Raw genomic sequence first — 41,590 nt, 5'->3', positions numbered from 1 at the left:
ATTCCCATACGGGTGATATTTTAACTATTTTATAACATTTTCATTTTTATAAAAGGGCTGTAAACGTTGAGTTTACGGCTTTTTTATTTTTTGCATATTCTAAAGCATTCTAGATTTTTATATAGTTGTCACACAAGTGTCACACAAATCACGCAAAAAAATACCCACACCTAAATTGGTAGGTGTGGGCTTTTATTTATATCCATTTTATCTGATTAACTCTAGTCTTTCGCCTAAGTTCATAATCGTTTCTAAGACGTTCTATATGAAGCGTTGTTGGAATAAACTCATTTCGGTCTTTTGCTTTCCTAAGTCCAAAAACAATACAGTCTTTGGTTCGAGGGTATAAAAAAACAATATCCAAAAGTAATCTATTTGGCTTCATGTCACGTGTCACAACACATGCCTCAATGTCTTGATCATAAAATATCCTGTGCAAAAAGTTATATGACAACATACGTTGTGAAACTTCATGCCACTTATTATTCGATCGTGAATTTTCTTTTGTTAATCTTAAATTATCAACATCTGATAATAGAAGAGTAGCACGTTTTTTACGCAACTTATTCCACCCCATTAGATGAGGGAAATCATTTCGATTAAAGGAAATGACAAAAGAACTTAGTAAGTTGTAGTTTGTTCGCACTTCGACTCTTTTACCTGCAAAATTACTTGTATAATCATCTAACATTGCCTTAAAATTGATATCTTTTTGACTATCAATTATTAATCGATTTAACGGAACATCTTGGGAATTAATCGTCATATACTTTCCTTAAAAAAATAACCGCCCTTCAGATGAAAGACGGTCAATGATTTACGATACCGAATTGGAATAGTCTCCAATTGGGACTAGGGGTAGATTTAAGCCTCTACCTAGCAACGTAGCGTATCGCCAACTACATTATATACTGAACGACATTAAGCAAGAGGCATTTATAAACGACTTGCTTCAACAAACATATTAACAGGTAGTTAATCAATTTTCAAATTTTTTTGATCATAAACGTTACACTGATGAACAAAAAAATCAAGAAATTATCCTCAATTCAAGTTTAATAAAACTCTCATAACTTATATAACAAAAAAAGCCCACACCTGAATTTATAGATGTGGGTATTATAATTGTTCAAATAAAAAAAGCCCGACTTGACAACAGCATATGGCAAGCTAGGCTTCTGAAACGGGCAAGACTACTGAGCTTTGTAGTCAAGAGGTACTAAACATTCAAAACTTAATACAATTTTTTGTTACACATTGATTCGAGTTGTTCACATTTGGCATAGCTATCATTGCCGAGTTATTAATCGCAATTTTCATTCATTAGTCAGCAGTGCGGCAGATGTGGGATTGAGCCCCCGCATCTGCTTTTTTGTGTTTACACAATAACACATACTTTAATTTATATCCAATAAAAAAACCAAACCTAATTTAATAGGTATGGTTAATTCAATATTACTTTTCAGACTTCTTGTTAATCTTTTCAGCAACCTTATCAACAATATTGTCGGTTTTTTCTTTGGCTTGTCCAGCCTTTTCTTGAATTTTACCTTTTAACTCTTTCTTATCATCGTCAGTTGCTTTTCCAACTGTCTCATTAGTTTTTCCTTTAATCATATCCTTTTTGCTTTCAATACTCATATTAACATCTCCTTTTGAATGTATTCTTAATGAACCTTTTTTTGTAATTCATCGCCAGCTTTATCTATACCTTTAGCAGCAACAACAGTTCCTCCTATAAGTACACCTCCAACTACTAAAGTACTAACTGCCATGAAAGTAAAAACACCTTTTAATACATTCATCTTTTATCCTCCTCAAGCTTTTTTTCTTACTACGAAGGATACAATCAATACAAGAATGATTGCTCCAATCAACGATGGAACGATTGCCATTCCTGCAAGTTGCGGACCCCATGATCCTAATATTCCTTCACCAATGAAGGATCCCACAATACCAGCTATTATGTTAGCAATCCACCCCATAGATTCTCCTCTATTGGTAACTGCGCCAGCGATTGCACCAATAACTGCACCTACTATTAGAACCCATAACCAATGCATAAAATCACTCCTTTTTATATTTATAATTAGATGCTAATATATTGAGACTATTTTTGCAAATTATAACAAAAAAAAGCCCACACCTAAATTAATAGATGTGGGTATTATTGTATCTTTTATCCCTTGAATCCAGAACCTTGCTGGAATTTAACTGGGATATATTCATCTGTGGAAACTTGATAGCACCAGCCTACATTAGGTACTTTAAATAGTTCTTCACCAGTTGCCCATGAAGTGCCACCTTTAAATACTTGGTTGCTGTCCTTGATACTTTGACCTTTAGAATTGTATGCATTAACTCCATAGCCGTCTAAATAATTGATAACGATCTTACCTGCCTTGTCAGTCACTGATTGTGGAATGTAAGTATCATTACCAATTTTAAAGTATGCTTTTTTGTCACGTACTAGAATATCAGCTGATTGCCATGCCGTGCCACTAAGGATATCAGTCCCAATATGGGGAACGCCTTTGCTATTTGTTGTGGTAAATGCTTTGAAGTAGTCAGCTGTCACAGTCACCACATTATTAATAGTGGCTTTCTTCTCTGGTTCGGGCTCGTCATCAAATCCGTTTGCAAGGTCATATGCTAGCTGTGATTTAGTGATACCCATGCTTGCAAAGTAAGGGTAAGGGTCAACATGATCACCACCAAAATTATTAGTTACCCATTGATGCGTCTTGATTCCATTGCCCCCACTGTCTAGAGTGAGCGGGATACCGTAAGCATTAGCGTAGTAGCGAGCTACTTCCACATACAACCGATAGGCTTCTCTAAATTGTTGCTTGTCTCCTGTTCTTGCAAACTCAATTTGTACGGGTGCGTATGGGTTAGCTGTTAATGCTCCCCATGATACGTAGCCTGGTTCACCGATTTGGTAAACTTGCGCCTTGCCATCCATATATCCAACAAAGAACTGCACGTAAGCACTGCCATAATTGTTATGCATGAATTGTACTTCATGCAGTAACGCTTGTGAATCTCGCTTGTCGTTATCGTTTCCCGATTCATGAAGAATAATGAAACGGTTAGAAGCTAGACGTGTATCGCCTTGGTAGTCGCCAAGCGTATACGTTTTATTAATGATATTAGGATTAAACATATTCTATCCTTTCATATCCAAATTTTTTTGTTCTTTGGTTGGTTTCCACTCGGTAGAATATCCACCAGCAACGCCTTTGATACCAGTGAATAATCCTGCTGTGGAAGCACCAACAAGGAAACCAGCAAGGCAAGCCTTGCCCAGTTCCTGCTCGTGGAAAATCAATCCAATAATCAATCCAGAAAAAATACCCACAGCCATTGCGATAAAAGGCATGTAGGTATTTTTGATTTTAGTTTGTTTTAGTGCTTGAGTAATTGCGTAAACAATCACCGCCATAATGACTAACTCCGCTGAGTTAATCAAGTTCATTCCCATAATATAATCCATTAATTTTCACTCTCCCAATCTTGAAATTTACTATTCAAGGCACTCATTTGCCTTGTTAATTGATCAATGATTTTACTTTGTTCATCAATTTTCGCATTTAGTTTTATAACTTGTTCTTTCAACTCGTCCCGTTCATTAGTTATCTTATCTAATCTATCCCACATGATATCAGTGTGTTCAGCGTATACAGATTCATTTGAACTTGTGTTCTTTAACTTCTGTCCCCAAACGCCAAACATGCCCGATACAATAGCACCACCAATAGCCGAGATAATAATTTTCAGCGTATCGTTCAACGTGGTATGCCCCAAATCGATTCAACCATCACACGCAACACAATGAAACCTGTGATGATTGTTGTGTATCTGGGGATAGTAAAAGGACCAACTATATCATGCAATAAGAAAATGATGAAATAGAAGGTCCAAATGAATAAGAGTGTAAATGTAACAACCGCCTTATTTGCTTCCGTAAAATGTTTGGATACTGATATCAGTGTGACGTAAAAACCCACAATCATTAGCGTGATAGCAAACGGCGCATCATCCACTACTTTGACGAATACGGGCATATGCAGGGGTTGATCAACAAAATTATTATCTAACCCGAAGAACATTCCTAGGATAAAAGTCTCCAATCCTGTGATAGTCCAGAACCTGTTCTCTCGCACGTATTTCATGTCGTCACCTTCTTTAGTAGAATTCTACAGAATCAATGAGTGGCAATACAGCGTAATTTGCAGAGCCCATACGTTGCCATAGATATCCATATCCAAACGTAATTTCTACGGTAATGTCTTCTAAAATGATCTATTTTTTCTTTCATATATGTCCACCACTATGCCGCATCTCTTTGATCTACATATTCATTTGTAGAAATCCTGAAGCCATGAATGGTGTTACCATTTTTATCAATACCATTAATAGTAGCGTCTACATAGAAAGTGCCACTAATTGGTCTAGAAACATTTTGTAGACAATCATTATATAATCTTGGATTTGAGGCTGTAATCGTTACATTATTAAAATTACCCTTGATAACTTTAGTCACATCATAACCTTTGATCCATTCATCAGTTGAAATTTGATAATAGTCTTCTCCGTTATAAGTTCCATAGTGTGACGCCCAGAAATCTTGTCCTGCTGATATCGTTCTGCCAGGCACTCCTGATTTACTAATAACTTTTGAATCTCTAATAACACCAAGTTTTTCCAGATTGGAGCTAGTCTTACCTATATTAGTAATAACAGTGGTATCAGTATTACCGCCACCAGTATTACCGCCAGTATTACCGCCAGTATTACCGCCACCAATGTTGCCACTGTCGTCATTTCCACTTCCACCAAGATCTGGATCTTTAACGTTATAAGTAGTGGTTAATACAATTTTTGCATGGTCGTGAGTATTGTTTTGCACAACAACGTCACCATTAGTAAGAATAGATATAAGTACTGGTTGCGCATCGTGTCCGTCACCGTCCATAGAGATACCATGTCCAACTTTTTCGGCAATTGGACGTACTTCACTTGGTAATGTACAGATAGTAGCTGAACTAGAGTTATAGGAGTTTGCAGAAAGTGACAACAAGACCTCGTCACCAATCATTGATAATGATGTCTGTCCAAAGCCAGTGTAATTTGAGAATGGATCTTTCCAAGCAATCGAAGATACATCAAAACGTTTAGGTTCAATGTCTTTGATATTGTTTTCAATGCTGGTTACTTTGTTGTCAAATATATCCTTTGTGACGATGTTGTTTTTGGCAATCTGATCTGTAATATTATCGATGGCTTGCTTCAATCCATCATATTTATCCGTTGCTTCTTTTGAAATATCATTAAAGTAATTGATTGTGTTTTTTACTTTTTCATCGACTTGAGAACTAAAAGGATCGCTGCCAATATTCAAATTATAAAAATCATTCGGTAAAACGTCTAAATTAAAATTGATTGTCGCAATAACTTGATCCTTGTTCTTAACCTCAATTACACAGCGTTTGTACTGTCCAGCAGTTGCCATCGCCTGTGAAGATAATGCAATCACAACTCTTCCTGCTTGCCACGTATCGCTTTGGTCTGCAGAAATTACTTTGATCTTATCTCCAGCATCTAAGCCATATAATGTTACAGATGAGTTATCCTTATCTAACTGATGAGGTTGGTTACCATCATAAAACCATAATTTCAATTGTGGACCATTTTCACCCTGTCTAAACCGCTTATTGAATGAATATGTAACTAGATCTACTTTATTTAAATCAATTTTGATATATCCATCTTTAGTGATATCAGGAGTTGCTGGCAACCAAGTATCTTGATCCAAGATATCTTTAATATTTTCGTCCATTTATTTTTCCTCCTTGTAAATAAAAAGACTGGTATCAAGTTCGTTAATAAAATCATCAACGGCTTGCCAGTCCTTGTTAAATATTTCTATATATGTTTTGTTTAATTCTAACTGCTTAGGTATTTCTAGATAAATATGTTTGAACTCATCATGAGTCACTAAATTAGCAACTCCTGCTTCGTTTAACATATCTATAGTGTTGTTCAATACTTCATTTAATAATTGATAATCATCATATGTAATACAGTACAGTTCGACGTCATCTTTACTTCCAAAGAGCTTTTTAAATCTAAGAGTATAACTTCTATCAGTCATATATAAGCTTTGTAATAGCTTATATACTTCACTGATTCGATTGTGGATCTCGCTAAAATTTTCATCAGTATCCTTTAAAAAACGAATATAAGAGGTATCCTCAGTAATTTTTATCATCTAATTGCACCACTGGGAAACTTCCAACGAATTGTCTTTGTATAGACATTTGGCGTGGTTTTTTCACGCAATGTAACTAGCATATTGAAAAAGTCCATTGATTTAGCATTTGCCGCTAGCATATTGTTGAAAGAATTAAATGGAATAATGTTGCCATCACTGCCTAACATATTAAAGAATACCGTGTAATCTTTATCGACGGCTTTCTTAATGTTAGGTGCTGAATAAGCCAAGTGCCGGGAATTCGAAATGTAATATTCCGAATACACCTTATTCCAATCCTCTGTTGTTCCACCATTGTTGTAAAGATCGGCGGTTTGAACTTTAGAAACGTTTGTGAACCATCCTAAGTCGATTTCCTGCATACTGAGAATATAATCAAAATAATCCTTCACTGCTTTAGGGAACTTCTTACCTTCAATTTGTCCATTAATAGTTGTGACAATATCGTCGATATTTTCTTTAGTGTATATATCATCTAATTTTTCTTTGATAGCATCGTTTACGGCATTAATAGTTTCATCTTTTGTCAAATACTGGCTTAGATCTGTACTACCCCCACTAGATTGAGCAAATTTATTATCAATTTCATTTTTGTCATAATAATTACTCATATCAGGTTTATACGCTGCTATTGCATCAGCTATTGCTTTCTTCATTTCATCAGTGGTCGAATAATTAGAAAAATCTACAGAAGAAATTTGTTTAATTAGTTCATCCACATCAGCTTTTGTGTAGTAGTTTGATAAATCTGCTTTTGGAATTTTATCGATGATACTGTCAATTTGTTCTTTGGTATAGTAATCGCTTAAATCGGTTCCTGTTGCCATAAGCTCTTTAACTTCCTCCTTCGTATAATAATCTTTTAAGGAATTCTTGATCGAATCAGAAAGTAATTGTTTAATTTCTTCCTTAGTAAAATAATCAGTGAGGTCAATATTTGTACTAGTGCCTTTAATTAGATTGTTTACGAACTTAGTCAGCCCTTCAACAGAATCATCATCGGCATGAGTTTTTGCATATGCCCGATTACCTTCAAAATCAGAGAGCTGCATTATTTTTGTCATTTAACCTCACCTACTTCCCATAACTTATTACTTTGATTATTTCCATTTGAATTATTCGTAATGTTACTAATCTTAGAATCAATTAAATTAGTAATTGTGTTTTTGGTACTATTTTCAAGATCAAAGTAAGTCTGAACCGTATTATTAAAAGTAATTTGCTTGACCTGCTCAAAGTTGAGTAAGGCCTTTTTTATTCCCACAACTGTAACATTAGTATCTAAGTTCAACGGTTGAACTTTTAACAGAACACTTTCACCTTTTAGAAAATCATCGTCTCCATAATAGGTAGAAGTTAATGTAATTGCTGGTTCGGATTTCATCTGCGATAATGCTGATTTCTTAGCATCATCAGCGTTCTGTGATTTGTCATCATTGATATCTTCTCCAGCTTTTTCTCCGAAACGAGCAATAGAATCCTCATCTCGCACTTCAAATGGTGGAAAAATATAATCAGGCTTAGTATTGCCATCAGTTGATTTAGATTTACTAGAATCAGAATCATCAGTCTTATCATCTGAACTATCATCAGTTTTAGTGGCTTCTTTTTGACTTGGATATACCATTGCAATGTTTTGTAACTCCGTAGTATCCGCAGATAATTTAACATCTGATGTATCGTGATAGTAATGAATTACTCTACCGTTATCCTTTTTAAATTCAGATTCAGACCATATATCAATATGCCGATTATCAAATGTATAAACCGACCCTTTCCATGAATCAGTAATTTTACTCAGCACATCTTTTAAGGAACATTTACCCATATTGTCAAATTGAACTGGCTGAAAATCTCCATGAATTTCATAGGTGAATCCACCGGTCTTTTGACCATTCTTAGTGACATAATCAAATAATCCTTTAGGTGTAAATCCAAATGAACCGTCCATACTTTCGTTGGTTCTAACATAGGTGCATTCATAACCAATGTGTGTGGCTTTAACATCTATAGTATGTGTTGAACCTGATAGTGTTGGTTCAGATGTTTTAATCACGAATTCTTGACCATCTGCGATTATATGATTCTCGTTAGTAAGTAGGCTAAAAGCTAACGAGTGATCATCAAAAGCTGTAAATGACAATTCATAGTTGCTATTTTTTTCCCAATCAATGATAAAAGTTTCAGGTTCGATACAATTATTCAGTAATTCTTCATACTTACCGGTACGTTCTTTAACTATTATTTTTTCGGTCATTAGAAATATAAGAACGGAAAACTAAATGTTATATCTGGATTGTCTAACCCAGATACAGTGAAATGATTATTTCCCTTGACCAGACTGATTGTTCCGTGGTCAGTGTCAATGCCACAAGAAGTATCATCTAAAAATGGATTGATACCATTAATAGTCAGCGTTTGGCCATCCGTTAATCCTTTCTTATAAGTAAAAGTTTCATTCGAAGTAGTATTAGTTAAAACCACATTATTTCCTGTACCGGTAATTTTAATCACTAGATCATGTCGTTGCTCCAAAGGCTGGATATCAACATCACTTGGATTATAAACATTAAAGTCATTAGATTTAAAATGATATGAGTAATCTTTGTCTCTTGGAAGATTTAACCCTATTTGGTAATTTCCATTGAATTTAAATATCTCATCTGAATTAACAATTGATTGTCTAAAACCTGACAAATTATTAAATGTGACTGAAAAACTCTTTTCTGCATAGTCCACTCTTGTCATCGTAAATGGTTGTGGATAGCAATAAACCACCAAAGCAGGGCTTACCGAACTCCGTAATCTCATTACCGCACGACTTGAAAATAGATCATAAATTTTATGTTCTAAAAGATCGAGCTCATATGCATTTCGAGCATTTATTAAAAAATCAGCTTGAACAGTTGTGGCATCGTAAGTAATGGCGCCTTGTTGTATCTGACCATCAATACCTGTTGGAGTATATGTATTCATCTTGGGCTTAGGAGTGCCATTAACCAAATTTAAAAAGGCAAACTGATGATTAGCAGTAATTGCAATCTCCGGTTCGCCTTGTTTTTTTATGTATAATGTCTGCATATTAGATACTTGCATAATTAATAGCCCGCCTGAAAGTCATGCATTCTTTTTGAACCTGCCATTTGTTGTAAAAAGCTGTCCATTCCTGAACCGCCGTTACCATTGCTAGAAACGATTGCAGAAAGAATATTTTTCAATAATGAATTCTGCTCTTGTGTAGCCATTAATTGGGACTGCATCGTATCATTTAATTCATTATTTTGATTTTCAGTGTTGGGTGTTGACTGACCTCCATTCATATATTGATTTGCTTTAACCATTAAATCTAAAGCTCTTTGCTTTCTATTCAGTGGGATAACTACTTCAGGCCCAGCCTCGCCAACGATTGCTTTGGTTTCTGAGGAAACGAAACCACCATTTGCCATACGCCTGTGACCTTGAGGTCCAGAATGCAACCAATCAATTTTAGATACACCCCAAATACTTGTTGGACCAATAGAACTTTGCCATGCACTGTTATTGAAGAATGCAAGCAACTGATCAAAAGGATTCATAATATTATGGTGTCCTTTGACAGCATAGTAGTTGAATGTTGGTGGCGTATATTGCAAAATACCGCGGGCTTCATTACCTCCAGAGTTAACATCATGAATTTGTTGAACGATATTACGACCACCAGACTCTGACTGGATAACTGCTTGCAACATCTTAATGAACGAAGCACTCGGGCTAACTTTCATCATTGCTGCTGCCGCCATAATCATTTTAGGATCATAATTACCACCCATTGAGAAATCCATACTTTCCAATTGTTTCTTAAATGGTGCTGAAATAGCCTTTAAAAATCCATTAGACAGTGCAGTACCAAATTTTCTTTCAAATTGACTGCCATCAAACTTAGTTTTGTTAAAGAATTCTTTCTTTAACAATTTAAGTGGATTCTTTTTTATATCATCCAAATGATCTAATAAGTAACTCATCATATCATTCTCAGCATCACCTTTACCATTGGCGTGATGTGGAAGCGAGTTTACCATACTCATGAAATTCTCTGATAAATGATGCGGTAATATCGATGTTTCTGGTGATAAATATCTGATCTCCTCGCCTTTTGTTCCTACAGGATATATTCCGTTTGATTTATCATAAGCAAGTTCATAACCTTCTTCTCCAACTACTGCTAATCCACCAGGAGCGCCTGAGGTACCAGTTGCATATTTAGCCATCCCCAGTTTCTTTCCACCAAATGCACTTATAACAGTATTTACACCGCCAATACCTTTGTTGATTTTGCTTATCACACTTGACATGGACTTTGAAGCAATACCAGGAAGTTGGTTAAATCCACCCTTAAATGAATTAACGACTTTATTTAACCAACTCTTCCACTCGCTCATAAACGAATTTGTAAAGTTCTTCTCTCTTGACTTCAATTTGTTTGTATCACTGTTAAACGTTTTAACAATAGTAGACATACGATTCTTTAAATTACTATTTGCATTCTTCCAAACATTATTCCAACTCTTTTGGAATGTTCTATCAAAAGATTTAAGACTCTTCTCAATACTCTTAGTTGACTTGTTGAAATTAGAAGCAAATGTGTTGCTCTTGGTGGCCTTGTTTGCTGTATCAATTTGCTTCTTTAGTACAGTTCCAATATTTGTTTTATTAAGAGTTTTTGTTAATGAAGTAAAATCCTTTTCTAATTTTCTAAAGGGGTTTGATTTACCATAGCTTTTAAGAAATTTATTGAGAGTGTTGAATGCTTTACCAACCTTATTAATTGGTTTTTCGAATTTAGTCCAACTTGGAATACTCTTCTTGATACTCTTGTCCAAATCCTTAATCTGCTTAGCTAATTTATTTTTCTTGAGATTCTTACTCATTTTATTCAAGTAATCATCTAATTTACTTTTCTTAATAGCCGTCAACTCTTTGTTGGGGTTATTTTTCTTCAAGGATTTCTTGAGACCACTTAATGCCATCTTATATTTCTTGATAGCAGCAACCATATCTTTAACATTCTTAATATCTTTTTTAGATACGTGTGTTGTTGCGACTTTTTTAATAGCCTCTTTTGTAGTGACTTTTTTGCTTGGTTTGTTTAAGTCATCTTTCGCCTTCTTGGCTTTCTTTAATGCTTTCTCATACTTTTTAACATTTGCTCTAGCTTCATCAAGTGCCTTTTGATTTCCGCCACCCATTCCAGAAGTCATATTTCTTTGTTGAAGATCTACTTGAGCTTTTGCTTTCTTCAACTGTTGTTCAATTCTCTTCGTGCTTCCTTTAGGCGCATCAATCTTTATCTCTTTAAATCCTTCAAACCATTTCTTGACTTTGGGTGCTGCGAACTTACCAATCTGGTCTCCAAGTTGTGAGCCAATCATTGCTCCTACAGGTCCACCCAGAACAGCTCCTATCCCGGTTCCAAGGGCTGTACCAATTGCACCACCGGTTGATTGAATACGTTCCTTAGGATTCTTGGCGTTTATTGCTTTAACAACATCAAATCCTACTTCCACAGCGCTCATACCTAAAGCAAACTTACCCATAGTAGATTTGCCCATAGCCATGATATTAGAACCCATCTGACTTGAAGAAAGCTTTGAAGAAAGTTTGTTGTTGAAGCTTGTTGCGGTATTATTCGCTAAATTGCCTGCTTTGATTGGTAAGTCACTTTTTTTCAAAGATCCAGACAGTTTACTGAACAATCCAGTTATTTCGTTTAGTTTTAATGCAAAGTTGGACATTTTATTTACGGCCCATATAGCTGCAATCGACCCGCCAATTACCTCAACAGCATTCTTATGCTTTGCCAGATTAGTAACAAATTCATTCATAACATGTAAAGGATCTTTGGCTTTTTTCCCATTAGAAGAGACAAGGCCAAAAAGACCACCAATTACTTTTAATGTTCCAGCAAAAGTATTCCAAACACCTTTAGCCAAATATCCAACGATCTTCCCTGTATTAGTTACGATTCCTTGAACATCTTCATGATGTTGACCTAAATAACCGAAAAAGGCTGCAACATTATCAGTCAAATGACCGACAGTTTTTCCAATTCCTTGAATATCTTTTTCAAATTCTTTTGAACCAGCACCTTTAGCGAGTTTATCGCCAATTTGAGTGATCGCAGGAAGAGCGTTAGAGGCGATTGTCATAGTAATAGAATCAAATGCTTGCTTTAATCTATCTAATGCGACTTTACCAGTCTTACTATTCTTTTCAGCCAACTTAGCTACATAGTTATTTTTTGATGACTCTTCGACTTTTTTATTCAACTCACCTAGCTGCTTGGCATTATCAGCTAAAATCAATCCGGCTTGTTGTCCTGTTGTACCAAAAATACTGTGAAATAAATCAACTTTACTTTGTTTACTCATTCCTCGTGTATGTTCATTGAGCAGACCAAAAATGTCAGTCATTGACTTGAGCTTTCCATCTTGTCCAACGAAATCCTTGGTACTCAATCCCATCTGACCTAAAGCATCAGAAGCACCCTTAGTTGGAGAAATAAGACTATTAATTGCTTTTCTTAATCCGGTACCGGCCTTATCTGCTTCAAGACCATTATTACTTAAAATACCCATAGCACTTGAAGTTTCGGCTAAACTAAATCCTGCTTGATGAGCCGTTGATCCTACATAAGACATTCCAATTCCTAAATCAGAGAAATTGGTAGCTGTCATATCAGCAGCATATGCAAGATCGTTAACTGCTGTCTTGGTATTCTTAATCATCCCTTTAGTGGAATCAGTTCTCATACCAAATGCTTCTAAAGTTTGCGAAGATACTTTTACAACGTCAGCAAAATCGTCACCGGATGCAACAGAAGCTTGTAGTTCAGAGCGCATTGCTCCTAGTGCTTGCTTTGAGTTATAACCACGTTTTACAAGATCTTGATATCCTAAAGCAATTTCATTTTGAGATTTACCGTATTTCAGCGCATATTGCTGACCATCTTTTTGCATCTCAGCAACGTTTCTTGTAACTTCACTAACCTTTTCTCCGCCAGTTACAAGTAAATTGCTAGTAACCTTAGTAGTATTTTGTAGTTCAGTAGCGTTTCGTGCTCCGCTTGCTAATGCAGCACCCAAAGCCGTACCCGCAAGTGTTGCAGTTAAGGCAAGATTCTTCAAATGAGAAGCTGTATTTTTAATGGAGTCCCGAGTCATTGATAGAACTTGCTTACTTTTACCAACGTTCTCTCTGAAACCAACAAAGTGTGTGCCAGCAATTCCCAATTGAGTGCCTAACTCACGATATCTTGAATTACTTCTGCCTATTTCAGCACCAAGCTCATTGACACGAGTCTGTTGCTGTGAAAATTCTTTTGACGTTGATCCGCTATACTTTTTAACATTTTGAAGTTGTTTGGATTCTTTTTCATATAATGAATTTAAATCAGTAATTCGTTTCTTGAGAGCTTCTCTTTCAGTTGAATTGGCTTTGATACTTTGGCCTTCAGCTTTGTACTTTTCGATTAGACTATCAGTGACAGATTTAGTACGTTCAAGAGCATCTTTTTGTTTCATTATTCCTTGATTGTATAAATCTAAAACATTCTTAGCACGTTCTTGTTGCTGAGACATGTTGCTCATTTGTCGAGTCGCATTGTTAATTTTACTGGCCAAATCGGAATACTTTTTAGACCCTTCAGATGTGGAGGTGTCCAAAAGCTTCATTTCATCTTTAAGTCTATTGATATAATTCTTCTGACCTTCAATGGAACGATTAAGACCGTCAACCTTTGACTTATATGCATTTTGGTAGTCGCCATTGGCTCTCAAGACCGCTTCATTTGCTTTCCACTCTGAAGTGAGAGCACGTACTTGGTTTTTCAATGACTTGATTGAGCCTTCCGACTGAATGGTATCAATATGAATACCAGTGTTTAATTGCATATCTTTTGCCATTTATTTTCCTCCCTTCTGAAAAATTGATGCAATCCCACCCGTTCGAATGAAATCGCCTAAATTCATTTGTCCAACGTCATTATTTGGATTTTCATTTTTTCTTTTTTCACTCATAACTTCTACAAGCAAAAAATAAGGCTGGGATTCGACAGTTTCGATATCCCAACCCATGTTTTCCATTAAGCCTCGTTCAAAATCTAAGAATTCATTTAAAACCTCTGAAGGAGCCACATAATCTGACTCTTCTACTTTTTTGGGTCTGTATCATCATTAGTAATTAGATTTGAAATCTTAGCAGTAGTCGCAGCTACTTCTTCATTTGATAATTCTTCTAACTTTGTGAATTCAGCATCACTTAAATTCAAAGTTTCTTGAATGAACTCTAAACTTGCATTTATTTGTTCAATAGAAATATCTGTTAGACTTGCAGTCGCATCAACAATTGCTGAATAGTTATCTTCATTGCCAAGATCTGAATCTGCTAATTCTTTGTATTCATTCATTTTTACATGTGACTGTTTTTGTGTAAGTACGTCTTTCTTTTGAAATTCCAATGCTAGTCTGAAATTCTTGACTGACTTCTTAATAATGCGTTTCTTTCCTAAAAATGTAATTGTTGCTTGTGTCTTTGACATATTCTCTCCTTATCGTCTCACATCTATCGTCTCTGTCTTTTTTAGTTAATCACTATTTATTTGTTGGGGTTATTTGAATCATTATTTGAACTAGTATTTGAACCAGTATTTGAATCAGTACTTGGTAATGTCTTTGGTGAACTTGTAGCACCACCATCAGGGTTAGTTACCTTTTGGCCAAATACATCCATTTCATACTTATCAATATCAAAATCATCATCTTCAATAGCTTCAACATATGTTTTGCCATCGTTTCTGTCTACTGCAGTAAATGTTAAATTGTCTTGCGAATAAACAGTTGTATTTGTGTTTGTCTTTGGGTCAACGTTACCTAAACTAAATCTTCCTTTGAGAAGTGCGATTCTAGCCTTGGCTTTTTCATTTTGTGCATCATGTGAAATCAGTTCAAATACACAATAAGGTGCTTCTGTGTCTGATGAAATTGTTTGATATCCATCTTTTGTATCCATTCCAAGAATTTTTGCACGAACAGCTTTATCCATTGTATTTGCTACAAAGGCAACTGAGATATTTCCTGTACCTTTTCCTGGAGTCTTCCAAATTTGGTCCGATCCATTGATTGGAGTTGCAGTAGGTGCAATGTTTGTGATAGATGCACTAACCGTTGAACCAAAAGTTTTGCTATCTGGTCCGATATCAAAAATATTTTCTGGTTTGATTGTTTCATCATCAATCGCGTTATAAATACCAATTCTTACTCTTTCAAAACCTGATAATGCCATATTAAATTTCCTCCGTATGTTCGTATTTCATAGTTCTACTAAAAGCTCCCGTCACTGGATCAATATATGGATAAGAGTCTATTTGGTAGAAGTATTGTTTTTCCAATATTTGATTAATTTTGTTTTGTGTATTTTCGTCATCCGTATCACCACGATAAAAAATTTGTATTTCTATCATTTGATCCTTAGCTGTACTGATATCACTTGCACGATTTGTAAAGATATCATGTATTTCAGATACTAGGACGACTGTTTTTTCAACATCCACATATTGTTGCGGAATGTTTTGAGCAAAAAAATTGGATGAATCAATTTTTAATTCATCCGAGTTTTCTTTTAATATATCTAAAATCACATTTGAGACCATGTTAATCTCCATTTAATTGTCTATAGACTTTCGCCTCAGCTTCTAAAACATCATGCTTACTCTCTTCAATTGAATGTTCTTGAAAATGAAGTCCTGGAATGTACTTAGTACTATGAGAATTTTTACCTTTCCCACCATGAGCCATATAGCCATCATTTAAAAATCGTGCTATATAGCCAGGATTTTCTTTATCATTCTTGAATCCAACAAAAGTGGCACCATCTTCAGATTTATATCTCATTGAAATCGATTTAGACAAATCTATCTTGGTATCTCTTGAATGTTCTCCCTTATGAAGAGAATTGTTCATATTTTTTGTAAGCAGTTGTTTATAAACTTCTGCACCCGCCTTTGTCATTGCTTTCTTTTGAGTTTCAGTTGGAATTAATTTACCTAGCTCGTTGTCTAACTGTTCTAAGCCTTCAACTAAATCCAATTTTGTCATCTCTTTTCAGACTGATAAGGTCATACGCATCAGCAATATTTTCAGAATCTGGGTTATAGTCTGTTATTTGATAACTCTGATGGTCTAATACTGCGTACTTAGCACCATTTAATCCCTTTGCTTGGTGACGTACGATTACTATTACATCGAAACTATCAGGGGTTCCAAGCAATGTGACTTTTTGATTCATAGTAAGTGTATATAGACCACACCAAATGGTGTTGATAGGGGTTAATACTGGTTTGTTTGTATGCTGTGCAGTTTCTTTATTTCCTACACCACATAAGGAAAGACGTTTATTAAGACGGCTGAAATTAATTCTTTGAACCATTTACGCCACCTCGTTGCTCTAAATCAATATACTTGCCTCTAAGTTGTCCAATGATCGAATAACTGACCAAGTCGACTTCACTGACTGCGTTTCCTACAATTGCCGAACGATAAGTATAATAAGAGCTTGCAATTGCAATAACTACCATTTCAAATTGATCCTTAATGTCGGCAAGCTCATAAAATCCTGTCATAATGCCATCATCATAACCAATAGCACCAATCACATAAGATTTGGCAGCGGAAATATTTCTCTTTAAAATTTCGTCATCTTCGTCTCCATCAACACGTAAACTGAGCTTAAGCACTTGCAATAACTTATCGTCATTCATGAAGTGACCTCCTATTCAGCCTTAATAGTTGTTTCTTTATCATTTGATGTTAAAGAAATCTCACTAGGCTTTACTGGGTGTTGGAGTTGTTGTTCCAGCCAAAGTTAATAAGAAAGCACCTTCTGAATCAGTAACTTCCGTATCAAAACGAATATTACCGGCAAGAATTTGGCCGTATGTTGGATTATCTTGCCAACGAATAGTATTTTGATTTCTGTCAAAGAATGTAATAGCACGTGGGTCACCAATCCAAGCAATGGCATCACCAGATTTTCCAAGCAATGTATCAGGAATACGAACTAGGTCTAATCCTAATAACATTTTGCCTGTTCCTTGAGCAATATTATCTTGTAGTAAGTAATGACCTTGCTTGTCTTTTAATGTATCAACGGCTTGAATAAAGCTTGAAGTAGCGACAATCTTAGGCATATAAGCTGGGTCGAGCTTTACATTGAGAATTTCTTTAATTGAGTCTGTAATGTCATCTTTTGATGAAAGTGAAACAGGTGTAGCTGTCTTCATCTTTTCAGCAATTGCTTGATTAGTAGTATTCAAGATTTGTTTTTGGATATATTGACCAATAAGACCAGCAACATCAAAGTCTGTATCATCAATCATTTCTTGAGAGATTGGCAATTGTCCACGATATGTAGCTACCTTATAATCGATTGACTTGAAAGTTGGATTGGCTAGTGTTGGATTTTGTTCCAATTCTTCAACAGTATGGAATACGGCATCGACTTTATCCTGTACTGGATATGTTCCAGAAGCAGTTGTTACTGAGGTATTTTGTACAAATTGTCTCAAATCATATTGAGTTTGCACTGGTTGTTTAGGATCATAAACAATATCCTTGGGAACGATAACTTCATTACCAACTTCTTTAACACCATCACGTTTTTCACCACGTGAATGAACATAGGCGTTTAGTGCTGAACGTACTTCTTCTTGTGGCTTAACAGTGATCTTGTTTCTTACTTCTTTATTTTGAAATGTCTTTTCTGGCATTGATCTTTTATCCTCTTTCTTTTTATCACCTTCATCAGATGATTTATCTTCATCCTCTGAATCTTTCTTATCATCATCGTTATTCTTAGTAATCATGCTCTTAGCACGTTCGATTTCTTTGAAATTTTCAAAATCTTTAGTAAGGCTTCTGATCTCTTCCATTTTTTTATCTTTTTCTTCTTGTGGTGCATCGCTTCTGATGAATTTTTCTGCTTCATCAATTTTTGTTTGAATTTCTTTAATATCCATATAATTTACTCCTTAATTTGATGAGTTCTAATTCAGAACCCAATGATTTAATTTCTTGTTGCTTAAATTTATCTAAAGAACGTTTTGATACAGTAGTTTCTTGATAGGCAGGCATTGGTGTAATAGACAATTCAAATAGATCATCAATCTCAGTAATATGTCTAATAGCGGTGTCAGAAGCAGTATTTTGCCAGCTGTCATTTCTAATGGTGAATCCAAATGAGCAACCTTTTAAATTACCGTTTCTAACATTTTCTGAAACATCATTACCAAGCGTCGTATCAGGAATTTGGGCATTAAAAAATAGCCCTCTATCATCTACTTGAAGTGATAAAGTACCGCTATCCGTTCTTGCTAAAATGTTGTCCCAATTGTGGTTATAAAGTAATTGAACCTTACTTAAATCAACACCATCTAGTGCTGACCTATCAACATATTCAATAAATCCGCCTAGGTCTTCACTCGGTTGGTCAAATATAATTGCATAACCTGATAAACTATTACCATTGCTCTCGGCACGCTTTTCAAGCTTAAAATTACTATTATTAGCTACTCTAATTTCCTTGATTTTGTTCACTATCATCACCACCCTTCTCCGTTACCGTTGTCTTTGTCACAACGGGTGGTAAAGGATTATCAGTTTCATTCATTGCCTCTACCGTCAATAAATCTGAATTGCTCTTAAGTAAAATATTTTGAGCGAGTTCCGAACTTATAACACCGTTCTTTACAAGATTGGATACTCTATTTTCCACTTGTTGGCCATCAATGTCAGATACTTGGTTAATATCGTAATCAATATTTCCGTTAAGTTTTAAACTGAGCTCAGATTGAACACCCCTTATATATCTACCGATAGTTTGTGAGTACTGAATAGCAACTTGTTCAATATTTGAATGTTCACTTTCTGTACCTAAATAATCTTGGGGAACTCCATATACTTTGGCAATCTGATCACCAGTCCAATCTGTAGAAGAAAGAAGCTTAGATATATCCTTATTAATTTCTAAAGGTTGGTAATCTTCCAAAGCATCTAAAACGATTGTATGTCCGTTTTTAGATGTCTCTTCAAATTTATTCCTTACACTATTTCTAATTTTAGGGTTGCTTAAATCTCCACGGTTTAGTTTCAAAATACCCGATATATTAAGACCATTTTTCATCGCGTCTAAAGCTAGTCCCTTATTAGCATCTTGTAATTGAAGTTCCTTAGATAAAGCACTCAAGGGGGAGATTCCAACTAATCCCCCGTCAATACTCATGGTCTTCAAATGAATTATCTGTGAACTGGGAACATTATTCATATCTGGTTCTTGAGTATCAGGAAATGTTAAATCATAAGTTAAGTTCTCACCATCACCCGACTTGTAAATATTAACTTGAGATGGTTTCAGATACTCCAGATGGTCACTTCTGTTAGATTTATCACCCCAAATGTAGGCATAAGAATTTCCTGTTAGAAGCATTTGTGCATACATTGATCGCCAAAAAGCAAAGCTATTAGTTAAATGACTGGGATTAGTTAATACTTTTTTAGTAAAGCTATTATCCGTTTGAAAATGTACACTGGCCATATCTTCAGAAAGCTTATTTACAACCGCAAATACATCTGAGTATTTCAATGCTTTAGTAGCTGACACATAACCAGAGTTAAATACTAGCTGGCCATTTCTCAATGAATAACCTAATTCATAATCTCCACTCCCCAACATCTGGTAAGGCTTACTTGTTGGTCTTAATGATCTGAATAACATGTGCTCACTTCCTTTCTACCGTTATTAAAATCATTTTTGGGGTTTATTTAATATGTAAGTGACTACGAACAAGCTACCAGCCACAACATAATTACCAATTAGACTTCCAAAATGATAAGAATTTACATCGACAATCACTAAAGCCAATAAAAAAAGCACGGTGTCTATGTTTGATAGAAACCAATGCTTCAAAGTATTTAATATTTTCTTCATGTTGTTCTCCTAAAAACCAAAATCATCCGATTCTAAATAATCCTGGATTGCTTGGTCACTATATTTGCTAAGTGGATCATCACGGTCACGCATATCATTAAAGTAATACATTGCCTGATACATTGCGTCGATCAAAGCATCAACCACATCGATTTTCATTGATTGTTTTGATTTACCAATCTCCATACCAGCCTTATTTTCACCAACTTCCGCATTCAGAAGGGCCTTTTTCATGATCTCATCATCTAAATGTGTCACATTTCTGTGGAAAAAACTATCTTGAATATATTTGATAGATTCAGAAAGGTTATAACTAGTTTGTCTCAAAGGTTCAATCGGCCAATCAGTCTCATCGTTTAGTGTTTGAATAAAATTATTAGTTCTCAATGCATCATAACCAAAGAACTTAACATTTAAATCCCTCTCTTGAACGTAATTAAGTAACCAATTGTATACTTGATCAAGATTAATTAGTCCACGCTCATTATTAGTGATTGTAGCGAACCCTAAATCTGCAAACTTTCGATATTCAATGCCATCAGATTTTTCTTTAGCCTCAATGGAACCAAGTAATTTCCAAGGAACAAAGGAATGTTGTTCAATGTGAAATAGGTTTTGTCCATTCGACCGATATGGATATATAAAGGCAAGAGCTGTGTTATCTGAAGTTAAACTGGCATCAAATCCAATATATACATCTCTACCCTTAACATCAAAATCATCAATAGTAGTTGAATCCCAATCTTCATTATCAATGTATGAATTAACCTTATGATCCAGCCAAATATTTAGATTTTTGTTTGCAAAACTAAATTCTTGCGAGTTGATACGTTTAATGTCTAATTCTCGCTGCAGACCAGAAATAAGACCATCATGTTTATCTGGTAAATCCAGCAATGGATTACTCTTTACCCAGGTTTCAGGTTTATTGATTTCATCTTCACTATCCTGAGACCAAATAAGGGCCAATTGATGGTCGCCTTCTCGCTTATCATCCTGTTCCATAGCACGAATAACAACATCTTCTTCTTGCTTGAAGGGAACAGTCGAGTCGGGGTAAGCAGTAGAAATTTGAATAAATTGAGAATTAGGTGTGTTAATTTGACCAGAAGTAATTTTGTCGGTTACCACGCTATGATTAGTTTCGCCAGCCTCATCGAATATAGCTGATAAGAAGTGATAACTATCAAACTTGCCTGACTCAGCAGACAATTGTAATAATCGATTATTCGTATTTCTTTGAATAACCCGATTAAACTGTACGTCCATGTCAGTTTTCTTCTTATATTCTTTAAATACTGGATTAGTAGTGGTCAATTGATTCATCATGGTTGAAATATAACCGTAGATTTTTTTGGCTTGCTCGGTAATGTTACTTGTAACCATTAGGTCTTGGTTATTCTTTCCGCTGGCCTCGATTAAATATGCATAACAAGCAATTATCGCACAAAGATAGGTTTTTCCTTGTGCTCTAGCAACAGACACTATGACTGAACTGTATCGCTTGTTCTTATTACTATCTCTCCAACCAAATATTTGACATAAGATAAAATTCTGCCAAGCCATTAATGCGACAGGCTTACCTGTATCGACATTGGGACAAATTTTTGCAAAGTTCATTACCTGCTTACACTTTGTTAAATCATAATAAAAAGGGAAATTATTCGCATTATTTTCAACACGTTTGAGATCCCTTAAATGTCTGTAACAAGCTAATTTAATATTATAACCAGTAGTCCTCTTACCGTTTAAAACTTCGAAACAGTATTTTGTTCCTTCATCTTGATATTTCTTCTGTATACCTGTGAAGTCCTCATTGGAGTACTGCTTCAATAATTGTTTTTCTTTGTCGCTCTGTCTTAATTTTGTTAAGTCCATAACATTAACCACCAAACGCCTTCATCGCTTCATTAATATCTATATTGTTATCCTCACTTTTGGTATCAATAAGTTGTGATCGTGAATTGAAATCAATTCCTAAAACCATCCCTAACGAGCGAATATTTTTTGTACATGTATCTAAAACATTAACCGCGGGATTTTTTCTTAAGTTTCCATTGGAATCTTTGTATATTGTTCCATGCTTTTTGATGGCAGCGTAAGCCTCTCTATACTCCTGATATTGAGTGCAGAACATTTCAAAGTTAGTCTGATCAGATTTGGTAACTAAGCCCATTTTTATTAATTCTGGAGCAAGAGACTTCCACAAACTTCTCGCATCTTTGTTTAAATGCCTAGGCGGTTCAACAGGAAAAGGCTCTTGTTTATTATTTTGTTTTATCAGATTATTTTTATGAACGGCTTGATCAGGTTTGTTCTTGTCAACAACCGCTAAATTGCGCTTTCTACCTGCATTACGTGTGTTCAATACTCGTCCTCCTTTGCAAAAACTTTTAATTTTGAGGTTATTTTTTTAGCTCATGCCCACTGTGCGAGCTGTCTCCCTTGCGACAGTAGGCCGGGGGCTATTTTGAAAAATTGGGTAAGTCAGAAATATTTTTCAATAAAATATCTTTTTTAACTTTTTGCTTATCATTTCTATAACCAGTCTTATAAAATCCTTGTTCCCATTCCGTCTTTCGTCTATGGCATGAATAACAAATCGTTGACAGATTATCCACATCCGTTATCAAATCTGGAGCAACTTGACCAGGAACAATGTGATCTACCGTCTTGCTTGGTCTAATGATGCCGAACCTTAGGCAATACTGGCATAAGTAATTGTCCCTCGTTAATACATACTCACGTATCTTCTTCCATTGCTTTGAATGATAGAACGACTCACGTTGTCTTCGTTCTTCTGATTGACTACGTACTTGCTTGTTATAAGACTTGGTATGTCTCTTGATATGTTTACGTTGTTCTTCCTTACGTTGCTCATAGAGTTGTATATCGCTCTTATGGGCATCACAGAATACTTGTTCACGTGGTACTAATGTATGGCAACCAAGATGTTTACATCTACTCATCAACATTGGCAATACCATTGATGACACCAACTACAAGACTCAGCAATACTTTAAATATGATTGGCAAGAACACTAACCACCATGACCACGTGATGAATGATAGCAGCTTAGCAACCACAAAGATGAGAGTGAGTAGTTCTAAAAAACCTATGTGCGATGTATTGTTATTATTCATATTATTTTCTGTCCTTTACAAATTGTTTATAATATGTGATTCCCTGATATGTATAAAAGATTGATGAAACAACAGCAATCAAAATAAATAAGATCTTCCCAATTATGCTATCTGTAGTTAGATAAAACATAAGAATCATTAACAAAGAAAGAGCCGAGCATATTACTGCCATTATAAAAAATTTTTTACTATCCATACTGTTTCCTCCAATAAAAAAGCACCGCTATAATTAGCGATGCAAAATAAAAAGCACTACCGGTTAAGGTAATGTTCTATGATTAATAGTGAGTGTTACCTTGAGAAAGGTTAATATGAGCGTGTATCAAGCTTTAATGTTGATGATTTCATTTTCAACATTAACAGTTATCATACTAAAATTTAATCAAAAAAAATAACCGTCTCTTAACTTTGACAGGTTAAACAGTTATTTTTAGTTATACCTAAGTCACCGTCTTTAACGGGCTACCAGCCAATACCTATTCCACTAGGTGTTGGCTTTTTATTTACAACATTATTATGTAGTAAAGCAATAAATTAATCAAGTAATTTGGGTATTAATATCATAGGGTAAATAAAAAGCCACCCCCGTTAAGAGTGACTTAGTTAATACCGTGGCTACCACCACCACGGTTAATATTGGGATGGCAGGAATTGAGCCTGCATACTTGCTAGCGTATAGTATATCCACACCACTGGATACATCCCACCGAGGAGGATTCTATGATTAAGGGATGGATACACTCCCGGTATGTATATCCAATGAGGATCAGTGGAATCGAACCACTGTCGTACGCCAGTATCCCCACAATGCCACGCCGTTATCATAAGCAGGCATTAATAGCGTTGAGCTAGATTTTAACGTGTTTACTCACGGTTGTCCAGGATATTCTGCAGTTAGAGACAGGCTGTCTTTGTGTTAAAATAATTTATTTTTTATTTTGGTTTTATAGACTATCCTTGTCTAGATCTGTTTCTTCGACTCTCTACTGATTAACATTCTGCATGCCTTTATTGAATCGTCGTCGTTAATATATATGAGGAGAAAGCCAGTATTTCGCTAACTTTCTATACTACTAATTTAACTCTTAAATAGGGTCTGTGCGTACGCAATTAGTACGGTTTAATAGGGATCATATAGTCCCATTTCTTTTGCAATTCTTCTAATCAATTTAGACTTCTTTTGGAATGCTTGAGTACGTCCGCAATATATTAGCTTGTCTTCAATCAATCCATCCATTTGATACTTTGGATGTTCCTTGAAATATAATTCTTCAGCAATGACATTAGTGTCGGCATCGCTATCAGCTAAGCTGATTTCTACTGCTTCTTGCTCACGTTCCAGGGCTTTTAGTTGCTTGTCCTCGTCGATAGTAATAAGCATCTGTTCTTGTGGCTTAGAAATCTTAGATGACTTGCCACCGCCTACATTTTCATCTTCTGACTTGGTTGAAAACATTAATTCTTCTCTTCTATCATGGATATATCTATTCATCTTAGGATAGTCACGTAGAATTTCTTCAATTCGTTTCTTCGTTCCTGGTCTAATGATGCTCACCCTTCCTATTATTTCTCTACCTCTTCCATAAATGGTACAAGTCTTGGATCAATAGCAATAACTTCATCACGTGTGAACTTAGTTTTCCAGCCGTTAAGCCCAAGCCTGTTATATAATTGTTCTCCACCAATTGGATTGATGTTTAGATAAGACTCTTCATCTCCAGCAATCAACTGTACATAATATTTTTTAGGATATGGAAAAACAGCAGTTCCCATTATCACGTTATTAATGTCGGCCATAAGATCAAACTCGTCTTCATGTCTCATTTCTAAATATTTTGCCTGCAAGTTTTCGACACCGTGGGTTCTTGCTGTGAGTAGCTTACTTATTGCGTACATAGGGCTATCGTAAGCTTTACTGAGTTCTTTTAATTCCTTTAGTTCATCTGCCGTGTAATCTAGCTTTAATTTATATTTCATTGTTTTATTCATTGTCTGCCTCCAATAGTTTTGGGTTCTCGTGCACGTTCCCAACTACAATATCTTGTGCAATATTTATTCCACCATAACCACGTTCCTTATTTTGAATAATTGAATTAAAGCCAGCACCATATCTATCGGCTTTATAAACAATAATTCCAAATTCTTTTTTGACTTTAATTTTTTTATTAGCACCAAAAAATTCAATAATGTCGCCTTCATAAATTTCTTTGCCGTTCACGTCTTTCAGGCCGGTAAACTGTTCGACAACATCTCCAAAAGAACAATAGATTGTAGTTGTGTTGCCACCAACACCTTCCGCTGATTCAAAACCCATTCCAAGATTTTGTTTACCACTGTTCATATCAATTGTTCTATATTCGTGTAATACACCGTCCCACACTCTGAATTTAATTTGTTGCATTAGTCTTCCTTTTCTAGCGTTTCCACAAGATTCATAGTCCCATATCCTTAGCTTCTTTATTTAGTCATTCTTTGTTCCTCTTATAACTTTTAATCCGGTTAATAGCTTTTCTGCTAATTGACCAAGCTTTGTCGTCTAATCTGCCAGCTTTTACATTCTCGAATATAAAGCCACTATTTAAACCAAAACGTTTGGTGATATCCCTCTTTTTCTCACCAGTGTCCAGTGCTTTCTGGATATCATCAATTGTGTATTGACGAGGAATATACCCGCCTCCACGTTCGTTGGGTAATGACTTGGTATAATCCTGCAGTTGCTTTAACTTGTCTGAATCAAGCGGTGTTGCTGACAACGTTCCGTACTCTTCTTCTAGTTCGTGGACCATAGACATTATTTTTTCGTGTGTTTCTACCATTCTTGATCACTCCCATTTGTGTGACATAGTGGAATCATTTTCGTATATCCTCCATCAGACAATGCACACATTTCAACTTTTTCAATTTCAAGTAAATCCAAAACAATTTCTTCTAATTGACTGTTGCGAGTTTTAACGTCCATCATTTCGTAATCTTCTAATCTTTGCTCAAGCCTTTTCTTTCCAAACATTCCACATACCCCCCCCATTTTTAAGACGGGCCTAAAATTTCCCGTATGATTTCGTTACGTTGTTCTACTGTCAGTTCTCTTTTGGCAGCTTTAAATATTTGCGGTGTCTCACCGTAATGCTTACTCATCCACACAATCGTGCTTTCAATTGAACAGCCATGACATTCAAACATGTATTGCATATAGTTTTTGTAGACGTGTTTATCATTCACTGAAACCATACCCCACCAACTCCTCATCAATAATTTTTAACGCGTCTTCTGGACTGCGTGCTATTCCATGGATAATGCCATGGTTAGTTAGCATGTAATGAAACTGCTTCTGATCTTCACGTGCTCGTCCGTTTTTGTTTTTAACTTCTATGTAAAATACTTTGCCGTTGTCGTGTTTAAATCCGTACAAGTCTGGATGTCCTTTAGGCAGCCCAGTATCGAACCACCTACCATCAAACATACGGACCTTACCCACATTCGTGCGAAAGATATTACAATTATCTTTACTAACTTCAATCATGATTTTAGATTGAATCTCATGTTCCTCTGTTTTATTTATAAAATCACCCCAAATGTGACGGGTTATGTGACGGGTTTGGAATCGTCCACAAGCCTTACGGCTGTAAAGCTTCAGCCTATATTTTTTTGTATGTGACGGGTTGGTCTGAAACTTTTTATGATACGTTTACATGTACCCTATATATTTATTCTTTTTTTATTATTACTTATTAAGAAGTAACCCGTCACAGTATATAAATAATTGTGAAACACCTACTGTTCCAATGGATAGCTTGTGAAACATACTCGTCACAAACCCGTCACACTATTTATTTTGTTTCATCCAATTAAATCTTGCGTCTGAATTAACTTTTAAACCTTGATAAACCCATCCGGTTCTTGTATGAACTTTCTTGAATTTACTAACCATTTCTCTACCAAATTTTGTATTGCTCATTCGGTATTGAACATTGTCTTCTGCCCAATCTTTATACATTTTGTATAGTTGACTTGCGGAAATACTGTATTCACTACCTACTTCACACGCTTCTGATACGAATTGACTTAACACATCCATTTCTTCACGATAACCTTCACTTGCACTCTCAATCACTCGTGGAGTGTGGAGGCCGTGTTGTTGCCACTTTAACGCACCATCAACAGCCCAATTAAGTATTCCAATTGATTCACGAGCAAGTTTGTACTTCAAGTCTTTATCAACTTGATCATCAGGAATTTGTACTGTGAATGGAATCAATCTGATACGTCTCCAAATACCATCATCAGTACCACGAATGATTGGTTTGTGGTTAGTTGCCAGCCAGAGTTTAAATTCAGGTTCAAACTCGAATTCCTTACCGTACAGTTGACGTGCTACGACTTTATCTCCACCAGTCAATTGCTTTACTAATCCTTCATCCATTCTTAAACCTTCGTTAGGTTCAGAACTGGTTACCAGTCTAGCTCCCGCCAGTCTGGCAATGTCCGAATTCGGACCACCAGAGTTTTGTTTAACCATAATTGAACTTGCTTGAATAGTCTTTGCATATGTTCCTAAAATATTGCTGATCGTTTCTAGAAATACTGACTTACCGTTTCGACCATTTCCGTAGAGGATAAACATGATTTGTTCTTTGATTGAACCAGTCATTGAATAACCAACAGCCGTTTGAACGTAATCAATTAATTCTTGGTCGTGGTCGAATATCTGATCTAAAAATTTTATCCATTCATCACAACTTGCTTTATCGGAATACTCTACATTTGCTTCTTTGCTAAACAATTTATTTATATCATGGTCATGTAGCTCTCCACTCGCTAAATCAATATAACCGTTACTTGCGTTTAATAGTGTTTTATCAATATCGAACTCATTCGGTGCTACAGATACTCTATGTTTTAATTCATCCATGACAGCTTTTTTAGCTGAATTACTACGTGAGTGCTTAACGAATTTATTGAATGCTTTTTTGATAGCAGCTTCTTCTTTTTCGTCAGCATCAGGCGGAATTTCTACTGTTTCTTTTCCAATACTTTCTGTCATAGCATCGATTAATTGATGTATTTTGCCTGACTGATCAACTTCCCAGTAGCTTCCATTAAATATGTACCAACATTTATTAATGTAGGAATATTTAATTACATCACCAAACTGATCAATAACCCTATCGGTTTCACCGGTATCATCCCAACTTCTTCTTGGAAGTTGCTTATCAGTCTCACTTTGTTTCATAAATTCAAGGTTGTAATGCTTGACCGTTCTGTGTTCTGGATTGGTAAAAACATTGTTTGTATCATTGATAGCCTTGTTCAGAGTTGCCACGCCATATGTAGTTTTACCGTGTTTCTCGTCCCATTTATCTCGATACAAAACAGATTGCCTGAAAATAGCATCCATCTTTCCGAAGTCTCTACCCGTCCAAAACGCTAGATAGTTAGCAAGTGCTAAGTCCGCCTCTGACTGCGAACTATAAAGTTTTTCCCAGCCACCATACATAAGAGCTTTGAAATTGTCTCCACTCTTACTATTTATAGCTTGCTTGATAATTTCAAATTCTGATAAATTATTTGGCTCTAACTCTGTGGAAGTCCTTATAGGGACAACCTTTTTTTCAGCTAAATACTTGTCGTATAAGACGTTTATATCAGCTTTGCTTATAACTTTATTACTGCCTAAACTCTTTCCTGTAAGAGCAAAGAAACGGCCCTCATCGTACATTTCTATGTTATTCTTACGCCTACGTGAGCCAGGTATTTCACCTTTGAATATGATATGAATTCCTGTACCAGACTGACTGACTTCTGTGTATGAACGAGTAACATTCATAAATTCTGAAACAATATTGTCTTCGTAATCACCTTGTCGGTATCGCATGATGTCGCTTTCGACATGGTCAATATCAATACCTGCATATCCATTGGCAAAGAAGAATGATAGTCCATCGAAATCTTTACTATTTAATCTCAACGCTTCTCTAGCTTCATCAAACGTTGTCCACGTACCAGGATCATTGCTTTTAGCATTGTTACCATCGATAGCACTAAATGGAATCTTAGTATTCTTCTTTCGCTCGGGTACCCATTTCAGTTTGAATAGGCCCCATTGCTTTAAGTCACGTAGCTCTTTTGGAATCTGATCATAAGTTGTGACTAATTTTTCTGTCATATGCTGACCTCCTAGAATGGAAGTGAATCATCATCGATTTCCGGTGCTTTTTCATTAGTTGGATTTGGATCTTTAAATTTATGTTGTACATCAGGATATTTAGTTTCTTGAACATTCCAAGGCGCTACTCTATTAACTTCAGTTGTTTTACCATTGTATTCGTTTTCTTCTTTCTTTACGTATACATTGACTGGTTTACCACTGATCATATCCATAAATGCTTGAACTGTTGGAATGTCAGTACCTTCTGGAATCTTGCAAGCGTCAAGAATGTATTGGAATCCTTGCATGTCATATTGATTAGTAGCTTTGCGCTTCCAGTTGTCCATAAACACAACTCGATTGTGATACTTCTTTTGATTTTCACTAACTCCGTCTAAATCATTTCTGACAACCAACTTCAATTGAAGCGATTCAGCACCATTTTTAGTTGCACGTTCCTGAGCTGATTGGATAATCATTTCGTAGTTATCGCTTGGTAATGGTTCAAAATTGCTTTCTTCGTTCTTTGAGTAATCTGATTTCATAAATGACATTTTAATTTTTCTCCTCTGTTATCGATGTCCTGTTATTGATGTACGAATCCACGTACTTTTGCTTGAAAAATGACCAGCCCGGTTTATAACCACGAGCTTTGCCAATTTTTTGTAAATCTCTAAAACTTGTTGCATCTTTTGGGTCCATCTTGCTATATCTAACTTTTTCATAGTCAGTTTTAAAGTGAAAATCTTTACCAATCTTTTCAACTTTCGCTGACTTGTCTACTTTTAATTCTTTGTTCTCTACTTCAATTTCAGCTCCGCATATTGGACAAATGCTATAAGCTGCTGATATTACGGCGAAGCAGTGTGGACATGTTCTAATCGGTACGTCGCTACCACTTGCTTTCTTCTTTTTATCCCTACCCTCTAAGCTCCAAGTTCTAGGAGTATCAGGCAATCCAAATCTTGTGTAGTTAGCAACGTGATCAATAATTGTTGCTTTCTTATTTGGCTTATATCTCATGCACCGCATTGATTGTTGAATAAATAACGATAGCGATTCTGTGGGTCTTAACATGACAACGGTCTGACAGTCCGGAACATCTACACCTTCACCGTATAATTCGGCATTTACTAGAATCTTTATCTTGTCACTTCTAAAATCATCCATGGCTTGCTTGCGTTTATCTTTTGGCGTCTTACCATCAACTTGTAATGCTTTAAAACCGGCTTCGTTGAATTCTTTTGCAACTTTGATACTCGATTCAACGTTGTGTGTATAGATGATAGTTTTTGTATTACCAGCAACTCGCTTGTACGTTTTAATAACATCCCCATAGATAATATTTTTAGATGCACTATCCATAGATTTAGAACTAAAATCTCCAGTTGAGTTTTTCTTCAACTTCTTATCATCAATTAGCTTGACTGAATAGTATTCATAAGGTGCTAAGAAATTATTATCAATTAACCAGTCAATCTGTGGACCTAGTATTAGATCATCAAATACCTTTGATAACCCTTGCCCTGATAATCTTATTGGTGTTGCAGTGAATCCAACAACGTTAGCCTGCTCGAAATAATCAAAGATACGTGTATAAGACTTTGCTAGAGCATGGTGACATTCATCAACAAGAATTAACTGCGGTTTGTCTAATTTTTCCAGTCTTCTCGTTACTGTTTGAACCATACCCACATAGCAGAGAGCCATATCAACTCCATATGCTTTAAACGTCTGCTTAACTTGTTCAACTATCTCTCGTCTATGAACAATGAATAACACATCGTTGTGCTTGTCCGTAGCTCCTTTAGCAATAGCAGCCATTGTTACTGTCTTACCTGAACCAGCTGGTGATTGAACGACAACGTTGTGATTTCCAGACATCAATGATTGTTTTAAATCACTAATCAGTTTCTTTTGATAGTTCCTAAGAATGAACATAATTGCCTTTTCTTGGTGGAGTAATTACGGCTCTAGCTGGTTCCCAGCCTCTTTCTATTCTTGAGGGAATCAAACCTCGTCTGTATCCTTTAATTATTCCCCTCCACACTCTATACAGTGGATTTTTGCTTTTCAGATGTGTCTTTGTCATCTTTTGTATCACCCCCTAAATAATCATGCCAGCCCCGTTCTTGCGTAAGACGTGCAATCTCTGAAATTACTACTGACTTGCCAGAACCTGCAGGTGAAACGATAAGTACCGATTTATTCCCCTGTGCTAGTTTCTGTCTTGCCTTGTTCACCAGTTCCTGTTGGTACGGATGGAGTTTGTACATTTGCATCACCCCACTTAAACAGGTCTTCTATCTTGCAACCCTTACGGTTATCCAGTCTGTTCTTTGCAAATAGTCCATCATTGCCTTCAAGGATTACACCACGTTCACCAGTACTAGGCTTTATAATCATTCGACCAACTACATCAGTTAATCCCATGAAAGTGTTACGAACGCTATCTCTGATTTGTGGACTATATTGTTCAAACGTTTGTCCACTTTCTGTAGTAATAGGAACTTGAAATTCCCAAGCCGTGATTAGAATGTTGTAATCCAACTTATAAAATGCATTGATCATTCTGATGAAATAGTTCGTCCACGTGTTGTAGTTTTGGATTTCATTTGAAATACCATTTTTGGATTTTCTTCCCTGCTCTATGAACCAATTTTTCTCAAGGGCAGAAATATTATCCAGAACTAAATTGTCGTAATTGCCTTGCTCTGCTTTAGCTACTTTAAGCATTTCCACGATTTCATTTGTAGGTTGTTCACCATCCATTACAAGGACTTTACCATCTATATTCATACCAGCTAGTACTTTTGCTGAATCATCAAATGCTAATTCTAAAGTTTTACCTTTTAGATATTTAATTGCCGTTGTCTTACCCACACCAGGCTTGCCGTAGAGAGTGACACGCCAATTCTTGGTTCTGTCTAAATTTTTAAAGTCAATCTCTTTCATTTATCTAATCCTTACAGACGAGCCAGTTTTCAATTCTGCACCTGGTACATCTTTTCCTTCCTTTAATAGTGATGAGATTTTTTTCTTATCTATAACCTGTTTGGTTTCAAATAAATAAGCGGGAATATCATGTTCATCCACAATGTTTACTGAAGGATTGTTTTTCTGAATGTAGATAGTAAACTCTGGAGTTTTGATCTTAGGCGTGGAAGTTTCTTCCATAGCAATTTGCAAGTTCTCCTTTAGTCGCTTGCGATTGTTTGCAATGACATGAGCCCGTGCATTAAGGCGTTGTGCTTCTTCTTTTAGAGCAACTTCGTCTTTTGCCAGTTCCTTATCTACCTTTGCGTATCCGACAGCTTTGTCTTCAATGGCATCAGTGATACTGTCCATTGTGTCGTGATACAGTGTTGGGTCTGAATCTTCTGCATATTCTAGTAATTTTTTATAATTACCAGTTAATTCATATAATGTGGCCATTATTTTTCCTCCTTAATTTCAACATGTTCGATTGAATATTCAACAAATCGATTAATAATTTGCCGAATTGGCATACCCGTTTCGGCCTTCAATTCAACAATTTTTTTATAGAGATCACTATCAATAAATACCGGTTTTGAATAATTTTCTTGTGCCTTTGGTTGTTTTTCTAATACTAATTTTTCTTCCTTCATATTTAACGTTCCTCCGTGTTATACTGTGAATGTATATTTATTTTATTCATTTCCTGACTCTTAGCCATTGGCGTGGTTAAGAGTCTTTTTGTATTCTGAAAGTCTAGCTTCAGCTTCATGCTTCTGTCTGACCACTATCCAGTAATCATGCATAATGTTTGAATACAGATTTTCGTGGTGTGCTATTCGATCTCTAAACATTTCCCACTGATACCTTGCATAATATGCGTCAGTTATCACATCCATTACGTTCACCTCCTAATAATTATTAATAAGTTCTTTTCATATACTTTTTAGTAAATAGAAAGTACTGTTAACTTGTGATCTGATGAGCGAAATTTATTTGTTAGAATTAACTACCTTTTAAAAAAGCAGAATACAAATGGGTCGCCTCCTGTAGCTATCCAGTTTGTCAGATCATTTGTTACCTCAACTTGTGGCTCCTTTTAATTAAGGAGTCTTTTTATTTTTCATCTGTATAACCTCCTAAATATTCAATTGATACTTTAAAAATTTGCGCTAACGTGTGGAAATCATTAATCGGTGGATTTGCATATCCAAGTTCCCACTTGCTTATTAAGTCAGGTGTCACGTAGAAAAACTTTGCCAACTTCGCTTGAGTCCAATGGTTTTCTTTACGTAGCTCTTTAATTCGGTTCATGTGCTCATCTCCCTTCTATGAGTAGTATTGTTCAAAAGCCTTTTGAATAGTCGCTCTAGCTCTTATCTGCTCATCTCTTGAAATATCTAATCTGTAATCCGTACGTTCAATCTGAGAACTATAGGCCTCTCGATCATCCTTATTTAATGTGGCATCTCTTCTCTCTAGTAATTCATCAATCGAACCGCTAGCATATCCAACTGATTCACTAGCTTTGCTAAATCGATCAAGTGCTTCGTTGATTGCTAATATGTCTTTATTAATATTCATTCGTTTTCCTCCGTTAATTTATCATCTATATAGGTGTCGTATGGTTCAGTATCACCAATTGGACTATATTCTTCGTCTGTTTTAATACGAATGTTGTTCAAAAAATCACCTTCTTATTATTTTTCATTGTGATAAATTGCTATAATTTAGTTAAATCGTAAATTGAGGTATTGAATATGAACTATGATGATTTTGATCCAAAAGATTTGGAGCCTTTTAAAGATTTAATTAATGATGTTGGTCATCCTTCAGCAACTGCAATCGGGAAAGCTTTAGGTGGATTATTTTCAGGTGCTTTATATTATCCAATTAAATTGGGTATATATACTCAATACAAATTAGATGAATATCAGAAAAAAGTTACTACTAAGTTAAATGAAATTCCTGATGAAAATAAGGACGCTTCTAAACTTGGATTGGTCATGAAAGAAATTGAGGATTCAAAATACCAATTAGATTCTGAGACCTTGCAGGAAATGTTTGCAAGATTAGTGTCCGCAACAGTTGACAACCGCAAAAACCAGAATATTTCACCTAGATACTCCTTGATACTTTCTCAACTCGGACCAATTGATGCGCGCTTCTTGAATCAACTAGCTAAAAACAATTACAATGGTGTTCTTCCGTGTTTTCGAATTTTTTCCAAAGATAAAGATAATGGTAGTAAAAGACCAGCATCCTCTAAATTCATTGGATTGAATTTCAAAATGGATCCGCATTTTAGTAATGATGCTTCTTTGGATATTCTAATTTCCCTTGGTCTTGTCACTTACCATGAAGACATTTGGTTAACAGCTGATATAGCTACAAGATTCTATGAATCTGTTGAAAAAAGCACACAATTTATTGACACAAAAAAGCAACATGAAAATGAAAAAAATGAAATTATCTTAGATAAAAATTACTTAGAATTCACAAAATTTGGTGAACAATTTATTAGAGTTGTCTGTTAGATATAATTTCCTCGACAATAATCTTTAATGCATCAACTTGATTCTTATTAAAAATAATTTTTGCAATATCTCCGTCTTTACAGACTATATTTTCTTCACTATCTAAATATAAATTTTTATTCATAAGACACCTCCGGGTGTTTATTTTTTTAGCAAAATAACTTCATAGTTATTAGGCATGTTAACTGGTTCACCGTGTTTTTTTACTAGTTCCCAATCGCGATATTTCCCACATTCAAGAATCTCTGGACTAAAGGCCAACATCATTTCTAGATGTCTAACTTTCTTTTTTAATTCTTTAATTTCATCTTCAGAATTCATGTTTTCACCTCCTAGAATCCAAAAATATGTTTCTTAATGTTTTCCCACGTTTTGTATTTAGTAAATAAGTACGTGATCGGACCAGTCAACACACCAGTAAAAACCGGTAACCATATGATCATTGGTATTCTTATCATCTTCATCACTTCCTTGGATTTAAATTCATGATTTCAAACCAATGTTTGTCGCAAAACTCGGTAAGTTGTCTTGACTCATAATTAAAACTTCCTTAATTATTTATTTCAGCAAAGTGTTCCTTCATGAATTTTCTAAATCTACCAGGTTCAAAACTCCAATAACGACCGTTGTATTTCTCACCGTCCACAGGATCGTTCGATGAATAATGAACACAGCCTCCGAATTCAGTTGAAAGCTCTTTTTTATATCTAGGAACAAACAAAACCTTCTCTTTGAACCAATTGATATCGTGGTGGTAATGGTCCTTTAAATCTTTTGGAGTCCACCAGTAATCGTCATCTTTGAGTGCTTGATATTCTTCGAAATCAGCTTTACTGATGATCACTTTGTCTTCTGGTATTTCCATTACTACAGTTGCCGTTATTTTTTGCATGTTCATACCTCCTACATTCCAAGAATTTTTTCAATTTGCTTTCGTAGTTCTCTAGATTTAGGTGTCATGTCACCTTTGATTGCTCTATTGAGTTGTTGAGGATTAGCATTAATTTGTTCTGCAAGTTCTCGTTGTGTAATATGATTTTTAATAAGTGCAATCTTGATTGAACTTTCTAATTCATACGCAACTTCTGCAATTTTTTCTTCTGGCATACGATCAACTCCTTTCTATTGATATAATTTAATCAATCCATATATATTCGAGGTGAAATTATAATGCGTTTAAACCAGGATTGTGTTCGTGACGTTATGCTTTATATTGAAGATAAAGCTGTTTTTGGAAAATTCTTGTTCCTAGACGAATTTCTAGAAGCAAGTGAATTATCCAACTACGAGAAGGATACAATTAAATATGTTCTTGCTAAGTTAGACGAAACCAATTACTTAAAGTCATCTATTCAATGGGTGAACGGTGACATTTATTCATTTAGTACTGGCATGATTACTTGGAATGGTCATAAATTTTTAGACACAATTCGTGATAATAAGGTATGGAGTAAAACTAAATCCATCACCAAAGATTTCGCGTCTGTTTCTATTTCTTTGATTGAAAGCATAGGATCAAAAGTTATTGCCGAGATGATTTTGAATCAAATGGGTAATCCTTAACTAGAAACACCCGACCGTCTATATATATGAATACTTTTTTTGAAGGCTTACATCCCGCTCGTTGTAGGTCTTCTTTTACGTTGTTCTTCTTCCATAAAACCAAAGACAAGTCGTTAGTATGACCGACGCTCAGCGGTATCCATTGGTTGAAAAAATTTTTATAAAAGTAAATGAAATCGTATCTTTTCACTGATAGGTCACCTGCTCCATCCATTAATTTGTTCATCAAACGTCTATAAGATTTTTAACTGCTGATCTGCAAGAAATTTATTTACGAAGTATTGTTGTCCTTTACCAGTAACTTTTGGAGTTTTAGTAACGACAGTTACCCCATCACCGTTTACGTGGCTCGATTCCTTGATTTTGAACAATCCCATTTCCATTGATTTTTGAGTTGGAGAATTATAATCTGCGCCTTTACGCTTGATTAAATACCCGTTATCTCTCATCCATTGGAATAAACGTCTTGCACCAGTATCAACGCCATTTCCTTTGATGATTTTGGCAAGATCACCAACTAAGATAGTGGTATGTGATGTTGCTACCGAATCTGCAAATATTGCTTTGGGTTTCATTAGTTCAAGCTGTTCTTGTTGGTCTGCTGCCAAACGCAATGCTTCAGCCATTGTTGATGGAATTTTGAAACCACCTGTTTTGATTTGGTCTTCCATCTTGTTAAAAGCTTCAATATATTGCATTTTGAATTTAAGAGCTTTCTTGCCTGTGAATCCCATTGCTAGTAATGTGAACCCATCACGGTTCATGTAATACATTGGGTATGATTGTCCGTTTTGATCATTGATGTGTGATGATTTTAAAAACATTTGATGGGTGTCGCCATTTTTGGCTATACCCTCGATAGCTCTCATTACCTTGCTGTGTTCCTTATCAAATGTTTCTGCAACTTGCAAACTGCTAGTTACCACCTGTTGATCTTTCATAATTACTAAGTTGTTCATTTCATTCATCTCCTTTTTTATATTCGTACTGCCTATATACCGAGGACTTTTTCAATTTGCTTTCGTAGTTCTCTAGATTTAGGTGTCATGTCACCTTTGATTGCTCTATTGAGTTGTTGAGGATTAGCATTAATCAATTCAGCTAACTCTTTTTGAGTCATATCTCGGTTAAGCAATGCGATCTTAATTGATCGTTCAATGTCATATGCTACCTTTGCGAATTGTTGTTCTGGCATGTAATCAACTCCTTTACTGTTAGTTTTTCATCAAGTTGTTGACAAAATATTAGACTAAGTCTAATATAAAGGCATATTAAATAAGCAATAGGAAATCCACTACTACCGCAATCCTCTCCAAAGTATTGTATCGGTGGTCGTTTGTTTTGTTGCTCAATTACTTGATGAATTAATAATAAGACTGAGTCTAAAATAATGCAAGTATATTTTTAGTCTAAGTCTAATTATTAGTCGTCATATATTGGAGAAAACCTATTATGACAACGTTAGATAGAATTAAAAAAATTTCAAAGCAAAGAGGTTTTAGTCTTACAAAAGTGAACGATATGGCTAATTTGGGTACCAACACTATATATTCATGGAAACATAAAGAGCCTGGAATTAATAATCTTAAGGCTGTTGCCGATGTTCTCCACGTCTCAGTAGATTACCTTCTTGGTAAAACCGACGACCCAGAACCAAACAAAAAAAATAAGCCTACCGAAGTAGACTTGAATAACGATAACACGATCATGACATTTGAAGGTCGGCCTATTCCAGAAGAAGATATGGAATTAATCAGACGACTATTGCGTGGAGGTAGAAACAATGATTAATGAAATAACTTCCTCATTAATGAACTATGCTTTTGATCATGGTTTCACCGTTATTTTTGAAAACAAGCTCTCATCGCATACACCTTCGCTTGTTGACACAGATCATCATACTATAATCGTTAATAGTAATTGGCATAAGCAAAACCAAATACCTTTTCATCTAGCTCATGAATTGGGACATCTGTTAAATAATGACCACGCAAATTCTTGTTTATACTTCACTCCTTTGAAAAACGGTATTGAAGGTAGAGCCAATAAGAAAGCTATCGACTTATTAATCCCTTACTATATAGAAGATAAATTGCCAGAACAGATCAATAATACGGATTTCATGAAGTCCTTTGACATACCTGCTTACCTATCAGACATAGTAAACGAAGAACTGCAAAATATCGGAATTAGTTCTCTGTCCAAACACTGACGACATTAAAAGCTGAAATTTAGGGGGATTTATTATGGAAAAAATTAAAGTAGAAATTAATATACCAGAGCACGTAATTTTAGAAGCAGATGATACTAAAGTTACTATTACACGAAAAGGATTACGTTCATTTGCTAATCGCGGGTCAAATGGAAGCCAAACTATCCCATTTAGCACAATTATTGGCATTGATTTTAAACCAGCAACATTAACAGCTGGCCATATTGGATTTACAACAGCAGCAGGTAATCAAACTACTAGCGGTTTAGGATCCCAAGGAATATTTGCAAACAGTGATTACAGTAAAGCTAACACAATTGTTTATAGAAGCAAAAAAGCTAATAAAGACATTGAAGCAATTAAAAAAAGAGTTGATGATTTTATAAATACTCCTAAAGAGTCTAACAATTCATCCACCGACTCTATTGATGAACTACCAAAACTAAAGAAGCTTCTCGATGCTGGAATCCTAACCCAAGAGGAGTTTGATGCCAAAAAGAAACAAATTTTGGGACTTTAACAATATCAAGATATGGGGGATATCAAGATGAAACGTATTATCACATCTGCTCTACTAATTGCTACTACTCTTTCACTAGCAGCATGTTCAAATAACAAGTCAGCCAGTTCTTCTGCTGAAAAAAAGGATAAGACTACCCTAGTTTCTAAGAAGAAAACTGACAAAAAGAAAAAGGCTTCTTCAACTAAGAAGAAGTCCCCTAAGAAATCTGATCAAAAAAAGGATAGTAACAATAATCAGCAAGCAACTGATCAGAATAGTACACAACAAAATAACACCAATCAACAAGCTCAAAATCAGACTTCTAATCAATCTCAACAGGCTTCAGGCACAAATACCAATAACCAACAACAAACATCTCAAAACGATCAAAATACACAGCAACAATCTAGTGGTATTTCTTATGATGAAAATACTTTGACAGGATTCGTTAATAAATATGGTGTCTCGCCTGCTTTATACAAAGAACAACACGGAATGTCTACCATTCAAGCATTGGAAAGCACGCCTGATGATATGAAAACATTTGGTGAACAACAGTTACAGACAGGCATGGAACAAGGGTATATCGATGAGAACGGTAATTATACAGGAAACTAATTGGATATATAAACAGTCATACTGTGGCATGACTATTTGGAGGAAAATATGGAAAATCCATTTGATAAATTTACAGTACATGAAGAACCTAGCATTGTGAAATTTGATATCAATTTATTACAAGGAAAATTATATACTGAGTTTGATGATACTTCAAAAATAAAATTACGCCTAAGGGTTGATACATACATCCCTTTTGGAGGTCATACAATTAAATCACTCGATTTTAATTTATACGCTATGAACGATAGATCGGACGTTGCTAATCCAAATGGATTAACCCTTTTAAAACCCGTTGCAGGGGTAAAAACAAACGTTAGCGAAGTTAGAGCATCTGAAAATCTAAGCTTGAAATCCGAAAACGGCGTTTTTAAACTAGATTACACTTTTGAATTAATTTCCCCTTTTATCGGCACTAATTTTAATCTACTTGGAGTAAATATTGTCACTAATAATGAGTCTATGAAGGATGGAGAAATAATAAAGAAAAACATTTACACCACTGTTATTCCCACGTACTATTTAAGTGAGGAAATCTAATGTCCGACGGAAAGGTTATACAATTAAAAAATTTTACTTCCATTGCTCCCCAAGACATGGATTCATTCGATAGTGATACAATTAGGAAAACTAATGAAATCAGTTCAAACCATGGTAACGGAGGTGGATCAGGTATGGATAAATATGCTACTAAAGAAGAACTAAAGCATACTCAAGAAATCTTATCTGAAAAGATTAATCATAGATCTGATGTAATTGAAGAAAAGATTGCCGGAGTAAAATCACAAATTGAATCTAGCAACAAACTTCTCTATTGGATTTTGGGAATCTTCGGAGCCGTATTCACCGGATTACTTGTTGCACTTCTTACTAAATAAACAAAGCCATTAACAGGCTTATTTATTTTTACCTAAATTAAGTTTTTGGAGGTGTGATTATGCAACTATATAAACGAAAAGCAAAATGGTCTTATCGGGTTTGGTATCGGGATGAGAATGGTAAAAAGCATTCAATATCAAAAAGTGGATTCGGTACAAAAAAAGAAGCCCAAAAAGCAGGCGAGGAAATTGAACTTAAAGGGTTACAATCTGGTATAACATCAAAAGAAAATGTTACTTTTTCCGATTATGCTTGGCACTGGATCAAGATCTACAAGAAAGATCATATAACACCCCACAGTTATTATATTTATAGTCAAATACCTAAATTAATCAATAAGACATTTCATGAAACAAAACTAAAAGATATTTCAAAAATGAATTATCAAACCATGCTTAACGAGTATGGAAAGGATCATGTTCGCGAAAGCGTATCAAAACTTAATAGTAGAATTCGTGCAATGGTAAAGGACGCCGTAGAAGAGCGAATAATATACAGTGACTTCACGTACAATGTTAGTATAAGTTCACAGATTAAAAGTAAAAAACCTGATGCAAAATACATCAACGAAGATGAAGCCAAGCGATTAAAAGAAAATTGCATGAAAAATTTAAACATGCATGCAATTGTCAATTACGAAATCATATTTGCGCTGCTAACTGGTTGTCGTATTGGTGAAGTATCTGGATTGACCTGGGACAATGTTCACTTTCGTAAGCAA

General features: G+C 35.4%; 58 protein-coding genes and 1 pseudogene (1 of these 59 running past the window's edge). 10 read left to right on the top strand and 49 right to left on the bottom strand.

What is annotated here, in order from left to right:
* Positions 1–196 precede the first annotated feature (196 nt).
* The 27 genes from EKM63_RS09420 to EKM63_RS09290 all read right to left on the bottom strand — a co-directional run bounded on the left by EKM63_RS09420 (position 197) and on the right by EKM63_RS09290 (position 23,280).
* Positions 197–766: a PBECR4 domain-containing protein gene (locus EKM63_RS09420; RefSeq protein ID WP_125706004.1), complete on the bottom strand. Its 570-nt coding sequence runs from the start codon at positions 764–766 to the stop codon at positions 197–199.
* 689 nt (positions 767–1,455) lie between these two features.
* Positions 1,456–1,641: a CsbD family protein gene (locus tag EKM63_RS09415; protein ID WP_125706002.1), complete on the bottom strand. Its 186-nt coding sequence runs from the start codon at positions 1,639–1,641 to the stop codon at positions 1,456–1,458.
* Positions 1,642–1,667: 26 nt separating this feature from the next.
* Positions 1,668–1,805: a hypothetical protein gene (locus EKM63_RS09410; protein ID WP_125706000.1), complete on the bottom strand. Its 138-nt coding sequence runs from the start codon at positions 1,803–1,805 to the stop codon at positions 1,668–1,670.
* 12 nt (positions 1,806–1,817) lie between these two features.
* On the bottom strand, positions 1,818–2,063 hold the full coding sequence (locus EKM63_RS09405) for a GlsB/YeaQ/YmgE family stress response membrane protein (protein WP_029606488.1): 246 nt from the start codon (positions 2,061–2,063) through the stop codon (positions 1,818–1,820).
* A gap of 116 nt (positions 2,064–2,179) precedes the next feature.
* Positions 2,180–3,166, bottom strand: coding sequence for an N-acetylmuramoyl-L-alanine amidase (locus tag EKM63_RS09400; RefSeq protein WP_125705998.1), 987 nt, complete (start codon positions 3,164–3,166; stop codon positions 2,180–2,182).
* A gap of 3 nt (positions 3,167–3,169) precedes the next feature.
* A complete protein-coding gene (locus EKM63_RS09395; RefSeq protein ID WP_048702652.1) occupies positions 3,170–3,496 on the bottom strand; it encodes a hypothetical protein in 327 nt (108 codons plus the stop codon).
* A complete protein-coding gene (locus EKM63_RS09390; protein ID WP_125705996.1) occupies positions 3,496–3,792 on the bottom strand; it encodes a hypothetical protein in 297 nt (98 codons plus the stop codon). The genes EKM63_RS09395 and EKM63_RS09390 overlap by 1 nt, the downstream gene beginning before the upstream one ends.
* Positions 3,789–4,175, bottom strand: a complete 387-nt coding sequence (locus EKM63_RS09385) for a hypothetical protein (RefSeq protein ID WP_125705994.1) — start codon at positions 4,173–4,175, stop codon at positions 3,789–3,791. The genes EKM63_RS09390 and EKM63_RS09385 overlap by 4 nt, the downstream gene beginning before the upstream one ends.
* A gap of 158 nt (positions 4,176–4,333) precedes the next feature.
* The gene (locus tag EKM63_RS09380; RefSeq protein WP_125705992.1) at positions 4,334–5,842 is read right to left on the bottom strand and encodes a BppU family phage baseplate upper protein; all 1,509 of its coding nucleotides are present in this window, start codon (positions 5,840–5,842) and stop codon (positions 4,334–4,336) included.
* A complete protein-coding gene (locus EKM63_RS09375; protein WP_125705990.1) occupies positions 5,843–6,274 on the bottom strand; it encodes a hypothetical protein in 432 nt (143 codons plus the stop codon).
* On the bottom strand, positions 6,271–7,341 hold the full coding sequence (locus EKM63_RS09370) for a hypothetical protein (protein WP_125705988.1): 1,071 nt from the start codon (positions 7,339–7,341) through the stop codon (positions 6,271–6,273). The genes EKM63_RS09375 and EKM63_RS09370 overlap by 4 nt, the downstream gene beginning before the upstream one ends.
* Positions 7,338–8,534, bottom strand: a complete 1,197-nt coding sequence (locus tag EKM63_RS09365; RefSeq protein ID WP_125705986.1) for a prophage endopeptidase tail family protein — start codon at positions 8,532–8,534, stop codon at positions 7,338–7,340. The genes EKM63_RS09370 and EKM63_RS09365 overlap by 4 nt, the downstream gene beginning before the upstream one ends.
* Positions 8,534–9,373, bottom strand: coding sequence for a phage tail domain-containing protein (locus EKM63_RS09360; protein ID WP_048702643.1), 840 nt, complete (start codon positions 9,371–9,373; stop codon positions 8,534–8,536). Before EKM63_RS09360 ends, EKM63_RS09365 begins: the two co-directional genes overlap by 1 nt.
* A gap of 2 nt (positions 9,374–9,375) precedes the next feature.
* Positions 9,376–14,217, bottom strand: a complete 4,842-nt coding sequence (locus EKM63_RS09355; protein WP_125705984.1) for a phage tail tape measure protein — start codon at positions 14,215–14,217, stop codon at positions 9,376–9,378.
* On the bottom strand, positions 14,218–14,448 hold the full coding sequence (locus tag EKM63_RS09350; RefSeq protein WP_048702641.1) for a hypothetical protein: 231 nt from the start codon (positions 14,446–14,448) through the stop codon (positions 14,218–14,220).
* Between the two features lie 14 nt (positions 14,449–14,462).
* A complete protein-coding gene (locus tag EKM63_RS09345) occupies positions 14,463–14,852 on the bottom strand; it encodes a hypothetical protein (protein WP_048702640.1) in 390 nt (129 codons plus the stop codon).
* Positions 14,853–14,908: 56 nt separating this feature from the next.
* The gene (locus EKM63_RS09340) at positions 14,909–15,595 is read right to left on the bottom strand and encodes a phage tail protein (protein WP_125705982.1); all 687 of its coding nucleotides are present in this window, start codon (positions 15,593–15,595) and stop codon (positions 14,909–14,911) included.
* A gap of 1 nt (position 15,596) precedes the next feature.
* Positions 15,597–15,962, bottom strand: coding sequence for a DUF806 family protein (locus EKM63_RS09335; protein WP_164504945.1), 366 nt, complete (start codon positions 15,960–15,962; stop codon positions 15,597–15,599).
* Position 15,963: 1 nt separating this feature from the next.
* The gene (locus tag EKM63_RS09330; protein ID WP_164504944.1) at positions 15,964–16,398 is read right to left on the bottom strand and encodes an HK97 gp10 family phage protein; all 435 of its coding nucleotides are present in this window, start codon (positions 16,396–16,398) and stop codon (positions 15,964–15,966) included.
* Positions 16,385–16,738, bottom strand: a complete 354-nt coding sequence (locus tag EKM63_RS09325; RefSeq protein ID WP_125705976.1) for a hypothetical protein — start codon at positions 16,736–16,738, stop codon at positions 16,385–16,387. Before EKM63_RS09325 ends, EKM63_RS09330 begins: the two co-directional genes overlap by 14 nt.
* The gene (locus EKM63_RS09320; RefSeq protein WP_125705974.1) at positions 16,722–17,069 is read right to left on the bottom strand and encodes a head-tail connector protein; all 348 of its coding nucleotides are present in this window, start codon (positions 17,067–17,069) and stop codon (positions 16,722–16,724) included. The genes EKM63_RS09325 and EKM63_RS09320 overlap by 17 nt, the downstream gene beginning before the upstream one ends.
* A 63-nt stretch (positions 17,070–17,132) precedes the next feature.
* The gene (locus EKM63_RS09315) at positions 17,133–18,326 is read right to left on the bottom strand and encodes a phage major capsid protein (protein WP_125705972.1); all 1,194 of its coding nucleotides are present in this window, start codon (positions 18,324–18,326) and stop codon (positions 17,133–17,135) included.
* Entirely contained in the window at positions 18,316–18,903 is a 588-nt protein-coding gene (locus tag EKM63_RS09310) for an HK97 family phage prohead protease (RefSeq protein ID WP_225418289.1), read from the bottom strand. The genes EKM63_RS09315 and EKM63_RS09310 overlap by 11 nt, the downstream gene beginning before the upstream one ends.
* Positions 18,881–20,080 carry a phage portal protein gene (locus EKM63_RS09305; protein ID WP_125705969.1) on the bottom strand — a complete coding sequence of 400 codons (1,200 nt, stop codon included), beginning with the start codon at positions 20,078–20,080 and terminating at the stop codon, positions 18,881–18,883. Before EKM63_RS09305 ends, EKM63_RS09310 begins: the two co-directional genes overlap by 23 nt.
* A gap of 222 nt (positions 20,081–20,302) precedes the next feature.
* A complete protein-coding gene (locus tag EKM63_RS09300) occupies positions 20,303–22,171 on the bottom strand; it encodes a terminase large subunit (RefSeq protein ID WP_125705967.1) in 1,869 nt (622 codons plus the stop codon).
* A gap of 4 nt (positions 22,172–22,175) precedes the next feature.
* Complete coding sequence (locus EKM63_RS09295) at positions 22,176–22,661, bottom strand: phage terminase small subunit P27 family (protein WP_153494104.1); 486 nt, start codon at positions 22,659–22,661, stop codon at positions 22,176–22,178.
* A 97-nt stretch (positions 22,662–22,758) separates the two neighbouring features.
* A complete protein-coding gene (locus tag EKM63_RS09290) occupies positions 22,759–23,280 on the bottom strand; it encodes an HNH endonuclease (protein WP_048702626.1) in 522 nt (173 codons plus the stop codon).
* Positions 23,281–23,748: 468 nt separating this feature from the next.
* On the opposite strand from EKM63_RS09290, the gene EKM63_RS11610 reads away from it, so the two are divergent.
* Positions 23,749–23,832, top strand: a complete 84-nt coding sequence (locus EKM63_RS11610; protein WP_225418291.1) for a putative holin-like toxin — start codon at positions 23,749–23,751, stop codon at positions 23,830–23,832.
* 725 nt (positions 23,833–24,557) lie between these two features.
* Here EKM63_RS11610 and EKM63_RS09280 read toward each other — a convergent pair.
* From EKM63_RS09280 to EKM63_RS09205, 16 genes and pseudogenes are all read right to left on the bottom strand, one after another.
* Entirely contained in the window at positions 24,558–24,992 is a 435-nt protein-coding gene (locus EKM63_RS09280) for a transcriptional regulator (protein ID WP_164504943.1), read from the bottom strand.
* Positions 24,993–25,000: 8 nt separating this feature from the next.
* The gene (locus EKM63_RS09275) at positions 25,001–25,426 is read right to left on the bottom strand and encodes a hypothetical protein (protein ID WP_125705959.1); all 426 of its coding nucleotides are present in this window, start codon (positions 25,424–25,426) and stop codon (positions 25,001–25,003) included.
* On the bottom strand, positions 25,419–25,838 hold the full coding sequence (locus tag EKM63_RS09270) for a YopX family protein (protein ID WP_125705957.1): 420 nt from the start codon (positions 25,836–25,838) through the stop codon (positions 25,419–25,421). Before EKM63_RS09270 ends, EKM63_RS09275 begins: the two co-directional genes overlap by 8 nt.
* A gap of 64 nt (positions 25,839–25,902) precedes the next feature.
* Entirely contained in the window at positions 25,903–26,253 is a 351-nt protein-coding gene (locus EKM63_RS09265) for a hypothetical protein (protein ID WP_125705955.1), read from the bottom strand.
* Positions 26,247–26,444, bottom strand: a complete 198-nt coding sequence (locus EKM63_RS09260) for a hypothetical protein (protein WP_125705953.1) — start codon at positions 26,442–26,444, stop codon at positions 26,247–26,249. Before EKM63_RS09260 ends, EKM63_RS09265 begins: the two co-directional genes overlap by 7 nt.
* Before the next feature lie 204 nt (positions 26,445–26,648).
* Complete coding sequence (locus EKM63_RS09255; protein WP_125705951.1) at positions 26,649–26,957, bottom strand: VRR-NUC domain-containing protein; 309 nt, start codon at positions 26,955–26,957, stop codon at positions 26,649–26,651.
* Between the two features lie 303 nt (positions 26,958–27,260).
* Positions 27,261–29,600 (bottom strand): phage/plasmid primase, P4 family, encoded by a 2,340-nt coding sequence (locus tag EKM63_RS09250; RefSeq protein WP_125705949.1) that lies wholly within the window; start codon positions 29,598–29,600, stop codon positions 27,261–27,263.
* Positions 29,601–29,611: 11 nt separating this feature from the next.
* Complete coding sequence (locus EKM63_RS09245) at positions 29,612–30,136, bottom strand: DUF669 domain-containing protein (RefSeq protein WP_125705946.1); 525 nt, start codon at positions 30,134–30,136, stop codon at positions 29,612–29,614.
* A gap of 1 nt (position 30,137) precedes the next feature.
* Complete coding sequence (locus EKM63_RS09240; protein ID WP_225418288.1) at positions 30,138–31,523, bottom strand: DEAD/DEAH box helicase; 1,386 nt, start codon at positions 31,521–31,523, stop codon at positions 30,138–30,140.
* Positions 31,524–31,699: 176 nt separating this feature from the next.
* Positions 31,700–31,858 (bottom strand): annotated as a pseudogene (locus tag EKM63_RS09235) (DEAD/DEAH box helicase family protein); the annotation flags it as partial.
* A complete protein-coding gene (locus EKM63_RS09230; RefSeq protein ID WP_125705939.1) occupies positions 31,788–32,537 on the bottom strand; it encodes an AAA family ATPase in 750 nt (249 codons plus the stop codon). The pseudogene EKM63_RS09235 and the gene EKM63_RS09230, both read right to left, overlap by 71 nt.
* Positions 32,538–33,017: a siphovirus Gp157 family protein gene (locus tag EKM63_RS09225; protein WP_125705937.1), complete on the bottom strand. Its 480-nt coding sequence runs from the start codon at positions 33,015–33,017 to the stop codon at positions 32,538–32,540.
* Complete coding sequence (locus EKM63_RS09220) at positions 33,017–33,211, bottom strand: hypothetical protein (protein WP_125705936.1); 195 nt, start codon at positions 33,209–33,211, stop codon at positions 33,017–33,019. The genes EKM63_RS09225 and EKM63_RS09220 overlap by 1 nt, the downstream gene beginning before the upstream one ends.
* Before the next feature lie 60 nt (positions 33,212–33,271).
* Positions 33,272–33,457, bottom strand: coding sequence for a hypothetical protein (locus EKM63_RS09215; RefSeq protein ID WP_125705934.1), 186 nt, complete (start codon positions 33,455–33,457; stop codon positions 33,272–33,274).
* Positions 33,458–33,674: 217 nt separating this feature from the next.
* On the bottom strand, positions 33,675–33,872 hold the full coding sequence (locus EKM63_RS09210) for a helix-turn-helix transcriptional regulator (RefSeq protein WP_125705932.1): 198 nt from the start codon (positions 33,870–33,872) through the stop codon (positions 33,675–33,677).
* A gap of 15 nt (positions 33,873–33,887) precedes the next feature.
* Positions 33,888–34,142 (bottom strand): hypothetical protein, encoded by a 255-nt coding sequence (locus EKM63_RS09205; RefSeq protein ID WP_125705930.1) that lies wholly within the window; start codon positions 34,140–34,142, stop codon positions 33,888–33,890.
* A 176-nt stretch (positions 34,143–34,318) separates the two neighbouring features.
* On the opposite strand from EKM63_RS09205, the gene EKM63_RS09200 reads away from it, so the two are divergent.
* Entirely contained in the window at positions 34,319–35,095 is a 777-nt protein-coding gene (locus EKM63_RS09200) for a DUF4393 domain-containing protein (RefSeq protein WP_125705928.1), read from the top strand.
* Here the strand turns inward: EKM63_RS09200 and EKM63_RS11350 are convergent.
* The 4 genes from EKM63_RS11350 to EKM63_RS09185 form a co-directional block, all read right to left on the bottom strand.
* Positions 35,079–35,219, bottom strand: a complete 141-nt coding sequence (locus EKM63_RS11350) for a hypothetical protein (protein ID WP_164504942.1) — start codon at positions 35,217–35,219, stop codon at positions 35,079–35,081. The two genes, EKM63_RS09200 and EKM63_RS11350, sit on opposite strands and share 17 nt — an antisense overlap.
* Positions 35,220–35,236: 17 nt before the next feature.
* The gene (locus EKM63_RS09195; RefSeq protein WP_125705926.1) at positions 35,237–35,416 is read right to left on the bottom strand and encodes a hypothetical protein; all 180 of its coding nucleotides are present in this window, start codon (positions 35,414–35,416) and stop codon (positions 35,237–35,239) included.
* A gap of 229 nt (positions 35,417–35,645) precedes the next feature.
* Positions 35,646–35,987 carry a DUF771 domain-containing protein gene (locus tag EKM63_RS09190; RefSeq protein WP_164504941.1) on the bottom strand — a complete coding sequence of 114 codons (342 nt, stop codon included), beginning with the start codon at positions 35,985–35,987 and terminating at the stop codon, positions 35,646–35,648.
* A gap of 11 nt (positions 35,988–35,998) precedes the next feature.
* A complete protein-coding gene (locus EKM63_RS09185) occupies positions 35,999–36,202 on the bottom strand; it encodes a helix-turn-helix domain-containing protein (RefSeq protein WP_048702604.1) in 204 nt (67 codons plus the stop codon).
* A gap of 63 nt (positions 36,203–36,265) precedes the next feature.
* On the opposite strand from EKM63_RS09185, the gene EKM63_RS09180 reads away from it, so the two are divergent.
* Positions 36,266–36,658, top strand: a complete 393-nt coding sequence (locus EKM63_RS09180) for a DUF2513 domain-containing protein (RefSeq protein ID WP_125705922.1) — start codon at positions 36,266–36,268, stop codon at positions 36,656–36,658.
* A 233-nt stretch (positions 36,659–36,891) separates the two neighbouring features.
* On the opposite strand, the gene EKM63_RS09175 is transcribed toward EKM63_RS09180, so the two are convergent.
* Both EKM63_RS09175 and EKM63_RS09170 read right to left on the bottom strand, forming a co-directional pair.
* Positions 36,892–37,617, bottom strand: a complete 726-nt coding sequence (locus EKM63_RS09175; RefSeq protein ID WP_125705920.1) for a phage antirepressor KilAC domain-containing protein — start codon at positions 37,615–37,617, stop codon at positions 36,892–36,894.
* Between the two features lie 32 nt (positions 37,618–37,649).
* Positions 37,650–37,853 (bottom strand): helix-turn-helix domain-containing protein, encoded by a 204-nt coding sequence (locus tag EKM63_RS09170; RefSeq protein WP_125705919.1) that lies wholly within the window; start codon positions 37,851–37,853, stop codon positions 37,650–37,652.
* A 257-nt stretch (positions 37,854–38,110) separates the two neighbouring features.
* Between EKM63_RS09170 and EKM63_RS09165 the strand changes: the two genes are divergently transcribed.
* The 7 genes in view from EKM63_RS09165 to EKM63_RS09135 are tightly spaced (at most 59 nt apart) and all read left to right on the top strand, a layout consistent with a single transcriptional unit that may run on beyond the window.
* Positions 38,111–38,449, top strand: coding sequence for a helix-turn-helix domain-containing protein (locus EKM63_RS09165; protein ID WP_125705917.1), 339 nt, complete (start codon positions 38,111–38,113; stop codon positions 38,447–38,449).
* Positions 38,442–38,870, top strand: a complete 429-nt coding sequence (locus EKM63_RS09160; RefSeq protein ID WP_125705915.1) for an ImmA/IrrE family metallo-endopeptidase — start codon at positions 38,442–38,444, stop codon at positions 38,868–38,870. Before EKM63_RS09165 ends, EKM63_RS09160 begins: the two co-directional genes overlap by 8 nt.
* Positions 38,871–38,904: 34 nt before the next feature.
* Positions 38,905–39,390, top strand: a complete 486-nt coding sequence (locus tag EKM63_RS09155) for an SHOCT domain-containing protein (protein WP_125705913.1) — start codon at positions 38,905–38,907, stop codon at positions 39,388–39,390.
* Between the two features lie 27 nt (positions 39,391–39,417).
* Positions 39,418–39,990 carry a hypothetical protein gene (locus tag EKM63_RS09150; RefSeq protein ID WP_125705911.1) on the top strand — a complete coding sequence of 191 codons (573 nt, stop codon included), beginning with the start codon at positions 39,418–39,420 and terminating at the stop codon, positions 39,988–39,990.
* 48 nt (positions 39,991–40,038) lie between these two features.
* Positions 40,039–40,530: a hypothetical protein gene (locus EKM63_RS09145; protein ID WP_125705909.1), complete on the top strand. Its 492-nt coding sequence runs from the start codon at positions 40,039–40,041 to the stop codon at positions 40,528–40,530.
* The gene (locus EKM63_RS09140; protein WP_125705907.1) at positions 40,530–40,868 is read left to right on the top strand and encodes a hypothetical protein; all 339 of its coding nucleotides are present in this window, start codon (positions 40,530–40,532) and stop codon (positions 40,866–40,868) included. The genes EKM63_RS09145 and EKM63_RS09140 overlap by 1 nt, the downstream gene beginning before the upstream one ends.
* Positions 40,869–40,927: 59 nt before the next feature.
* Positions 40,928–41,590, top strand: the 5' portion of a protein-coding gene (locus EKM63_RS09135; protein WP_125705905.1) for a site-specific integrase. The gene runs 474 nt beyond the window's last position; the window shows 663 of its 1,137 coding nt (coding positions 1–663); the start codon lies at positions 40,928–40,930; the stop codon falls past the right edge of the window.

It is taken from the genome of Companilactobacillus mishanensis, from assembly GCF_003946505.1.
In the GTDB taxonomy this organism is placed as follows: Bacteria; Bacillota; Bacilli; order Lactobacillales; family Lactobacillaceae; genus Companilactobacillus; species Companilactobacillus mishanensis.
The sequence above is the reverse complement of the archived record's forward strand: the minus strand, read 5'-3'. Positions and strand labels throughout refer to the sequence as shown.

Coding starts and splice junctions, on each gene's coding strand:
- EKM63_RS09225 (WP_125705937.1), bottom strand. CDS start 33,017: ATGGCCACATTATATGAATTAACTGGTAATTATAAAAAATTACTAGAA.
- EKM63_RS09200 (WP_125705928.1), top strand. CDS start 34,319: ATGAACTATGATGATTTTGATCCAAAAGATTTGGAGCCTTTTAAAGAT.
- EKM63_RS09170 (WP_125705919.1), bottom strand. CDS start 37,853: ATGCCAGAACAACAATTCGCAAAGGTAGCATATGACATTGAACGATCA.
- EKM63_RS09180 (WP_125705922.1), top strand. CDS start 36,266: ATGCGTTTAAACCAGGATTGTGTTCGTGACGTTATGCTTTATATTGAA.
- EKM63_RS09405 (WP_029606488.1), bottom strand. CDS start 2,063: ATGCATTGGTTATGGGTTCTAATAGTAGGTGCAGTTATTGGTGCAATC.
- EKM63_RS09190 (WP_164504941.1), bottom strand. CDS start 35,987: ATGCAAAAAATAACGGCAACTGTAGTAATGGAAATACCAGAAGACAAA.
- EKM63_RS09165 (WP_125705917.1), top strand. CDS start 38,111: ATGACAACGTTAGATAGAATTAAAAAAATTTCAAAGCAAAGAGGTTTT.
- EKM63_RS09185 (WP_048702604.1), bottom strand. CDS start 36,202: ATGCCAGAAGAAAAAATTGCAGAAGTTGCGTATGAATTAGAAAGTTCA.
- EKM63_RS09360 (WP_048702643.1), bottom strand. CDS start 9,373: ATGCAAGTATCTAATATGCAGACATTATACATAAAAAAACAAGGCGAA.
- EKM63_RS09275 (WP_125705959.1), bottom strand. CDS start 25,426: ATGAATAAAACAATGAAATATAAATTAAAGCTAGATTACACGGCAGAT.
- EKM63_RS09325 (WP_125705976.1), bottom strand. CDS start 16,738: ATGGTTCAAAGAATTAATTTCAGCCGTCTTAATAAACGTCTTTCCTTA.
- EKM63_RS09395 (WP_048702652.1), bottom strand. CDS start 3,496: ATGGATTATATTATGGGAATGAACTTGATTAACTCAGCGGAGTTAGTC.
- EKM63_RS09305 (WP_125705969.1), bottom strand. CDS start 20,080: ATGTTATTCAGATCATTAAGACCAACAAGTAAGCCTTACCAGATGTTG.
- EKM63_RS09210 (WP_125705932.1), bottom strand. CDS start 33,872: ATGAACCGAATTAAAGAGCTACGTAAAGAAAACCATTGGACTCAAGCG.
- EKM63_RS09160 (WP_125705915.1), top strand. CDS start 38,442: ATGATTAATGAAATAACTTCCTCATTAATGAACTATGCTTTTGATCAT.
- EKM63_RS09355 (WP_125705984.1), bottom strand. CDS start 14,217: ATGGCAAAAGATATGCAATTAAACACTGGTATTCATATTGATACCATT.
- EKM63_RS11610 (WP_225418291.1), top strand. CDS start 23,749: ATGAGCGTGTATCAAGCTTTAATGTTGATGATTTCATTTTCAACATTA.
- EKM63_RS09290 (WP_048702626.1), bottom strand. CDS start 23,280: ATGGTATTGCCAATGTTGATGAGTAGATGTAAACATCTTGGTTGCCAT.
- EKM63_RS11350 (WP_164504942.1), bottom strand. CDS start 35,219: ATGAATAAAAATTTATATTTAGATAGTGAAGAAAATATAGTCTGTAAA.
- EKM63_RS09215 (WP_125705934.1), bottom strand. CDS start 33,457: ATGGATGTGATAACTGACGCATATTATGCAAGGTATCAGTGGGAAATG.
- EKM63_RS09205 (WP_125705930.1), bottom strand. CDS start 34,142: ATGAATATTAATAAAGACATATTAGCAATCAACGAAGCACTTGATCGA.
- EKM63_RS09240 (WP_225418288.1), bottom strand. CDS start 31,523: ATGTTCATTCTTAGGAACTATCAAAAGAAACTGATTAGTGATTTAAAA.
- EKM63_RS09175 (WP_125705920.1), bottom strand. CDS start 37,617: ATGAACAACTTAGTAATTATGAAAGATCAACAGGTGGTAACTAGCAGT.
- EKM63_RS09230 (WP_125705939.1), bottom strand. CDS start 32,537: ATGAAAGAGATTGACTTTAAAAATTTAGACAGAACCAAGAATTGGCGT.
- EKM63_RS09245 (WP_125705946.1), bottom strand. CDS start 30,136: ATGTCATTTATGAAATCAGATTACTCAAAGAACGAAGAAAGCAATTTT.
- EKM63_RS09300 (WP_125705967.1), bottom strand. CDS start 22,171: ATGGACTTAACAAAATTAAGACAGAGCGACAAAGAAAAACAATTATTG.
- EKM63_RS09255 (WP_125705951.1), bottom strand. CDS start 26,957: ATGATTGAAGTTAGTAAAGATAATTGTAATATCTTTCGCACGAATGTG.
- EKM63_RS09320 (WP_125705974.1), bottom strand. CDS start 17,069: ATGAATGACGATAAGTTATTGCAAGTGCTTAAGCTCAGTTTACGTGTT.
- EKM63_RS09150 (WP_125705911.1), top strand. CDS start 39,418: ATGAAACGTATTATCACATCTGCTCTACTAATTGCTACTACTCTTTCA.
- EKM63_RS09155 (WP_125705913.1), top strand. CDS start 38,905: ATGGAAAAAATTAAAGTAGAAATTAATATACCAGAGCACGTAATTTTA.
- EKM63_RS09265 (WP_125705955.1), bottom strand. CDS start 26,253: ATGGTAGAAACACACGAAAAAATAATGTCTATGGTCCACGAACTAGAA.
- EKM63_RS09315 (WP_125705972.1), bottom strand. CDS start 18,326: ATGGATATTAAAGAAATTCAAACAAAAATTGATGAAGCAGAAAAATTC.
- EKM63_RS09370 (WP_125705988.1), bottom strand. CDS start 7,341: ATGACAAAAATAATGCAGCTCTCTGATTTTGAAGGTAATCGGGCATAT.
- EKM63_RS09375 (WP_125705990.1), bottom strand. CDS start 6,274: ATGATAAAAATTACTGAGGATACCTCTTATATTCGTTTTTTAAAGGAT.
- EKM63_RS09340 (WP_125705982.1), bottom strand. CDS start 15,595: ATGGCATTATCAGGTTTTGAAAGAGTAAGAATTGGTATTTATAACGCG.
- EKM63_RS09270 (WP_125705957.1), bottom strand. CDS start 25,838: ATGCAACAAATTAAATTCAGAGTGTGGGACGGTGTATTACACGAATAT.
- EKM63_RS09140 (WP_125705907.1), top strand. CDS start 40,530: ATGTCCGACGGAAAGGTTATACAATTAAAAAATTTTACTTCCATTGCT.
- EKM63_RS09260 (WP_125705953.1), bottom strand. CDS start 26,444: ATGTTTGGAAAGAAAAGGCTTGAGCAAAGATTAGAAGATTACGAAATG.
- EKM63_RS09400 (WP_125705998.1), bottom strand. CDS start 3,166: ATGTTTAATCCTAATATCATTAATAAAACGTATACGCTTGGCGACTAC.
- EKM63_RS09345 (WP_048702640.1), bottom strand. CDS start 14,852: ATGTCAAAGACACAAGCAACAATTACATTTTTAGGAAAGAAACGCATT.
- EKM63_RS09195 (WP_125705926.1), bottom strand. CDS start 35,416: ATGAATTCTGAAGATGAAATTAAAGAATTAAAAAAGAAAGTTAGACAT.
- EKM63_RS09420 (WP_125706004.1), bottom strand. CDS start 766: ATGACGATTAATTCCCAAGATGTTCCGTTAAATCGATTAATAATTGAT.
- EKM63_RS09365 (WP_125705986.1), bottom strand. CDS start 8,534: ATGACCGAAAAAATAATAGTTAAAGAACGTACCGGTAAGTATGAAGAA.
- EKM63_RS09385 (WP_125705994.1), bottom strand. CDS start 4,175: ATGAAATACGTGCGAGAGAACAGGTTCTGGACTATCACAGGATTGGAG.
- EKM63_RS09250 (WP_125705949.1), bottom strand. CDS start 29,600: ATGACAGAAAAATTAGTCACAACTTATGATCAGATTCCAAAAGAGCTA.
- EKM63_RS09415 (WP_125706002.1), bottom strand. CDS start 1,641: ATGAGTATTGAAAGCAAAAAGGATATGATTAAAGGAAAAACTAATGAG.
- EKM63_RS09410 (WP_125706000.1), bottom strand. CDS start 1,805: ATGAATGTATTAAAAGGTGTTTTTACTTTCATGGCAGTTAGTACTTTA.
- EKM63_RS09335 (WP_164504945.1), bottom strand. CDS start 15,962: ATGGTCTCAAATGTGATTTTAGATATATTAAAAGAAAACTCGGATGAA.
- EKM63_RS09220 (WP_125705936.1), bottom strand. CDS start 33,211: ATGAAGGAAGAAAAATTAGTATTAGAAAAACAACCAAAGGCACAAGAA.
- EKM63_RS09145 (WP_125705909.1), top strand. CDS start 40,039: ATGGAAAATCCATTTGATAAATTTACAGTACATGAAGAACCTAGCATT.
- EKM63_RS09380 (WP_125705992.1), bottom strand. CDS start 5,842: ATGGACGAAAATATTAAAGATATCTTGGATCAAGATACTTGGTTGCCA.